Origin of the sequence: Acinetobacter guillouiae, assembly GCF_002370525.2 — a bacterium.
GTDB lineage: Bacteria > Pseudomonadota > Gammaproteobacteria > Pseudomonadales > Moraxellaceae > Acinetobacter > Acinetobacter guillouiae.
The window spans coordinates 4,383,034-4,440,704 of the sequence record NZ_AP014630.1 but is presented as its reverse complement, the minus strand read 5'-3'; the positions used below and the strand labels follow the sequence as shown (position 1 = coordinate 4,440,704).

General features: G+C 39.5%; 44 protein-coding genes, 2 tRNA genes and 3 rRNA genes (2 of these 49 only partly in view). 37 read left to right on the top strand and 12 right to left on the bottom strand.

What is annotated here, in order from left to right:
* Window positions 1–777 carry the 3' portion of a DMT family transporter gene (locus AS4_RS20675; protein ID WP_096735351.1) on the top strand. Its footprint begins 117 nt before the window's first position, so 777 of the gene's 894 nt are visible here — the last part of the coding sequence; its start codon lies off the left edge, out of view; its stop codon occupies window positions 775–777.
* A 634-nt stretch (window positions 778–1,411) separates the two neighbouring features.
* On the opposite strand, the gene AS4_RS20670 is transcribed toward AS4_RS20675, so the two are convergent.
* From AS4_RS20670 to AS4_RS20660, 3 genes are read right to left on the bottom strand one after another with little or no spacing between them, the layout of a single operon-like run.
* Complete coding sequence (locus tag AS4_RS20670) at window positions 1,412–1,981, bottom strand: L-threonylcarbamoyladenylate synthase (RefSeq protein ID WP_096735350.1); 570 nt, start codon at window positions 1,979–1,981, stop codon at window positions 1,412–1,414.
* Window positions 1,982–2,027: 46 nt separating this feature from the next.
* Complete coding sequence (gene dprA, locus AS4_RS20665) at window positions 2,028–3,155, bottom strand: DNA-processing protein DprA (protein ID WP_096735349.1); 1,128 nt, start codon at window positions 3,153–3,155, stop codon at window positions 2,028–2,030.
* Between the two features lie 23 nt (window positions 3,156–3,178).
* Window positions 3,179–4,330, bottom strand: coding sequence for a LysM peptidoglycan-binding domain-containing protein (locus AS4_RS20660; RefSeq protein WP_096735348.1), 1,152 nt, complete (start codon window positions 4,328–4,330; stop codon window positions 3,179–3,181).
* Between the two features lie 123 nt (window positions 4,331–4,453).
* Between AS4_RS20660 and def the strand changes: the two genes are divergently transcribed.
* The 5 genes from def to AS4_RS20635 all read left to right on the top strand — a co-directional run bounded on the left by def (window position 4,454) and on the right by AS4_RS20635 (window position 9,253).
* Window positions 4,454–4,984: a peptide deformylase gene (gene def / locus AS4_RS20655; protein ID WP_004723400.1), complete on the top strand. Its 531-nt coding sequence runs from the start codon at window positions 4,454–4,456 to the stop codon at window positions 4,982–4,984.
* A gap of 59 nt (window positions 4,985–5,043) precedes the next feature.
* Entirely contained in the window at window positions 5,044–5,550 is a 507-nt protein-coding gene (locus AS4_RS20650) for a DUF2946 family protein (protein ID WP_406565187.1), read from the top strand.
* Window positions 5,551–5,620: 70 nt separating this feature from the next.
* Window positions 5,621–7,699, top strand: a complete 2,079-nt coding sequence (locus AS4_RS20645; RefSeq protein WP_096735346.1) for a TonB-dependent copper receptor — start codon at window positions 5,621–5,623, stop codon at window positions 7,697–7,699.
* A gap of 42 nt (window positions 7,700–7,741) precedes the next feature.
* On the top strand, window positions 7,742–7,990 hold the full coding sequence (locus AS4_RS20640) for a hypothetical protein (RefSeq protein ID WP_096735345.1): 249 nt from the start codon (window positions 7,742–7,744) through the stop codon (window positions 7,988–7,990).
* Window positions 7,991–8,083: 93 nt separating this feature from the next.
* Window positions 8,084–9,253, top strand: a complete 1,170-nt coding sequence (locus AS4_RS20635; RefSeq protein ID WP_096735344.1) for a hypothetical protein — start codon at window positions 8,084–8,086, stop codon at window positions 9,251–9,253.
* 27 nt (window positions 9,254–9,280) lie between these two features.
* Here the strand turns inward: AS4_RS20635 and AS4_RS20630 are convergent, their stop codons facing one another.
* Entirely contained in the window at window positions 9,281–10,489 is a 1,209-nt protein-coding gene (locus AS4_RS20630; RefSeq protein WP_096735343.1) for an oxygenase MpaB family protein, read from the bottom strand.
* 86 nt (window positions 10,490–10,575) lie between these two features.
* Here AS4_RS20630 and AS4_RS20625 point away from each other — a divergent pair, with 86 nt between their 5' ends.
* The 10 genes from AS4_RS20625 (at window position 10,576) to AS4_RS20575 (ending at window position 21,719) form a co-directional block, all read left to right on the top strand.
* On the top strand, window positions 10,576–11,190 hold the full coding sequence (locus AS4_RS20625) for a TetR/AcrR family transcriptional regulator (RefSeq protein WP_096735342.1): 615 nt from the start codon (window positions 10,576–10,578) through the stop codon (window positions 11,188–11,190).
* 854 nt (window positions 11,191–12,044) lie between these two features.
* Window positions 12,045–13,583 (top strand): 16S ribosomal RNA (locus tag AS4_RS20615).
* Between the two features lie 59 nt (window positions 13,584–13,642).
* Window positions 13,643–13,719: transfer RNA gene (locus AS4_RS20610), tRNA-Ile, on the top strand.
* A 44-nt stretch (window positions 13,720–13,763) separates the two neighbouring features.
* Window positions 13,764–13,839, top strand: a tRNA-Ala gene (locus AS4_RS20605).
* A gap of 337 nt (window positions 13,840–14,176) precedes the next feature.
* A 23S ribosomal RNA gene (locus AS4_RS20600) occupies window positions 14,177–17,067 on the top strand.
* 169 nt (window positions 17,068–17,236) lie between these two features.
* Window positions 17,237–17,351: ribosomal RNA gene (gene rrf / locus AS4_RS20595) — 5S ribosomal RNA — on the top strand.
* Together the 16S, 23S and 5S rRNA genes with 2 tRNA genes alongside form the textbook arrangement of a ribosomal RNA operon.
* 126 nt (window positions 17,352–17,477) lie before the next feature.
* Window positions 17,478–18,203 carry a hypothetical protein gene (locus AS4_RS22090; protein ID WP_227548103.1) on the top strand — a complete coding sequence of 242 codons (726 nt, stop codon included), beginning with the start codon at window positions 17,478–17,480 and terminating at the stop codon, window positions 18,201–18,203.
* Between the two features lie 368 nt (window positions 18,204–18,571).
* The gene (locus AS4_RS20585; protein WP_096735341.1) at window positions 18,572–19,714 is read left to right on the top strand and encodes a PQQ-dependent sugar dehydrogenase; all 1,143 of its coding nucleotides are present in this window, start codon (window positions 18,572–18,574) and stop codon (window positions 19,712–19,714) included.
* A gap of 138 nt (window positions 19,715–19,852) precedes the next feature.
* Window positions 19,853–20,248, top strand: a complete 396-nt coding sequence (locus tag AS4_RS20580) for a tautomerase family protein (protein ID WP_004725218.1) — start codon at window positions 19,853–19,855, stop codon at window positions 20,246–20,248.
* A gap of 226 nt (window positions 20,249–20,474) precedes the next feature.
* Window positions 20,475–21,719, top strand: a complete 1,245-nt coding sequence (locus AS4_RS20575; RefSeq protein ID WP_096735340.1) for an esterase-like activity of phytase family protein — start codon at window positions 20,475–20,477, stop codon at window positions 21,717–21,719.
* Between the two features lie 278 nt (window positions 21,720–21,997).
* Here the strand turns inward: AS4_RS20575 and AS4_RS20570 are convergent, their stop codons facing one another.
* Window positions 21,998–22,765: a hypothetical protein gene (locus AS4_RS20570; protein WP_096735339.1), complete on the bottom strand. Its 768-nt coding sequence runs from the start codon at window positions 22,763–22,765 to the stop codon at window positions 21,998–22,000.
* Window positions 22,766–23,206: 441 nt separating this feature from the next.
* Complete coding sequence (locus AS4_RS20565; RefSeq protein WP_096735338.1) at window positions 23,207–26,698, bottom strand: PAS domain-containing hybrid sensor histidine kinase/response regulator; 3,492 nt, start codon at window positions 26,696–26,698, stop codon at window positions 23,207–23,209.
* Window positions 26,699–26,883: 185 nt separating this feature from the next.
* On the opposite strand from AS4_RS20565, the gene AS4_RS20560 reads away from it, so the two are divergent.
* From AS4_RS20560 to AS4_RS20545, 4 genes are all read left to right on the top strand, one after another.
* Window positions 26,884–27,216: a DUF485 domain-containing protein gene (locus AS4_RS20560; RefSeq protein WP_004725226.1), complete on the top strand. Its 333-nt coding sequence runs from the start codon at window positions 26,884–26,886 to the stop codon at window positions 27,214–27,216.
* 1 nt (window position 27,217) lies between these two features.
* On the top strand, window positions 27,218–28,933 hold the full coding sequence (locus tag AS4_RS20555; protein ID WP_004725228.1) for a cation acetate symporter: 1,716 nt from the start codon (window positions 27,218–27,220) through the stop codon (window positions 28,931–28,933).
* A 218-nt stretch (window positions 28,934–29,151) separates the two neighbouring features.
* Window positions 29,152–29,832: an ion channel gene (locus tag AS4_RS20550; RefSeq protein ID WP_034612723.1), complete on the top strand. Its 681-nt coding sequence runs from the start codon at window positions 29,152–29,154 to the stop codon at window positions 29,830–29,832.
* Between the two features lie 167 nt (window positions 29,833–29,999).
* Window positions 30,000–31,967, top strand: coding sequence for a BCCT family transporter (locus tag AS4_RS20545; RefSeq protein ID WP_096735337.1), 1,968 nt, complete (start codon window positions 30,000–30,002; stop codon window positions 31,965–31,967).
* 75 nt (window positions 31,968–32,042) lie between these two features.
* Here the strand turns inward: AS4_RS20545 and omp33-36 are convergent, their stop codons facing one another.
* A complete protein-coding gene (gene omp33-36, locus AS4_RS20540) occupies window positions 32,043–32,927 on the bottom strand; it encodes a porin Omp33-36 (protein WP_096735336.1) in 885 nt (294 codons plus the stop codon).
* 881 nt (window positions 32,928–33,808) lie between these two features.
* Between omp33-36 and AS4_RS20535 the strand changes: the two genes are divergently transcribed.
* Window positions 33,809–34,654, top strand: a complete 846-nt coding sequence (locus AS4_RS20535) for an OXA-274 family carbapenem-hydrolyzing class D beta-lactamase OXA-667 (RefSeq protein ID WP_096735335.1) — start codon at window positions 33,809–33,811, stop codon at window positions 34,652–34,654.
* A gap of 286 nt (window positions 34,655–34,940) precedes the next feature.
* Entirely contained in the window at window positions 34,941–36,653 is a 1,713-nt protein-coding gene (locus AS4_RS20530; RefSeq protein ID WP_034612708.1) for a GGDEF domain-containing protein, read from the top strand.
* Window positions 36,654–36,732: 79 nt separating this feature from the next.
* On the opposite strand, the gene AS4_RS20525 is transcribed toward AS4_RS20530, so the two are convergent.
* Window positions 36,733–37,302 (bottom strand): hypothetical protein, encoded by a 570-nt coding sequence (locus AS4_RS20525; RefSeq protein WP_096735334.1) that lies wholly within the window; start codon window positions 37,300–37,302, stop codon window positions 36,733–36,735.
* 253 nt (window positions 37,303–37,555) lie between these two features.
* Entirely contained in the window at window positions 37,556–40,387 is a 2,832-nt protein-coding gene (uvrA, locus tag AS4_RS20520; RefSeq protein ID WP_096735333.1) for an excinuclease ABC subunit UvrA, read from the bottom strand.
* Window positions 40,388–40,866: 479 nt separating this feature from the next.
* On the opposite strand from uvrA, the gene AS4_RS20515 reads away from it, so the two are divergent.
* Both AS4_RS20515 and AS4_RS20510 read left to right on the top strand, forming a co-directional pair.
* Window positions 40,867–41,631, top strand: coding sequence for a hypothetical protein (locus AS4_RS20515; protein ID WP_096735332.1), 765 nt, complete (start codon window positions 40,867–40,869; stop codon window positions 41,629–41,631).
* Window positions 41,632–41,731: 100 nt separating this feature from the next.
* Window positions 41,732–42,085 carry a GlpM family protein gene (locus AS4_RS20510; protein WP_096735331.1) on the top strand — a complete coding sequence of 118 codons (354 nt, stop codon included), beginning with the start codon at window positions 41,732–41,734 and terminating at the stop codon, window positions 42,083–42,085.
* Between the two features lie 97 nt (window positions 42,086–42,182).
* On the opposite strand, the gene AS4_RS20505 is transcribed toward AS4_RS20510, so the two are convergent.
* Window positions 42,183–42,815, bottom strand: a complete 633-nt coding sequence (locus AS4_RS20505) for an LOG family protein (RefSeq protein WP_004816519.1) — start codon at window positions 42,813–42,815, stop codon at window positions 42,183–42,185.
* A gap of 373 nt (window positions 42,816–43,188) precedes the next feature.
* Between AS4_RS20505 and AS4_RS20500 the strand changes: the two genes are divergently transcribed.
* The 8 genes from AS4_RS20500 (at window position 43,189) to AS4_RS20465 (ending at window position 52,840) form a co-directional block, all read left to right on the top strand.
* Entirely contained in the window at window positions 43,189–44,772 is a 1,584-nt protein-coding gene (locus tag AS4_RS20500; protein ID WP_004816521.1) for a TerC family protein, read from the top strand.
* Between the two features lie 182 nt (window positions 44,773–44,954).
* On the top strand, window positions 44,955–45,422 hold the full coding sequence (locus tag AS4_RS20495; protein ID WP_096735330.1) for a YchJ family protein: 468 nt from the start codon (window positions 44,955–44,957) through the stop codon (window positions 45,420–45,422).
* 61 nt (window positions 45,423–45,483) lie between these two features.
* Complete coding sequence (locus AS4_RS20490) at window positions 45,484–46,128, top strand: trimeric intracellular cation channel family protein (protein WP_004816523.1); 645 nt, start codon at window positions 45,484–45,486, stop codon at window positions 46,126–46,128.
* Between the two features lie 61 nt (window positions 46,129–46,189).
* Window positions 46,190–46,693 carry a GNAT family N-acetyltransferase gene (locus AS4_RS20485; RefSeq protein ID WP_096735329.1) on the top strand — a complete coding sequence of 168 codons (504 nt, stop codon included), beginning with the start codon at window positions 46,190–46,192 and terminating at the stop codon, window positions 46,691–46,693.
* A 54-nt stretch (window positions 46,694–46,747) separates the two neighbouring features.
* Window positions 46,748–48,067, top strand: a complete 1,320-nt coding sequence (gene niaP, locus AS4_RS20480) for a niacin transporter NiaP (protein WP_004816527.1) — start codon at window positions 46,748–46,750, stop codon at window positions 48,065–48,067.
* 184 nt (window positions 48,068–48,251) lie between these two features.
* Window positions 48,252–48,554 (top strand): hypothetical protein, encoded by a 303-nt coding sequence (locus AS4_RS20475; RefSeq protein ID WP_096735328.1) that lies wholly within the window; start codon window positions 48,252–48,254, stop codon window positions 48,552–48,554.
* A gap of 243 nt (window positions 48,555–48,797) precedes the next feature.
* The gene (gene parC, locus AS4_RS20470; RefSeq protein WP_034612682.1) at window positions 48,798–51,017 is read left to right on the top strand and encodes a DNA topoisomerase IV subunit A; all 2,220 of its coding nucleotides are present in this window, start codon (window positions 48,798–48,800) and stop codon (window positions 51,015–51,017) included.
* Window positions 51,018–51,166: 149 nt separating this feature from the next.
* Window positions 51,167–52,840, top strand: coding sequence for a long-chain-fatty-acid--CoA ligase (locus AS4_RS20465; RefSeq protein WP_004816532.1), 1,674 nt, complete (start codon window positions 51,167–51,169; stop codon window positions 52,838–52,840).
* 84 nt (window positions 52,841–52,924) lie between these two features.
* Here AS4_RS20465 and AS4_RS20460 read toward each other — a convergent pair whose 3' ends face one another.
* Entirely contained in the window at window positions 52,925–53,350 is a 426-nt protein-coding gene (locus AS4_RS20460; protein ID WP_051065591.1) for a hypothetical protein, read from the bottom strand.
* Between the two features lie 67 nt (window positions 53,351–53,417).
* On the opposite strand from AS4_RS20460, the gene AS4_RS20455 reads away from it, so the two are divergent.
* Together AS4_RS20455 and ppa are read left to right on the top strand one after the other, a co-directional pair.
* Window positions 53,418–53,816, top strand: coding sequence for an MAPEG family protein (locus tag AS4_RS20455; protein ID WP_004725268.1), 399 nt, complete (start codon window positions 53,418–53,420; stop codon window positions 53,814–53,816).
* A gap of 121 nt (window positions 53,817–53,937) precedes the next feature.
* Window positions 53,938–54,462, top strand: coding sequence for an inorganic diphosphatase (gene ppa, locus AS4_RS20450; RefSeq protein ID WP_004725270.1), 525 nt, complete (start codon window positions 53,938–53,940; stop codon window positions 54,460–54,462).
* Window positions 54,463–54,564: 102 nt separating this feature from the next.
* On the opposite strand, the gene AS4_RS20445 is transcribed toward ppa, so the two are convergent.
* Complete coding sequence (locus AS4_RS20445; RefSeq protein WP_096735327.1) at window positions 54,565–55,890, bottom strand: OprD family outer membrane porin; 1,326 nt, start codon at window positions 55,888–55,890, stop codon at window positions 54,565–54,567.
* 309 nt (window positions 55,891–56,199) lie between these two features.
* On the opposite strand from AS4_RS20445, the gene AS4_RS20440 reads away from it, so the two are divergent.
* The 3 genes from AS4_RS20440 to AS4_RS20430 form a co-directional block, all read left to right on the top strand.
* Window positions 56,200–56,970, top strand: a complete 771-nt coding sequence (locus AS4_RS20440; RefSeq protein ID WP_034612672.1) for a TorF family putative porin — start codon at window positions 56,200–56,202, stop codon at window positions 56,968–56,970.
* A 263-nt stretch (window positions 56,971–57,233) separates the two neighbouring features.
* Window positions 57,234–57,473: a hypothetical protein gene (locus AS4_RS20435; RefSeq protein ID WP_096735326.1), complete on the top strand. Its 240-nt coding sequence runs from the start codon at window positions 57,234–57,236 to the stop codon at window positions 57,471–57,473.
* Window positions 57,470–57,671 carry the start of a TorF family putative porin gene (locus tag AS4_RS20430; protein ID WP_004816545.1) on the top strand. It continues 569 nt past the right edge of the window, so 202 of the gene's 771 nt are visible here — the first part of the coding sequence; it begins with the start codon at window positions 57,470–57,472; its stop codon lies off the right edge, out of view. The genes AS4_RS20435 and AS4_RS20430 overlap by 4 nt, the downstream gene beginning before the upstream one ends.

Below are 57,671 nucleotides of genomic sequence, written 5' to 3'. Positions count from 1 at the left end.
TTAGTGGCATTTATTATTTTGACTCCATTTATGTTGCCCCAAGTGTGGAAGCAACGTCATTTGGTTAAACAACATTTTATGCAATTTGTGGTGCTGAGTGCTTTTGGTATGTTCTTGTATCAAGGCTTGGCCTATAGCGCAGCGCATTACACCACAGCAACCAATATGGGCATTATCAACGCCTTTATTCCGGTATTTACCATTTTTGTTTCGATCCTTATTTTACGTGAAATTCCCAATCGCTTTGCTGTTGTCGGCAGTATCTTGTCTTTTCTCGGTTTGCTGTATGTGATTGGCCGAGGGGATTTTGCTAACTTAACTCATTTAGCAGGGCACTCAGGTGATCTGATCATGGTCTTGGCCGTGTTCTTTTATGCTTTTTATGGGGTCTTTCTAAAAAAATGGCAATTGAAAGTTCCATTACTGCTAAGCCTCTATGTGCAAATTGCGTTGACCTTGGTCTACCATTTACCGTTTGTGCTTTATTATGGCATTGATGCGATTAACCAAGGCAATGTCGCCAGCGTTTTATATGCGGGTATATTACCTTCTCTTGTTGCGCCTTTATTGTGGATGATGGCTGTACAATATCTAGGTCCAAATCGAACCAGCATTTTTATGAATTTAATGCCAGTATTTACTGCAATCATTGCCTACTTTTGGTTACATGAGGCTTGGACAATGTCGCATACGATCGGTGGTATTGTCATTTTAGTGGGAATTGCATTGGCACAAAAAAAGTCACTTAGTGTCAAAAAAAGTACATTATTGAGTTAAAATTCAAAGTATTTTGGGTGAAAAATGTTCATTTAAAAACTTATTTTTTACCCTTTTAAAGTATTAAATCTGAGCAAAATTTGTTTTTGAATTAGTGATTTACCTGTTAAAAATGCAAATAGTAAAACAAATTTAAACACTTAGTTTTATTATTGAAATTCCAGTTATTTGCAATTCACTTAAATGAACAGATCTTGCTCAGAAGAATATATTTGTATTCAAAAAAAATTTATAGGATAATATTTTCATCGTAGCGAATTAAGAATTTCTTAATTAAATTGTTCTACACTGAATTTTTCATACCCTCTGGATGTGTTTAACGCATCCTTTTTTATACTCAGCCAACCCTATATGTGGCTGAGTTTTTTTTTGCCTTTTTATTGGCAATATTGAGGGTCTGTTGACAATTCGTCTACGCCTTGCGCTGCAAACAAAGCAATGCTTTGTTCTTGCTCAGGGTTGTGGCTAAAATTATCTCAGCCTACGTTATGAAACTCGAAAATAGTCTCGCTATTCTCTTCGTTTCCTGCTTTACGACGTATACGTCTCATGCTCAATTTTAACCTACAACGCAAGCCATTTATGAAATTCCAACAGGCCCTGAACCCATGTTTGAGTGAATATTTTAAAGTGCTTAAGCACGAATCACTTGTGCTGTAGATGCATCAATGATTTTGCTTGGTTCGCGACTTAAACCAAGATCACCATTTAAATAATTCAATTCAGAACCAAAATATTGACTGGCTTGTTGTAAAGATCTTGCTGGTTCTAAACCTGCCGAATTTGCACTGGTCGACACAATAAAACCATTAAAGGCATTACATAAGGCAATGCACAAAGGGTGATTGGTTACACGAACTGCGACCTGAGCATGCTGGCCTTTAATCCATTGTGGAATTTTATCATCAGCTGGAAGTAGCCAAGTTGTTGCACGTTCTGTTCTAGAGCGTTGCGTCCATGATTGAATGATTTGTTCACGAATAATAGGGTCAATTTCTGTTAATAGATGCTCAACTTGTGAGAGCTGTCCTGCCAATAAAATCACGCCTTTCTCTATAGGGCGTTGTTTAAGCCTTAAAATTTCTAAAAAAGCCTGTTCATTGAACGGATCACAGCCTAAACCCCATACTGCCTCTGTTGGATAAGCCAAGACTTTACCTTGTTGAAGAATTTGTGCAGCTTCAGCAACTGAGGTTGTAATCATCTATGTTTACCTTGCCATTTCGTGGAATAAGCCACTATTGTGAACCTTAATAACTGACTCGGCAACGTAAGTACAGCCCAGATTGTTGAATACAGTGACCCAAAAGTTCTAATTCCATAAGATCGCTTGTGAGTTGTGCGATGTCTAAATTTGCGCTTTGAGCAAGCGTATCTAAGTCTTGCCCAATCCAATCCAGCAACTGATACAGCTTAAATAAATGCTCAGGAATTTCTGGCATTGGGGAGCGTGCTTCAGACTGTTGTGCGCAATGCCATTGGGTGGGAAGTGCTAAATCTTCAACAATCTGTTCTGGATGATCAACCAGAATGGCCCCTTCACGAATGAGCTGATGACATCCTTGATGATGCTCTCCATAAATATGTCCCGGAATTGCAAAAATCACTTTACCTTGTTCTGCGGCAGCTTGCGCCGTAATCAGTGAACCGCTTCCAAGTTGTGCTTCTGCGACAACAACACCTAAGCTCAAACCACTCACGATCCGATTTCGATAGGGGAAATTGCGCTGAATAGGCTGAGTTTCTGGTAGGTATTCAGTCAGGATTGTTCCTGCATGCTGCAAAATTTGTTCTTGTAACTGTCTATTTTGACTAGGATAAACCAGATCTAAGCCTGTGCCGATCACCGCGATGGTTCGATGGTGTTTTAGCCCACCCATATGTGCAGCGGCATCAATTCCCAGTGCTAGGCCACTGGTAATAAAAAAGCCCTTTTCACTCAAATAGTAAGCAAAATCATAAGCCACTTGTTTGCCATGCGGACTAGGCTTTCGGCTACCCACGATGGCGATTTGCGGTTGACTTAAATTCTGAAATGCACCTTTACCAAATAGAATTGGTGGATGATCAGGATAAGGTAGCAGTTGTTGAGGATAATGAGGGTCGGTATCTAAAACAATAAAATCTGTATGTTGTTGAATTTTATCGAAGCAAACTTGAAATTTGGATTGCCCAAGCGCAGTAAGAAATTCACTGGCTCTTTCAAGATGGTTTTTATGAATTTTGGCTTCAGACCAGCGGTTTAAATTTTCAGCTTGCAGCGCTTTTGTGATAGAACCAAAGTGTGTTTCTAATTTACGAAAAGCGCTGAGCGAATGTTGAACCAAATACCAAAGTCTGATGGCATCATATTGGTCATTGGATATCTGCTTCAACATATTTAAATCACATCATGAAAAACTTAGTTATCTGCAATTGCAGGCGGTTTAATTTCAGCACCCATTTTAATTGGTAAATTACTTTCCAAAATATAGGCATAGCTGAGGTGATCAAAACTCTTAAAGATCATCAGCGTACCAATTTTTTGACTTGGTAATTTCACAGACTCTTTAGTTTTTGGGTCACGGACTGTTTCACCTTGTTGGTAAATACTAAAGACTTGCCCAGGTTTAGCACCTTGTAAGCTACCACGGTCAATGGTGACTACACTATATTGCGCTGCTGTACCAATTGAACCTTGTACACGAACCACTTTACCGCCATTGGTGACTTCATTGGTGGTGGTTGGATAGAACAAACTCGGCAATTCGGCATCATAGCTTGGCAGGACATAGTCGCCCTTACGCACTTCAGCATTATAACTTTTGGTTAACTCAAGAGTGGTGACATCATTTTCACCAGCCGCCGCAGTTGCAGAAGCAACCTCAGTTAACTCCATGCCCGCATTAAACTTTTTGCCTTCAGCATTGAGGAACGTATAAGGTTTGCCTTCACGATAGATCCCATAACGTTGACCCACGACTAAGCCATTTCCACGCGCATAAACGGTTTGTCCTGCACCCGTAATCACACGATTATCAGCAGCGCCGATGGTATAAGGGATGTTCTGTAAAGATTCAGGATTGACCACGATACTGTGTTCTAACCATGGTTGAATATCTGATAATGGAATCACTGAAATCGCATTATTTAAGGATTCAACGCGTATTTGAGGGCGTAAAGATGTCCCACCTTGATGACGACGAATAATTCCATCACAACCATCACCTTCATCTACACCAATCAGTGGGCGACCATCTAAAGTACACAACAATAATTTATCACCTGGATAAATCCAATGTGGATTTTTAACATGCTTATTGCTTGCCCAGATTTCAGGCCAGCGCCAAGGCTTGCTTAAAAACTTCCCCGCAATATCCCATAAAGTATCCCCACGTTTCACCACATAGACATTGGGTGCACTGGATTTAAGTGCGGGCGGATTGGTGTTTGGACTTGCGTGTGTCATTTCCATGTAAGTGAATCCTGCACTTAAACATAGTGTCACAGCAAGTAATTGTTTCTTGAACCCCTTGGCATGAAAGTTCGTTATGCCAGTTAAAACCTTTTTCATTATCATAATTCCTAAAATTATGTCTCTATATGCGTTATAATACGCATATTACACACATTTTTTTAATGAAGCATATTCTTCATTTAGTTTTAAGATCAATGGCATAGCAACAGAGGGTACAGTATGGCCTTATTACCTATTTTAAGTTTTCCTGATCCCCGTTTACGCACCATTGCAAAACCTGTCGATGTGGTAACTGATGAAATTCGCCAGTTAGCAGCAGACATGTTTGAAACCATGTATGAAGCGCCAGGTATTGGTCTGGCTGCTACACAGGTCGATCAGCATATTCAGCTTATCGTAATGGATCTGTCTGAAGACAAAGACCAACCTATGGTGTTCATTAACCCCAAAATAACACCGCTTACAGAAGAAACCTTATCTTATGAGGAAGGCTGTCTTTCTGTTCCTCAAATATACGATAAAGTTGAGCGTCCGTCACGAGTTAAAATTGAAGCAATTAACCTTGAAGGTCAAGCTTTTGAAGTCGAAGCGGATGATCTATTGGCGGTATGTATTCAACATGAAATGGATCACTTAAACGGTAAATTATTTGTGGATTACTTATCCCCTTTAAAGCGTCAACGTGCGCGTGAAAAAGTGGAAAAAGTGGTTCGTCAGCGTGAAAAGCAAAAAGTTCCAGCAAAACGTTGATCTGAGTCAGTTGAATTTTAAAATTTTCCTGCAATACAAAGCCCAATTTTGTTTGGGCTTTGTTATACTCTGGCTCGAAAAATGTTGAGACGAACGTTTTGTTGAGAATAGGTTTACTGCTCGGTTTTACCGCAGTTTTTTTACAGATTGCTGTATTTTTACAGCCTTTGCTACCGAAGCAATATCAAATTGCGCCGGTCTGTGAAACTATTACTCAAGCTTTAGTACAAAGTCATTTCTACGAAAAGCATCAACATAGCACCCATCATCAACATCAATCTGCATCTTCTGCACATGAAGCTGCCAGTCATGACCACCTGTTGGCCCATGCTGAGCATGTAGCGCCAGAGCAACCAAGTTCACATCACCATGATGCGGGTCACCAGTGCCAATACTGTACAGTCTATGGCAATCTGGTTTTACCTCCTGAACTTGAAGTCAAAGAAATATTAGATCGTATTCAAGTGCGACTGGTTGCATTTCAAAAAGCATTTCGACATGTCTATTTTGTATTGCAACGTTTGTTTTTACTTCCCCAAGGTCGAGCCCCGCCACTTTTCGCATAAATCAAAAACTTAATTTTTAGGGTCTTCATTGACTCCAGCCTTGTTTAATTTATGATTTAAGAGAAAGAAAATGGCTCAACCTCAATTCTTTTTACAGCCTTTAGCGGCTGCGGTTTGTGTTGCTTGTTATTCTACAGCGACGTTTGCACACGATCAGGAACATGCATCTCAACTTGCTCCAATCGTGGTTACAGCACAGTTAAATAATGATGCCAATGGTTTGATTATTCATGCTGATCCAAAACAACCGATTCAACCTGTACCTGCCACAGATGGTGCTGATTATTTGCAAAGTATTGCAGGCTTTAATTCGATTAAAAGCGGTGGAACCAATGGAGATGTCACATTCCGCGGCATGTTTGGTTCACGGATTAAAATTTTAACAGATGGTACCGAAAATTTAGGTGCATGCCCTGCACGCATGGATGCACCTACGTCGTATATTCAACCTGAAAGTTTTGACCGTATTTCGGTGGTAAAAGGACCTCAGACAGTCCAATATGCCAATACAGGTTCAGCAGCCACGGTGATTTTTGAACGTCAAAAACCAACCTTAACAGATGATAAAAATTATCAAGGTCAAGCCAGTGTTTTAGTCGGTTCTTTTGGACGTTTGGATCACAACATTGAAGCTGCTGTAGGTGACAGTAAAAAATATATGCGTATCAATGCCAATCGTTCTGAGTCAAACAGCTATGAGGATGGTGATGGTAATAAAGTGCCTTCTTCTTGGGAACGCTGGAATACTGATTTAGCCTTAGGCTGGACACCCGATGAAGATACATGGGTTGAACTGACAGGGGGTAAAGCCGATGGTGAGGCTGAATACGCAGGCCGAACCATGGATGGTTCTCAATTTGCACGTGAAAGCTTAGGCTTACGTGTTGAAAAGAAGAATTTAAGCCCTGTGATTAAAAAGCTCGAAGGGCAAGTGAACTATAGTTATAACGACCATATTATGGATAACTTTAGTTTACGTACTCCACCATTGGCAGAAATGACACATGGTGGCATGAAGATGTTGATGCCAAACCCAATGGCAATGCAGGTGACACGCCGTACTTTAAATAGTCGTTTAGCCATGACCAGTGAATGGGATAAGCTCAGTTTAATTACTGGGGTGGATTCTCAGCTGAACAAACATGGTGGCAGTATGTCATCACCGACCATGCCATCCATGAATGTTGCATTTAGAGAGGATATGCGCTTCCAATCTTATGGTGCTTTCGGAGAAATGACCTATCAATTCAATGATGCTTATAAGTTGGTGACAGGTGCACGTATCGATCAAGTTAAAATTGATGCCTTAAAACTGAATGATCAACGTAAAGAAACTTTGCCAAGTGCATTTATTCGTTTAGAAAATCAATATCCTGAGCATAATGCCAAATCTTATATTGGTTTGGGTTATGTGGAGCGTGTTCCAGATTATTGGGAGCTATTCAGTACTGCACATGGTAATACTGGTATGTCTAAACCGACGTTTAATGATCTAAACACTGAAAAAACTTTACAGTTGGATCTCGGTTATCAATATCAACATGATGCATTGAGTGTATGGACATCAGCATATGCAGGGTTGGTTAATGACTTTATTTTATTGAGTTATCATAATCATCCAACGGGCGGGATGGATGGACATAGCCATGGTTCATCATTTAGTGCTGGGGCAAAAAATGTCGATGCAACTATCGCGGGTGCTGAAGCGGGGATCGGTTATCAATTTACCGATGCGATCCAAGCGGATTTAAGTGCAATGTATGCATGGGGCGAAAATACCGATACACATAAACCATTGCCGCAGATTGCACCTTTAGAAGGTCGTTTGAATTTACGTTATGTTCAAGATAAATATTCTTTAGGTTTATTATGGCGTGCTGTGGCGAAACAAGATCGTATTAGCTTAAATCAAGGTAATATTGTCGGTTATGACACTGGTGAAAGTAAAAGCTTTACCACCTTGGCATTGAATGCGTCATATAACATTCAAAAAGATCTAAATCTTGCTGTTGGTGTCGACAATGTCTTAGATAAAACCTATACCGAGCATTTAAACAAATTGGGTGTAGGTGCGGATGGTCAAGTCGGTACTCAACAATTTAATAATACAGGGCGTAATTATTGGGCTCGTATTAGCATGAAATTTTAATTGATTTAAAACTGAATTTTTACAGAAATATGAGGATGTTCTATGAGTAATGACAGTAATAAGTTGTCACCTGAAAAATCGTTTTGGGGATGGAAATTGCTGATAATCGCAATTATTTTAAGCTGTATTTTTATGGGAATCTTCTATTTGGCGATTACCAACGAGCCTGACTATATGCCAAGCCAAAAACAGAATGCAGCTCAGCAACATGATATGTCTAAGATGAGTCATGAAAGTATGCCAAACATGGATCATTCAGCTTCTGCGCCAGTGCATGGTCACAATGAATAAGTGAATAGCTCGTGAAATGTAAAAGGAAGCCTTAGGGCTTCCTTTTACATTGGGAATATTTAAAATAGGGCCAAACGGTATAGATAATTAAAAATGAATGAAAAACTAGAGGCTTATCTTAATATTTTTAAACAATATGGTGAAGTTTCCATTGCAAATGATGACTGGACAACTGAATTTGAACAAGCATTTAGAGCACAACTAAAAACTGTAGAGATTGATGAAATTCGAATTTATCAGGCCATCGTACAACCTGATCGAAAATTAATTTGCAGGCTATTTCACCAACCAAGTATGAAAGTTCTTCAGGAATATCCTGCAAGAACGATATTTCTTCGTTGGTTACCTTTGCTATGCATCGTGCTTTGTTATTTTTTAATCATCTCTCTCATTGCTTTAAGCGTAGACAAAATGCTGACAACTGCATTTCTACTATTTTTACCTTTTAGTCTGGGTGCGATCATTGAATATGTGAAATCTTTAAAATCCCCAAATTCTTTAAAACAAACATTCTTTCAGCAAATTTATATTGTATTAGGGATTATTGTTGTTGGTGCAGTGATTTTAAGAGAGGGTGTTATTTGTCTTATCATGGCAGCACCTATATTTTTGCTCTGTACGACTTTAGGTGCGACTTGTATGCATTTTTTGTGTAGACGTTTATGGAAGCCCTATAATAAAGTTTATTCCATTGTACTTTTACCTTTGCTAGGGTTGTTCTTATTACCAGATCTATCCCAATATCATAATGGTGTAACGCGTCAAGAAATTATTGTCAATGCACCTATTCATGATGTTTTTGCGTCAATTAACAATATCCAACAGATTCAGTCAAATGAAATAAAATATAGCCCAATTTTTACAATGGGCTTTCCAAAACCAATTTCTGGAATGACGGAACAAACTGATGATGGTTTGGTTCGTCAAATTTATTGGCAACGTGGTATTCATTTTCAAGAGAAAATTATTCAGTCTCATGCACCTACACAGTTGGCTTGGACATATATTTTTACACCAGAATCATTTCCAAAAGGGTCTTTAGATGATCATTTGAAAATGGGGGGTGCATATTTCAATTTGTTGACAACAGACTATCAATTGGACGCTATTAATCCACAGCAAACGAAAATGGTGTTAACCATTGATTATCGTTTATCAACAGAAGTGAATTGGTATGCGGACTTATGGACACGCTATGTACTTAATGAATTTAGTGATGTTGTTCTTAATATCTATAAACGCCGTTTAGAAAAACAAGGTTAAGGCTTTATGCCTTAACCTTTTAGTTGTTTATTGATGCATACTCGCTAATTGTTTCCCCGCATTTTGATAAAGTTCGAGAGCATATTCTTGTTCTGCACGACCATTCAGTTGCAAATATTGATCCAATTTGTCGATATGTTTAGCGCTCCGGTAGAGCAGAGTATTTTTTGCAATTAAATAAAGCGGATACCAAGCCAAAGTACGTGGCTTGAGTCCTAGGTTTTTCATTTTACGTTGCCCAATAAAAAACTGGGTAATATCCAAATGATTTTGATAGGCCTTTTTTTGCAAAAAGGAATTGAAGTGTTTGTAGCGTCGTTCAAAAGGTTCTTTGGATAAGCTGATGGCTAAAGCTTTGCTACTTTCATCGGCCTTAGGGTGGGCATAATTCATCCATTGCAGTAGTTTCCATGCGTCAGACTCTTTGCTGACTAGCCATTTTTCATCTACTCCCATTAACCAGCCCGTATATTTCCAAAAATGCATGATGGCTTCTGATTCGGTCTTGCTTGGAAAAATGCCAATGGCTCTGACACCGAGAAGTAACACCGCACTAAATGCAATGTTGGTCATGGCTTGATCGTATTGGTTGATCGGTGTTCCCCAAATATCGTTATCCCAGTCTTTGGATTTATTGAGTTGATGTCGTACCAACGAATGAATAAAACGCACATAAATGGTTGAAGTAAAACCATTGTTAAAACGAGAAAAACTATCTTGTTGATTGACATCAAGCCACCATTTGTGGGTTTCAGCTAAGCGTTTTCCCGCGTATTTATGTAAAGCACCCGTCATAATTAACGGTTGATTAAAACCAGGGTATTGATAACCCGTCATTAAAGCCACATCGCGTAAAATAAAAGTGCCATTTGTCCCTAAACGATGGGTAAATTTGATCGCCGTTTCAATTTTAGCTGGATCAAGCCAGGTAGGCGCTTGTTCAACCATTTTAAAAAAATCAGTTAATTCAGGGATTTCATTGGGAAGTTTATCCAAACCTTGATACAAGGCTGTTTCAAAAAGTTTTCTATTTTGTCTCGGATTGGTCATCACCCAATCCATAACTTTGTCCATCGCGATATCACCAGTCTGTAAGGCACGATTGAGTGAAAGATATTCGTCATAATTGGGTTGTAACTGCTGGTCTGTAAAATAATAAAAAAGCTTAGACTTCATATTTGTTCGTGCCATGGTCTCAAATGAGGCAAGGCGTTGCGGCTTAATTAATGTTTGCATTTTGAGCGCGACCTGATTATTGTTTAGTCAAACTCTAATATGAATAATTATTCGCATTCAATTCGCATTTTGGAGTGAACCGTAAGATGAGAAAACAACCACAACAACAACGTGCTCGGAATGTCGTAGATAGTATCTTGGAAGCAACTCAATTATGTGTTGCTGAATATGGCTTAATTAATGTCACTACACCCAAAATTTCAGAAAAATCAGGTGTCAGTGTCGGTTCTATCTATCAGTATTTTGGCAATAAAGAAGAAATTATTCAGGAGCTTTTAAGTCGTAAAAGTGAGCAACTGGGGCTTGCACTGAAACAGATTGCGATTAGCCAAGAAGGATTGAGCTTAGAAGAAATCATTCCACTTAGTCTTCAATTCGGTTTTGACATGATGAAAGCCGATGGTGGCTTTTTTATTGAAGTGCTCAAACATTGGCATGGTTATAACAATTCAGAAGCGGCAAAAGTGTTAGAAAAGCATTTCTATGAAGTAGGATTGTATGTGTTTAGTCGGTTTTTTAATCATTGGAGTTTTGAAGTACTTAAAAATAAATCTTTTGTCATTATCAATAGTACGCTTTTTACTATGATGCGTTATGTGAGCCATAATAATTTTCTAATTTCAGAACAGCAGCTAAAAAAAGAATTAACTTTGATGATCCTTGCTTATCTAGAGCAAGGTGCCAACCCCAAGTCGCTTTAAGATAAGTCTTTAATGGGGGTAGGGGCATCGATAGATTGTACTCGACTGATATAGACATACATCCAAATACAAATAGAGCTTGGTTTTATAGAACCCGATTTTATAGAGTTGGTTTTATAGAGTTAGTTTTATAGCGTGGGTTTTAGCAAGCCTGAGTATTGTTTGAGTTGTGACAAGATATTGATCTCTTTATCGAGAATAATTGGATGCTTTTATTCAATGGTAAAACTGATCTATCTCCTTATATAGATTTTAATCGCCGTATCTCTATTAAATTGCATTTATAACAATGCTAAGGGCATACAAGAGGTCGTTTTACGTGTTTTAGCAAATGTATGATGGGTTACTGGCTTTTTTATTGCTGTATTTTTATGCAAAAAAGTAGATTTTTAAAGAAAAAGTGCTGTTTTAGAAGAATAAATAAACAAGTGATAGATAAAATGAAAAATAATTAAAAAAAGGGGTTGTGTTGGTTTGTGAATGCTGTAGAATGCACATCCATCGGCGGTGATGTTAAATAAAACTTCTGATAAATCAGGCACTTGATTAAGTTGTTAAGATTTCGAATTGAGATTTTAAGATGAGGTTAGAGTTAGGTTTGTTAGAAAAAATAATTAACATTATTGATTGACTTTTTAGAGATAGAGAGTAGTATAGCCGACCTAGCTTGATGCTGACGAAGCATTGAGAAGATCATTAAGAGAATATGAAGAACAACTTGTGTGGATTTTTACTGATTGATTGATCGAAATATTATCATTGATTGATTGGTTTAAATTACTCGAAGTTTATTTGAGAGAATTTGTCAGTACATTGATGAGCCAGAATTGTGACCTTAAGTCACTAATGATTTTTAACTGAAGAGTTTGATCATGGCTCAGATTGAACGCTGGCGGCAGGCTTAACACATGCAAGTCGAGCGGGGGAGATTGCTTCGGTAATTGACCTAGCGGCGGACGGGTGAGTAATACTTAGGAATCTGCCTATTAATGGGGGACAACATCTCGAAAGGGATGCTAATACCGCATACGCCCTACGGGGGAAAGCAGGGGATCACTTGTGACCTTGCGTTAATAGATGAGCCTAAGTCGGATTAGCTAGTTGGTGGGGTAAAGGCCTACCAAGGCGACGATCTGTAGCGGGTCTGAGAGGATGATCCGCCACACTGGGACTGAGACACGGCCCAGACTCCTACGGGAGGCAGCAGTGGGGAATATTGGACAATGGGGGGAACCCTGATCCAGCCATGCCGCGTGTGTGAAGAAGGCCTTATGGTTGTAAAGCACTTTAAGCGAGGAGGAGGCTCTCTTGGTTAATACCCAAGATGAGTGGACGTTACTCGCAGAATAAGCACCGGCTAACTCTGTGCCAGCAGCCGCGGTAATACAGAGGGTGCGAGCGTTAATCGGATTTACTGGGCGTAAAGCGTGCGTAGGCGGCTTTTTAAGTCGGATGTGAAATCCCCGAGCTTAACTTGGGAATTGCATTCGATACTGGGAAGCTAGAGTATGGGAGAGGATGGTAGAATTCCAGGTGTAGCGGTGAAATGCGTAGAGATCTGGAGGAATACCGATGGCGAAGGCAGCCATCTGGCCTAATACTGACGCTGAGGTACGAAAGCATGGGGAGCAAACAGGATTAGATACCCTGGTAGTCCATGCCGTAAACGATGTCTACTAGCCGTTGGGGCCTTTGAGGCTTTAGTGGCGCAGCTAACGCGATAAGTAGACCGCCTGGGGAGTACGGTCGCAAGACTAAAACTCAAATGAATTGACGGGGGCCCGCACAAGCGGTGGAGCATGTGGTTTAATTCGATGCAACGCGAAGAACCTTACCTGGTCTTGACATAGTAAGAACTTTCCAGAGATGGATTGGTGCCTTCGGGAACTTACATACAGGTGCTGCATGGCTGTCGTCAGCTCGTGTCGTGAGATGTTGGGTTAAGTCCCGCAACGAGCGCAACCCTTTTCCTTATTTGCCAGCACTTCGGGTGGGAACTTTAAGGATACTGCCAGTGACAAACTGGAGGAAGGCGGGGACGACGTCAAGTCATCATGGCCCTTACGACCAGGGCTACACACGTGCTACAATGGTCGGTACAAAGGGTTGCTACCTAGCGATAGGATGCTAATCTCAAAAAGCCGATCGTAGTCCGGATTGGAGTCTGCAACTCGACTCCATGAAGTCGGAATCGCTAGTAATCGCGGATCAGAATGCCGCGGTGAATACGTTCCCGGGCCTTGTACACACCGCCCGTCACACCATGGGAGTTTGTTGCACCAGAAGTAGGTAGTCTAACCGTAAGGAGGACGCTTACCACGGTGTGGCCGATGACTGGGGTGAAGTCGTAACAAGGTAGCCGTAGGGGAACCTGCGGCTGGATCACCTCCTTAACGAAAGATTGACGATTGGTAAGAATCCACAACAAGTTGTTCTTCATTGATGTATCTGAGGGTCTGTAGCTCAGTTGGTTAGAGCACACGCTTGATAAGCGTGGGGTCACAAGTTCAAGTCTTGTCAGACCCACCAAGTCTACTGAACACAGAAGAGCAGATATATTAAGATCTTAAGCTGGGGACTTAGCTTAGTTGGTAGAGCGCCTGCTTTGCACGCAGGAGGTCAACGGTTCGACTCCGTTAGTCTCCACCACTATATAAAGACTAAGTGATTACAGAACTTAGTAAGCAGATAGCTTATTAAGTTCTGTGATTTATCACAGTTAACTACTCGCTGACGAGGCGGTAGTGAATCATTAACAGAATATATTTGAGTTGAAATAATTGTTTAAACTCGTTTTAGTTGATGTTAGCAAGTAATTGTTAATATTGAATGAAATGAGCACTAGCGATAAAACTGAATCAAGCGTTTTGGTATATGAATTAAATTGAAGCTGTATGGTGATTAAGTTCACAGGCAACAAATAGAAGTGATTAAGTTCACATTGTTGATCCTCCTTGTAGGGATTAACGACTGTTTGGGGTTGTATAGTCAAGTAATTAAGTGCATGTGGTGGATGCCTTGGCAGTCAGAGGCGATGAAAGACGTAATAGCCTGCGATAAGCTTCGGGGAGGCGGCAAATATCCTGTGATCCGGAGATTTCTGAATGGGGAAACCCACTTACCATAAGGTAGGTATCGCATGATGAATACATAGTCATGCGAGGCGAACGAGGGGAAGTGAAACATCTCAGTACCCTTAGGAAAAGAAATCAATTGAGATTCCCTCAGTAGCGGCGAGCGAACGGGGATCAGCCCATTAAGTTATATGTGTTTTAGCGGAAAGCTCTGGGAAGTGCTACCGTAGAGGGTGATAGTCCCGTACACGAAAGGGCACATATAATGATGACGAGTAGGGCGAGGCACGTGAAACCTTGTCTGAATATGGGGGGACCATCCTCCAAGGCTAAATACTCCTGACTGACCGATAGTGAACCAGTACCGTGAGGGAAAGGCGAAAAGAACCCCTGTGAGGGGAGTGAAATAGATCCTGAAACCGCATGCATACAAGCAGTGGGAGCCGACTTGTTCGGTGACTGCGTACCTTTTGTATAATGGGTCAGCGACTTATATTCAGTAGCAAGGTTAACCGCATAGGGGAGCCGTAGAGAAATCGAGTCTTAATAGGGCGTTTAGTTGCTGGGTATAGACCCGAAACCGGGTGATCTATCCATGAGCAGGTTGAAGGTTGGGTAACACTAACTGGAGGACCGAACCCACTGTCGTTGAAAAGCCAGGGGATGACTTGTGGATAGGGGTGAAAGGCTAATCAAACTCGGTGATAGCTGGTTCTCCCCGAAAGCTATTTAGGTAGCGCCTCGGACGAATACCATAGGGGGTAGAGCACTGTTTCGGCTAGGGGGTCATCCCGACTTACCAAACCGATGCAAACTCCGAATACCTATGAGTACTATCCGGGAGACAGACTGCGGGTGCTAACGTCCGTAGTCAAGAGGAAAACAATCCAGACCGCCAGCTAAGGCCCCCAAATTATAGTTAAGTGGGAAACGATGTGGGAAGGCATAGACAGCTAGGAGGTTGGCTTAGAAGCAGCCACCCTTTAAAGAAAGCGTAATAGCTCACTAGTCGAGTCGGCCTGCGCGGAAGATGTAACGGGGCTAAAACTATATGCCGAAGCTGCGGATGTATACTATGTATACGTGGTAGGGGAGCGTTCTGTAAGCCGATGAAGGTGTATTGAGAAGTATGCTGGAGGTATCAGAAGTGCGAATGCTGACGTGAGTAACGACAAAACGGGTGAAAAACCCGTTCGCTGAAAGACCAAGGGTTCCAGTCCAACGTTAATCGGGGCTGGGTGAGTCGACCCCTAAGGCGAGGCCGAGAGGCGTAGTCGATGGGAAATTGGTTAATATTCCAATACTTCTGTGTAATGCGATGAGAGGACGGAGAAAGTTAAGTCAGCCTGGCGTTGGTTGTCCAGGTGAAAGGCAGTAGGCATGCATCTTAGGCAAATCCGGGGTGCTCTATGCTGAGAGCTGATAGCAAGCTAGTTTACTAGCGAAGTGGCTGATACTATGCTTCCAGGAAAAGTCTCTAAGCTTCAGTTACACAGGAATCGTACCCTAAACCGACACAGGTGGTCAGGTCGAGTAGACCAAAGCGCTTGAGAGAACTCTGCTGAAGGAACTAGGCAAAATGGTACCGTAACTTCGGGAGAAGGTACGCTGCTGACGGTGATAGGACTTGCTCCTTGAGCTATTGGCAGCCACAGAAACCAGGCCCCTGCAACTGTTTATTAAAAACATAGCACTCTGCAAACACGAAAGTGGACGTATAGGGTGTGATGCCTGCCCGGTGCTGGAAGGTTAATTGATGGGGTTAGCGTAAGCGAAGCTCTTGATCGAAGCCCCAGTAAACGGCGGCCGTAACTATAACGGTCCTAAGGTAGCGAAATTCCTTGTCGGGTAAGTTCCGACCTGCACGAATGGCATAATGATGGGGGCGCTGTCTCCAGCAGAGGCTCAGTGAAATCGAAATCGCCGTGAAGATGCGGTGTACCCGCGGCTAGACGGAAAGACCCCGTGAACCTTTACTGCAGCTTGACATTGAACTTTGATCTTACTTGTGTAGGATAGGTGGGAGGCTTTGAAGTAGTGACGCCAGTTGCTATGGAGCCATCCTTGAAATACCACCCTGGTAATATTGAGGTTCTAACTCTGTCCCGTTATCCGGGACGAGGACCATGTCTGGTGGGTAGTTTGACTGGGGCGGTCTCCTCCTAAAGAGTAACGGAGGAGTACGAAGGTGCGCTCAGCGTGGTCGGAAATCACGCGTAGAGTATAAAGGCAAAAGCGCGCTTAACTGCGAGACCCACAAGTCGAGCAGGTACGAAAGTAGGTCTTAGTGATCCGGTGGTTCTGTATGGAAGGGCCATCGCTCAACGGATAAAAGGTACTCTGGGGATAACAGGCTGATACCGCCCAAGAGTTCATATCGACGGCGGTGTTTGGCACCTCGATGTCGGCTCATCTCATCCTGGGGCTGAAGCAGGTCCCAAGGGTATGGCTGTTCGCCATTTAAAGAGGTACGCGAGCTGGGTTTAGAACGTCGTGAGACAGTTCGGTCCCTATCTACCGTGGGCGTTGGAAATTTGAGAGGATCTGCTCCTAGTACGAGAGGACCAGAGTGGACGAACCTCTGGTGTACCGGTTGTGACGCCAGTCGCATCGCCGGGTAGCTATGTTCGGAAGGGATAACCGCTGAAAGCATCTAAGCGGGAAGCCTACCTCAAGATAAGATTTCCCTAGGACTTTATGTCCTCTAAAGAGCCGTTGAAGACTACGACGTTGATAGGTTGGATGTGGAAGTGCGGTGACGCATGAAGCTGACCAATACTAATTGCTCGTGAGGCTTGACTATACAACACCCAAGCAGTTGTATACGAAGCATCATTTGATTCATAAAAGATCAAACATACTTGATTTAGTTGTAAAGCTAGTTAAACTATTCAACTCAAATGTTCTGTTAATAACTCATTTGGTACGAAGTAAGGCATTTAAATAAGACCCGAACAAGTCCATAACAGTTTGCTGGCGACAATAGCAAGAGTGAACCACCTGATCCCTTCCCGAACTCAGAAGTGAAACCTCTTAGCGCTGATGGTAGTGTGGGGTTACCCATGTGAGAGTAAGTCATCGCCAGCTTTTAAATCTAAAACACCCCGTTCTCTAGCGAGACCGGGGTGTTTTTTTATGCGTGGTTGAAAAGCAATGTTGTAGTATTTGTTTAATTTAAAATGGTTAAAGTATGTATGAGAGTTGAAGGTAAAGATGATAGAAGATTATTTTAAACCATTAACATTACAAAAAGATTCAGGTTTAGGATCTACAGCAGATTCATTTTATTATGCTGCCAAGGCATTAGAAGAGAACCAAGAGAGTAAATATGGTTTTGGTATCGGTGGAGGGAAATTACCAATTTTATATTTATATCGTCATAGTGTAGAGTTATATTTGAAATCGGTAATTACTTTGATTTATAGAATATGTGCTCCTAGTGAAGAAATGTTGAAATCTGATGATAATTTACCTATGTTAATAGAGAAGGGGAAAGAGAAAAAAATTTTCAATATACATTCAATTAATACCTTATTTGAAAATTATTTAAGGCTCTTGGAGGAAAATAAAAAGTTCATTAACTTAAAATGTAAAACTAATTGGTTTGATATTTCTGATGAATTTCCAAAATTAATCAAGCTTGTAGAAGATTTTGATAAAAATTCTACAATGTTTAGATACCCAATTACTATGAGTCCAAATTTAGACTATAAAAAATCTACATTTAAAAAACTCGCTTCTACTGATAATTTAAATAAATCAATAGAATCATTAACAAAGCCTAAAATTTTTTTACTAGTTGAGAATCAAGATAATGAAATTGTGGAATCTTATGTAAGTGATGAGGATGTTTTAAATGATGTTCATGGAGCCTTAAAAGAGTTATCGGATCACTTTATGGGGCTTCATTTTGGACTAAAGTATGAATTAACTAAGTAAAAGGCATTAATTAATTATGAGACCTAACTAATTCTTTCCCATGCTTAAAAATTATAAAAAGAAAACCCCATCATCCTGATGGGGTTTTCTTCGTATTGGTGTGTTAGATTTGACTCCTGTCGAATCTCACGTCCTGTGTGTTTTCTTATTCTCAATGAGACTTCCTGTCTCTTTATGTTTGCTATGATAAGCGCAATGCCTAAGTCAGTATATTCGCTAATCACTGCGATTGTTGTAGGTTAAAGCTTACAAGATGATCCAATCAAAAATTAAGACCCAATTCGCTCAGTTACCAATATGAAATGGTGAGATGGATACTTTTGTTTAAAATAAATCGATAAGTCATAACAATATTGAGGGAATCTAAAATGAAGGCTTTTCGACAGTGCTTAATCTATTTACCCCTATTGCTCAGCTGTAGCTTGTTGAGTGCATGTAATGCTCAAAATAATCAAACCACTACGGCTAATTCTTTGATTAACCAGAGCTATCAGATCCAAAAAGTAGCGACATTTGATGAACCTTGGGCAATGGCTGAGTTGGCTGATGGTCGTTTACTGATTAGCGAAAGGAAAGGGACGTTAAAACTGTTTGATCCTTCCACATTGAAAAGTATAGAAATTTTAGGAGTCCCCGAAGTGGCTTATGGTGGGCAAGGGGGCTTGGGCGATATTGTTTTACATCCTGATTTTGCAAACAATCATCAAATTTATCTAAGTTATGCCGAAACAGGAAAAGGCGGATATGGTGCGGTTGTGATTCGTGGTGAATTAAATCTTCAAGAGAAAAATCCCCGAATAATCAATATCAAAAGAATTTGGGAACAAGTTCCTAAAGTTTCAGGGCAAGGGCATTATGCACATCGAATGATTTTTGCAAAGGATGGCAAGCTCTGGATTAGTTCTGGTGAACGTCAGAAATTTGATCCTGCTCAAGATATGAATTCAAACTTAGGAAAAGTTTTAAGACTGAATGATGATGGTACTGTTGTTGCAGATCATCCATTTACTCAACAAGGTGAGATTGCAAAACAAGTGTGGTCGTTGGGTCATCGTAATCCATTAGGTATGGCTTTTGATGCGAAGGATCAATTGTGGGTGGTTGAAATGGGGCCTAAAGGAGGAGATGAGTTAAATCTGATTAAGAAGGGCGAAAATTATGGTTATCCGATTGTTTCCAATGGTGATCATTATTCAGGAAAACCCATTCCCGATCATGCGACACGTCCTGAATTTAAGGCACCAGAAATCAGTTGGACACCAGTAATATCACCCTCCAGTTTGGTCTTTTATCAAGATGAATTATTCCCAAAATGGAATCATAAAGCCTTGATTGGTGGGTTATCCTCAGAAGCGATTATTGTGGTTGATACTGAATCGAAGCCTGTCCGTGAGGTACAGCGTTTAAACATGCAGCAACGCATTCGAGATATCCATCCCGCCCATAATGGTTCGATTTGGGTTTTGGAAGATGGGAAAAATGCGGGGTTATTAAGACTGTTACCTAAGTAAAAAATTAATTTAAATCAATGGATTGTTATATTATTGAAAAGATGTGGAAGCAGCTGAATTGATATCAGCTTAATTGCTATGATTGGCTATAAATTATGCTATTCTTTCGATTTAAAATAATATAAATCGAGAACAATAATGCCAGCAACTACAATTGAAGTTCGCTATCAATATTCTGTAGCACAAGAAGTGGGCTTAATCGATGCTGTTCATCATGCATTGGTGAGCGCTTTTAAAATTCCTGAATATGATCGTGATATTCGTTTATTGGTACATGAACCACATCGCTTTCAATGTCCACCGAATAAGCTTTATCCTGAAAAATTTACCCTGATTCGTATTGATTGTTTTGCTGGGCGTACACTGGATACCAAGCGAAATTTGTATCGCAGTATTGTAGAGAATCTATCTGTATTAGGGATTCCCAAAGATCATATCAAAATTTTATTAAGAGAAATTCCCGCTGAAAATTGGGGAATCCGTGGTGGTCAAGCTGCCTGTGATGTGGATTTGGGTTTCGATATTCAAGTCTAGCTCAACCTAATATGAATCAAAGTAGATGGAATAGATTACTCCGTTGATAATATTATTTAAATTCAATATGTTAAATCAGCTAGTGCGCACTTATAAGGTGGAGTATATGCTGCGTGAAGCATACTACGTATCATTAAACTGACGCAGTATTGTCATTGAAATGACCTCAAAATGTCATGCTATTGGTTTCTAATAAAGCTCATTTAAATCAATAAAAAAGACCTTTATGAAAAAAATTGCTTACTCTGTTTTAGCGTTAGGCGTATTGGCTTTAACTGCATGTAATGATGATGACAATGATTTCTCATTTGAACCATCTGTCACTGTACCGACCTTGGTTTCATTTGCCAAACTTGATGTCGAAACTTATGCAGCTGGTCCAAACTCAGGTGCCTTTGTAAAGGGTGCCAATGGCATATTCCCGCCTTTTAAAGGTCAGCCAGTTCAAGGCTTCTCGGGAGCTGTAAAGAACGGTGATGGCACTTATATGGTCATGGCAGACAATGGCTTTGGTACACAAGACAATTCATCTGACTTTTTACTCCGTGTTTATCAAGTAAAATCTGATTTTCGGACGAAATCGGTAGGATCTGCAAAAGTTCAAGTGATGAGCTTTATTCAGCTTCGTGATCCCAATAAATTAATACCATTTACAATCATCAATCAAAACAGTACTGATCGTTTGCTCACTGGGGCCGATTTTGATCCTGAATCGATTCAACGTACTGCGGATGGTACCTATTGGATTGGGGATGAATTTGGACCATATTTACTGCATTTTGATAAAGATGGAATACTGCTTGATGCGCCGATTGCATTACCTCATCCATTGAAAGCTGGTGTGGAATTGCGTTCTCCGCAAAATCAATTCAATAAAGCCAACATAAATTATGTAGAGCCTTTGGTTCAGCAAAGCGGTGGCTTTGAAGGAATGGCATTGTCTAAGGATGGTCAATATTTATATCCTTTGCTAGAAAAACCGTTAAAAGGCGAGACCACACAACAGTTGCTTATCTCACAATTTGATGTGAAGAAGAAAGCGTATACTGGTCGATATTATTATTTTACCTTGAATGCCAAGGCGACCAATATTGGTGACTTCCAAATGTTTGATGATAAGTCTGGCATTATCATTGAGCGTGATGCGAGTCAAAACAAGTTAGATGGTTATAAGAAGCTGATTCAAATTGAACTAGGAGATTCAGGGAAAGCTGTAAAACGTTCTGACTTAGTTGATCTTATGAATATCGCCAACCCGAATAATTTATATGGTACAGCGCGAGATGGAGATATTGGTACAGCAACAACTTTTGCTTTTCCATTTGAAACCATTGAAGATGTGATTATTGAAAATAAAAATACCTTAACTGTTTTAAATGACAATAACTTTCCAGGTTCATCAGGACGAAATGCAAAGCGTGCGGATGATAATGAAATTATTCAGATTAAATTGCCTAAAGCATTGTATTAATACGCGATAAAATGCTTAGCCTCCACGACCCGAAGCTAAATTAATCTTAGCAAGGGAAAACGCCCTCCTTTTTAAAAGGAGGGCTGGGGAGGATTAAAACTTAAACTGATCAATATTAAGTGAAATACCTGACTTTTTATTGAGGGTAAAGCATCAGTACATACCTTAAATTAGCTGAGCAGATATTATTATTTTAAAGTGCGAAGTAATCTTTAAGCTAAATCGCAGAAAGCCAGTCAATTGACTGGCTTTCTTTATACATCATTCACGCATGAGGATTAAGCTAAACAGTCTTGTTTCGAAACTTGATCAGGGCAGCCCAATGGATTTAAAGCACATTTTAAATCTTCAATTTGTTCATGGGTGACATAGCCTTTAGATTTTAGGTAATCTGCAACTCGGTCATCACGTAGGCTTAAGAATGCTGCATCATAAACACCTAAATCTACAAATAAAGCAGCTGCTTCTAAGCTATTAAAACGGTCTAGGAACACATCATTGCCATACATTAGGAAAACATGGTCGTAATCCGCATGTGCATCGATTTTTAAACGAGCTGCCAATGTTGTTGGTGAGGTTTTGATAAAAAGCAAATCTGATAATTCATCAAATTGGGTCATATCTAAGATATTTTCACCGGTTTTTACTTTACCTAACCATGCTTTAAAGACCAGTACCGCACCGCCACGCAGTAACATGCTCCACACTTGATGACGAACTTCATCATTTAAGCATTCGCATTCATCTTCGAGACGTTGAACCAGTTTTTCTTCTTGTTGCGCTAATTTATCAAATAGACCTAAGCCTTGAGGATGATAAGCAACAGGGGTAAATACATCAAATTTTAATTCATCAAATACTTGAAGTGCTAAAGGCACAGCTGCTTGATAAATCGTGTTGAGTGCTTGTATTTGTGTGTCGTGGAGTTTGCTGTGTTTAAACAGATCTTGCCAATCAATTTCAGGCAGGATTGCATTTGCACCATATTGACGATGAAATTGTTGAGCTTGGTGTAGCCCATGTGGAACAGTTTCTGAAATATTCATGGTTAAAAATCCTATTTAAAATTGAATTCAAACGCTGTTTTTGTTTTCCTAAACATGAGCGTAGTTTTGTCTTGAAGTAATTTTTGATTTATCTGAGATGCAATAGGAATACGACTAAAGTTGTAGATAGGGTAAAAAGTAGTTTTTTATTTTTTAAAATCATATAAATAGAAAATTGTAACTAACTATACAAGTGTATATTTACTATTTTGATGTTATTTGCCATAGAAAAGAGGGCTTTGAAGTTTTTAGTCAATAAATGGGTTCGAGTTTTGCTTTTTTTTGAATGCTTTTGCACAAAGCTTAAAAAAAATTGCTATTCCACTTAAAAAATTGCGTTACAAAACCTCTAGAACGCAATGGTCTAGAGGTTGTAAATGTTTCAAAACATTAAAGAAGAACGTGATCAATAAACTGAAAAGGGTTGAACGTAGTGGAAGATTATTTAGAAATCTTCAAGCCAGATAACCATGCACGTAGAGAAGCAGGCTTCAATGGTTTCTTCAACAACACCACGTTGAGGTCTTTAACACGCTCTGGTAATTCAGGATCAGAATCTGCAGTAATCAGTGCTGAAGGAACATTTTCCTGACGGTTTTCGACAATAAAATCTAAGCCAATTTTGCCGTGATTTAAATGCTGATCAACCAACCAGACTTGAATATTTTCTTTTTGAATAATTTCCAAAGCTTGTTCAGGTTCAATGGCTTTAAAGACTTGATAACCCCATTTGGTCAGTAGCGTTGCCATACCCTCCAAAATCGTATCATCATTGTCCAAACATAAGATTTTATAAGCTTTGGCTTTTAATGGTACCGCTTGTACAGGTGATGAAACCACTTTAGGCGCTGCTACCATTGGCACATCAATCATAAAACACGAGCCTTTACCTAGTTCAGAATAAACATGCACAGGATAATCAAGCAAACTGGTCATACGTTGGACGATTGCCAGACCAAGCCCTAGGCCTTGTTCGCCCCATGGCGAGGTATGTCCACAACGCTCAAACTCTTGAAACAGCTTAATGCGTTGTTCTTCTGCAATCCCCGGACCGGTATCCCAGACACCGATACGGATATGATTTGGGCGATTGGAAGCACGTAACACACCAACAATCACACGTCCGCGAGCAGTATAACGTAAGGCATTACTGACAAAGTTTTGGATGATACGACGGATCCATTGTGGGTCGGTATCAATCCAGAATTGAGCATCATGGACACGCAATTGGATATTACGTTGTGCGGCGATTGATTTAAATTGCAGTTCTAAATCACTTAATAAATCATGCAGTGGATAAGCTTGGCGTTTCGGTTGGATTGAACCACCTTCCAGCCGTGCAATGTCTAAAAGGGCAGACAACATACTTTCAGCACCATGTAAGGCACGATCAAGTTGTTGTAAGGTTTTACGATCTTCATCCGATTGTACGCTTTGTTCTAAAGCGGTACTGAATAAACGTGCTGCGTGCATCGGTTGAAGTAAATCGTGGCTGGCTGCTGCAATAAAGCGGCTTTTTGACATATTGGCTTTATCGGCTTGCTCACGTGCCAGTTGTTGTTCAGATAAGGCATTTGCAAGCTGTTGGGTACGATCAGATACACGTGCTTCAAGTACCGCTTCATTTTCACGGAATGCAGTAATATCCGCAAAGGTCGTAACAAAACCACCACCTTCAATGGGATTACCACGCATTTGAATCACACGGCCATCTTTACGAATCCGTTCAAACTCATGTGCGCTACCAACTTTCATCCAATGAATTCGCTTACGTACATGTTCTTCTACCGAGCCTGGACCACATTCGCCACGCTCTGCGTTATAACGAATCAAATCGGCAATTGGGCAACCGACATAGACTAAATCTTTTGGATAATCAAACAACTTTAAATATTGATTGTTCCACGCGACCAAACACATGTTTTCATCAACCACACTGACGCCTTGGGTCATGTGGTCAATCATGGTCATGATGAGATTTTGGTTAAAGCGTTGCCATTGTGATGCTTGGTCGAGAATATTTGCCACTTGACCCAACGCCAAGCCATTATTGACCATAGCCGTGGTGAGTAATGTCCGTGCGGAGGCTGCCCCGATTGTACCTGCGAGGTATTGTTCAGTGAACCGCCACCACATCCCATTGGCACTGCTATTCTCATTGAGCACCACATTATTCATGGTACAAAATTGCTGAAAGGCATGGGTTGCTGGGCCTTCACCAGTAATCCGTTTGGCTAGTGCAATCAGATCACCGACTTTAAGTTTAGCGACGTCATGGTGTAAGTAATTAATGTCGGTAGAGGTATTTTGTGCAGGTAAGGGCTTGGTTTCATAATAGAAAAAGCTTTCTGCCTGTATTTGTTCAGCAATACTAGGACGATAAATACGAGAGACCCAAATATATAAGGTAATGTTTAAGCCAAGTGCCCAGATTACACCATGAGTAAGCGGGGCAAAAGATTCAAAACCAAATAAAGCTTCTGGTCTTAACCATTCAATATTTAAAGGCCCAAACATCAAAAATTGATGTGCAAACTGGCTATATTCAACAGGTAAGCTACGTAAAATCGTTGGCAATAATAAGGTATATGACCAAAGGATAAAGCCTACAACCAAGCCTGCATAAACCCCTTGGCGACTTCCACCACGCCAGTATAAACCACCAATTAAAGCCGGTGAAAATTGTGCAACCGCACTAAAAGCCAATAGTCCAAAGGTAGATAATTGGTCAATATCATTAAAGAAGTGGAAGAATAAAAATCCGAGTAACATTACCGCTAAAATACACACACGACGGGTAAATTTAAGTACCTGTGGTAAGCGTTTGTCATGACGAGAAAGAATGCCAAACTTCCATAGAGAAGGCATAATCAAGTCATTACTGAGCATGATGGACAGTGCCACAGAAGAGACTAATAGCATACCTGTTGATGCTGAAAAACCGCCTAAAAATGCCAGTAAAGATAACCAGTCTTGGTTATAACTAATCGGTAATGAGAGTACTGCAACATCAGGAATGGTCAGATATTTAGGTGCTGCATGAAGAGCCCAACTGGCGATTGGAATAATGGCAATAATGGTCAGAATCAAATATGCCGCAAACCACCGTCTTGCGCCACGAATATGTTTTTCATCGCGTAATTCAACCACGGCCACATGGAACTGACGCGGTAAACAGATAATCGCCAATGAAGCGAGTAATGTTTGAACCCAGAAGGTATCTGGCACACCAAACAGTTGTACTTCATGAAAAGTTTTTTGCACATCCTGTGAGATTTGTACAATATTTTGTGGATGATCAAAAATAAAGAAAAATGCCACGCAGAGCAGGGCAAATAGTTTTACAAATGATTCAAAAGCAACGGCAAGCATTAAACCGCCATGTTGTTCGGTATTGGCAATTTGTCTTGTGCCAAACATCATGGCCAAGATCGCCAATACAGCGGTAAGACCAAGCACACCATTGGTGGTAGTAGAGACCACTTGGGTATTGTGATCGAGCATGACGGAAGCGCTAAGCGCAATGGCGCGTAATTGTAGTGCTAAGTAAGGAATAATGGCGATTACAGCCAAGATGGTCACTAAGGACGCTAATGTTCCACTTTTACCATAACGTGCTGCGACAAAGTCGGCAATCGAAGAAATCGCATGATGTTGTCGAACGCGACCTAAACGACGCCAAATGTCATAACCTAGCCAGACAAATAATAAAGGTCCTAAATAAATCGGAAGGAAAATAATCCCCTCACGTACAGCAGCACCTGTTGCTCCATAAAATGTCCAAGATGAGCAATATACCCCCAATGTTAGACTAAAGAGAAGCATCCTGCCGCGCGTGCTTAATCGACTCGCATGCTTCTCACCAAAGAAGGCACAAACGAATAGAATGAGGATGTAAAGGGCCAGAACCCCTATAATTAACCAACTGTTCATAAGGACTACAGTATAAAAAGCTACGCCTATAATAACGCATACATGAACTGTCTCGTTTATTTTGCTCAAAATTTAACGACCAAAGTCTAAGTTACGAGAACCCCACAATATTGTTAATTTTGACCATGTAAAAAAAGACTAAAAAAAGCAACCAGCGTTCTGGTCGCTTATCAAGGAGCATGGTTATGGATGAGAGACAGGTAGAGGCGATTCTACAAAATCCAAAATTCAAGGAAATGGTTGCTAAAAAAAGTAAATTAAGCTGGACATTAACTGCAATTATGTTGTTCGTTTATGTTGGATTTATGCTTTTAGTTGGCTATAACAAAGAATTTTTAATGAGTTCATTTAGTGGTGGCATCACCACTTGGGGAATTCCTTTAGGTCTAGGAATTATTGTTTTATCTTTCGTATTGTGTGGTGTGTACTCATACATTGCCAACAATAAATTGGATCAATTGAATGCAGATGCAATGAAAGAAGTCGAAGCAATCGCCCACGAAAAAGGACTGCACTAAGATGAAATGGAACTCTTTAAAGACTAAAGCAGCTCTTGCATCTACTGCACTGCTTTCTACTGTTGCACAAGCAGGCCCAGATTTAGGTGAAGCTCAGCAGCAAGCGACCAACTGGCATGCAATCATTATGTTTGCAATTTTTGTTGGTTTAACCTTATTTATTACCAAATGGGCTGCAAAACAAACCACCAATACTGCGGACTTCTACACCGCTGGTGGTGGTATCTCTGGTTTCCAAAATGGTTTAGCGATTGCAGGTGACTATATGTCTGCTGCATCGTTCTTGGGTATTTCTGCATTGGTGTTTAGCTCAGGCTTTGATGGCTTGCTTTATTCACTGGGTTTCATGGTTGGCTGGCCAATCGTATTGTTCTTGGTTGCTGAGCGCCTACGTAACTTAGGTAAATATAACCTGTCTGACGTGGTTTCTTTCCGTTTAGAAGAAAAACCAGTACGTACACTTGCAGCAATCAGTTCGCTTGTAGTTGTGGCTTTCTATTTGATTGCTCAAATGGTGGGTGCTGGTCAGCTGATCAAACTGTTATTTGGTTTGAACTATAACATCGCAGTTGTGATTGTTGGTCTTCTGATGATGGCTTACGTGATCTTTGGTGGGATGTTGGCGACAACTTGGGTACAGATCATTAAAGCAGTGATGTTACTTTCAGGTGCAACATTCATGGCGTTCATGGTGATGCATTCTGTCGGTTATAGCTTCTCTGAAATGTTCAAGCAATCTATTGATGTATTTGCAAAAGTACATGATGTTAGTCTTGATGATGCAACCAAAATTATGGGACCAGGCAGTTTGGCGAAAAACCCACTCGATGCTTTGTCACTTGGTTTAGCACTCATGTTTGGTACAGCAGGTTTACCACATATTCTTATGCGTTTCTTTACAGTTAAAGATGCTAAAGAAGCACGTAAATCTGTGGTTGTTGCAACAGGTTTCATTGGTTACTTCTATTTATTAACCTTCATTATCGGTTTCGGTGCGATCCTTTTCGTATCAAACAACCCACAATTTATTGATGTTGCAAAAATGGCTGTGACTGGCAAACTAGAATTAGTTGGCGGTAACAACATGGCAGCGGTACACCTTGCAGATGCAGTGGGTGGCGATCTGTTCATGGGCTTTATTTCAGCAGTTGCATTCGCAACGATTCTTGCGGTAGTTGCGGGTTTGACACTGTCAGGTGCTTCAGCAATTTCACATGACTTGTACGCAAACGTATTGAAAAAAGGTCAAACAACCCCTGAATCTGAATTACGTATGTCGAAGATTGCAACACTTGGTCTTGCGATCTTTGCGATGATCTTAGGTATTTTGTTCGAGAAACAAAACGTTGCCTTCATGGTTGGTTTAGCATTCTCTGTCGCGGCGTGTGCAAACTTCCCAGTATTGGTTCTTTCAATGTTCTGGAAAGGCTTAACTACACGTGGTGCTGTTGTTGGTGGTGTTGTCGGTCTAGTGACAGCGGTGACTTTAATTATCTTATCTAAAGCAGTTTGGGTAGACACATTAAAAATCTCTGATACTCCGATCAACTCATTCAATGGTCCTGCAATCTTTGCAATGCCATTAGCATTCATCTGCTGTTGGTTATTCTCTGTGACAGATAAATCTGCACGTGCAGAAGCAGAGCGCAAAGCATTTGATGCACAGTTTGTACGTTCACAAACAGGTATTGGTATCTCTGGTGCTTCAGATCACTAAGTGATTTGAGATCAGCCTAAAAAACACCTTTTCGAAGGTGTTTTTTTATGGCTTATGCAAAGCCAAAACTCAATCATCCCAGTTTGAGCCTTTAAGCGATATACAGCTTGTTTGATGCTGATTTATCAGTTGAATGATCACGAAAAATTGAAAGGATTTAAGAAACCCAATGAATATGTTAATTTGAATGTTTAAAAGAACAATCAGAATCAGAAAATATGCGTTCAATGATCGAATTTTGGAAAGGTTTTAAACAATTACCATCAGCATGGTTATTGTTGGTCCAACTGCTTATTTTAGTTTTATCTGTCTATACCAATGCCAGCAGAAGTTATCAAATTTTAACTTGGTTACTCGGTGTATCCGCGTTACTGATTATTGCCAAAGTGATTCGACAAACACCGACATTTACACTGTTGGGCTTAACCTTTGTCACAGGGGCATTTGTACTGTCCTTTCTAATGTTGATTGGTTTTCATTCTGTTACTTTGCAAATCTTTGCACATTCATTTGAAGCAGCCGCTTATTTTTGTGCAGCATATGGTTTAATCCGTTATATGTTTGCAGATCGTTATTTAACCAAAGATGAGCTGTTTGCTGCAGGTGCAGTATTTACCCTGATCGCATGGGGATTTGCCTTCTTATACAGTATTTGTCAATTGCTGGTTCCACAGAGTTTTCAAAACCCAAATCATGTTGCGGACTACCAATCTTGGCTGGATTTATTGTTCATTAGTTTTAGTCTGCAATCGGCAACGGGATTGTCCGATTTGATTCCTGTTGCACCTGCTGCGCGGGTGATTTCAATGTTGCAAATGTTCTGTGGCGTGATGTATTTTGCCCTGATCGTCTCACGGATGATTGCCCTGCAATATATTGAAAATAAACCAAAATCATGAACTAATGATCTTGTTACATTTAGTAAATTGTTGAAAATGTTAATTTAAATTATAATGTGGCCTGAATCCAATCGCTGTTCTACAGGATTCGTCTTTTTTCACACCTGTGAATGCCTTTTTTTGACTTTAAAAAGTCTGTCCATTGAGTATAAAAACCTGGGGGAAATATGCCTTCCAAAAAAATCACTTGGTTTGACAATGTCAATCCAAATGTTTTCTTGAGCACTGTTGGAATTATTGCGCTTTTTTTAGCCGTTGTTGTCTTTGCACCAAATGCCTTTGAACTGATTACTCAAAGGATGAACCGCTGGATCACCGATTCATTTAGTTGGTTCTATGTTTTATCTGTCGCAATATTTTTAATTGTGCTGATTTTTATTGCCTTTTCTGACATGGGTAAAATCAAGCTTGGACCTGATCATAGCCAGCCTGAGTATAGTAATGGGTCATGGTTTGCCATGCTATTTACTGCGGGTATGGGGATCGGGTTAATGTTCTTCAGTGTTGCAGAACCTGTCATGCATTATGTCAATCCACCTACCGGTGATCCACAAACCATTGAATCTGCCCAAGAAGCAATGAGAATTACCTTTTTCCATTGGGGCTTACATGCTTGGGCTATCTATGCGGTTGTAGGTTTAACGCTGGCTTATTTTGCTTTTCGCTATAACTTGCCACTCAAAGTTCGTTCGGGTTTATTTCCGATTATTGGCCAACGAATTCATGGTCCAATCGGAGATGCGGTCGATACTTTTGCCACCATTGGTACCGTATTTGGTGTAGCTACCACGTTAGGATTTGGGGTAACGCAAATTAACTCTGGCTTAAATTATTTATTTGGCTGGGAAAGTAATATTAGCACCCAAATCTTTTTGATTATTGTGGTGAGTACGCTGGCTTCATTGTCGGTTTTCCTTGGATTAGATAAGGGAATCAAACGACTTTCTGAACTGAATCTAATTTTAGCCTTGGTATTACTGGGCTTTGTATTCCTTGCCAGTTCCAGTATTTATATCCTGCAAGCAACCATTCAAAACGCTGGGCAGTATATTTCGAATTTATTTAGCATGACCTTTAATTTATATGCTTATCAATCGAATGGCTGGATTGGGGGGTGGACCATTATGTATTGGGCATGGTGGATTTCTTGGTCACCATTTGTCGGTATGTTTATTGCGCGTGTTTCAAAAGGTCGAACCATTCGAGAGTTTATTGTCGGTGTACTGCTTATTCCGACAGGCTTTACCTTGATCTGGATGGGATTTATTGGCAATGCTGCCTTGTTTAGTATTATGGAACAAGGGCAGACGGGGCTGATTTCTGCGGTACAAAAAGATTCATCAGTTGCATTGTTTGAGTTTTTAACCCACCTGCCTTTTTCAGGTGTGTTTAGTCTTATTGCGACACTCCTAGTGGTGTTGTTCTTTGTTACCTCTGCGGATTCTGGTGCATTGGTGACCGATTATCTCACTGCGAAAACAGAAAATTCGCCGATATGGCAACGCTTGTTCTGGACTGTTTTAATGGCGGTCTTGTCGATCATTCTATTAATGGTTGGTGGGCTAGGCGCACTACAATCGGCCACCATGATGAGTGCCTTACCATTCACCTTTATTATGCTGTTGTTGTGTTGGGGCTTAGTCAAAGCATTGCGCTTAGATGTCACCAAAATGCAGGCTTTGCAAGTGGCAAGAATCACACCGAGAGCTGTGCAAAACCCACGTAGTTGGCAGCAACGTTTGGGCTTAATCATGCACTATCCGCATACGTTGGCCGAAGTACAACATTATATTCAGGTTGATGTGATTAAGGCTTTTGAAAGTATTCGTTTTGAGTTTAAACGCCGTGATTTAAATGTGGTGATTAAAGAAACCGAAGACGGTGTTCAACTGAGTGTGGATCATCATGATGAGTTCAATTTTATCTATAAAGTCATTGCACGCAAAATGGTTGCGCCAAGCTTTATGATGAATGAAGAACATCAGGAAACCGATGATTTTTATCAAGCAGAAATATTTTTAAGAGAAGGTGGTCAAAACTATGATGTGATGGAGTGGACGCAAGAAGACTTGATTCAAGACATCATTGACCAATATGAACGCCATCTACATTTCTTAAATGTACTGAGAAACTAAGTTGTTTATTTAAAAAATAAAGGCAATAAAAAAGGACTCGTATGAGTCCTTTTTTTGATTCAATTTCTAAGCAACTTAGAAACGGAATTTAGCGTTTAAGCCAACAGTTTGCGTATCACCAACATACGAAATTGCTTGGCCTTTATTGTTTTCGTAGTTTGCATTTACGTAGCTTGCACCAACTGCAATCGCAGGCGTGATGAAGTAGTTTACGTTTGCACCCCAAGCTGAATCAGGCGTACCTTCGTAGCTAGACGCTGCGTAAGAAGCACCAACGCTTAATTGTGGGTTCAAATAGAAATCAGTTTTGAACTGGTATGCAGTCGCATCACCATAGATGATGCCTGATTCAAACGCTAAAGACATATTTGTACCGTCAATACCGCCAACGTATTTAGCACGTGCAGTGATTGCGTCTTGGTCTTCACCAATTGTTGCAGCTTCAGCAGTCGCTTTAGCAACGCCGTTACCCATAACATTGAATGCATCTAAAGCAACTTGGTCAGCAACGTTAGTATAACCAACAGCAACTAAGAAGTTTTGAGTAGGAAGAGCACCCACTTCTAATGCAAAACGATCGCCTTGATCATTTGGCAAGCCATTTTTACCGTCAAGAATTGTGTGGCTATAAGAAGCACTTGCGTATGCAGGTACATATGGAGTAGGAACATAAAGTTCAGCTTTAGCGCCGTAGTTATGTGCAACTACACCACCGTCTAATTCGCCATAGTTATATGCTAAAGAAACATTTGATGCTTGGTTTAAGAACGCTGCTTCAGCCAATGGACCTTTTGAAGAGTCAACATTTTTGAAGTAGTAAGTACCTTGCAAACCACCAGTGAAATCTTTGTCATTTTCAGTTGTATCGATATACTCTGATTGACCTTGAATTTCAAATTGGTATGCTTGAGCGCCGGTCATGGCTAATAATAAAGCAGTGGCTAAACCGAGTTTTTTCATAATCTTTTCCAATAGGAGAAATTGGTGAAACAGACGGCATTGTATTGTAACAAGATATTAAGTCAATGACGTTTAAGGCCACTGTTTACAAAGTAGATACATGAAATTTACATTGTTTAAAAAACGTACATTTGAACAGCTTTACGTCAACCTGGAAAAAAACTTAATTAGAACAACAGACTAAATTCAGACAAAAGTTTTATTTCATATAAAACAGATATCAAATTGTTAAATTAATACATTCATTTTATTGTTTATTTGTGTTTTTTGATCGATATTACCGATGGTTGTTTTGCGATCAATGTCAAGAAAATGTCATTAAATTCTGCTTATTTTTAGAATTAATTTGTGATTGTATAATCATTTCATGTGAATATTGTTGTTTTATTCTCAATTATTTATAAAAACGATAATTAATTTATATCCGATCAATTTAATAGGTTTTACAAAGTAAAAGATATTTTGGATAATGAGTCAATAAAGTTCATTCATTTTAAATGAATTTTTTTGAGATTTAGAGTTTATATGCCCAGCTTTCCCCAAGGTTGGGCTTTTTTTTTTATTTAAAAATTCAAAGCAAATCGTATTAAACAGACAATAAAAATATTGCACCAATATGTAGCATAATTAAGCAAAAGATGAATTGTGTTGGCATGATTCTTGCCAAAAAAAATCCCAATTTTCAAAGAAAACTGGGATTTTTCGCCAAAATCTGGAGCAAATCAATAAATTCTGCTGAGGAATATTAATAAATTGCCCTAATGAAGTGCATTATGCACCAATATATTGCACCTGTAAATATTTTCTTACATTCAATTTAAAAAATAATTCATGGGCTCATCTACACTATTTCAGATTGAGTCAATGCCTAAGTAAAGTTTATGAGTAATTACCGATTTAAATCTAAAATAAAAAGCAGTGTATTGATCATTCTGAGTAGTGTGGCATTTTCAGGTTGTGTTTCTAATGCCAATTTGCATGATCCAGCGTCATCACAAAGAATAAGTGAAATCCCGTTGTTGTTTAATTATGCGCAAACTCAAGCCGTCTTTGTGACTTATGATGGAACTCAATTTAAACGTTATGGGAATGATTTAAATAGAGCCAAGACTGCCTATATTCCAGCCTCTACTTTTAAAATGTTGAATGCCTTAATTGGTTTGCAACATGCGAAAGCGACGAATACAGAAGTATTTAAGTGGAATGGAGAAAAAAGATCTTTTCCTGCATGGGAAAAAGATATGACCTTGGCACAAGCAATGCAGGCTTCAGCCGTACCTGTATATCAGGAGTTGGCACGACGTATTGGCTTGGATTTGATGAGTAAAGAAGTCAAGCGTGTTGGTTTTGGCAATACACAAATTGGTCAACAGGTAGATAATTTCTGGCTAGTCGGCCCATTGAAAATTACCCCAGAACAAGAAGCTAAATTTGCTTATCAATTGGCAAACAAAACATTGCCTTTTGATGATGCTGTACAGCAACAAGTTAAAGATATGCTCTATGTCGAAAGACGGGGTGATTCCAAGCTTTATGCCAAAAGTGGATGGGGAATGGATGTGGAGCCACAAGTGGGGTGGTACACAGGATGGGTGGAACAGCCGAATGGTCAGATCACTGCTTTTGCTTTAAACATGCACATGCAGACAGGGGATGATCCTGCTGAACGCAAGCAACTGACATTAAGTATCTTGGATAAATTAGGCTTATTCTTTTATTTGAGATAAATGCAGTAGATAAAAAAATGCCCAGTTTATTGGGGGAAACTGGGCAATAAAAAAGGTATATTTTCAAATCATGAGAATTTCTATCTAAGTCCAATTTTATGCAAATTCTATTTATATGTAAAATGTGAATTTTGAATATTACTCATCTATAAAAACGATAATATAAAGGCGTTGAACGCTGTAGATTAAACTTGATTATGTGGAGTAGTTTATGTGTATATATTCTATAATATAAACAAAATTTCTTTAGCTTTATTGCGATATAACTTCCCACAGGACCATGGTGATGGTGCATGAACTCAGATCAGAACAAATAAGCACGCGTTTGCTTATCCTCATGTCAGTCATCATTTTGTCTGTTTTGTTAATTGCTGTTCCACAAATCATCAGTAATTATCGAGAGTATAGTCGAGCAAATCGAGCTTTAGTCAATATTCAAGCCTTGCAAGTTTTTGCTGAAACATCCAATAAAATTTCACGGGAAAGAGCGCCAACAAATAAAGCAATGTCGAGCACGACAGCAAATTTTCCAGACAGAATAAAAGAATTGCAGGACTATCGTAAGGACGTAGATCAGCAGATTAATTTAACCGTCGAGACCTTAAACAAGGCGGGGTTTACCAGTTTGGCGGATCAAGTTGATGTTCAGTTAAGACATGATTTGAACATCGCCCGCAAACAAGTCGATGCTTATTTAGCCTTACCGTTAAAAGAACGTAATTCAGTGCAAATGGATCAAGTGATTCAGGGAATGTTTCGGGCGTGGGACAGTTGTAGAGCCATGTTGCAGCAATTAATTAACCATTCAAAAAAGAATAATAGCGATGTGACAGATTATGCTTCAATTGTGCTGATATTGGCTGATTTACGAGATCAATCTGGACGAGTTGCGTCTAACATCATGGCACCCCTGAGCTTTTCCGAACCCCTGCCTGAATATAACAAAGCACGCTCATTACAAACGCAAGAACAGGTTAAATATTTATGGCGTTTGATGGATACCATGCAAATAGAATCCTTAAAAACCCCTGAGTATCTTTATTTATATGGTCAAGTGAAAACTCAATTTATTGACCAAGGTTTACCCATTGTAAATCGTTTGGTGCAAGAGAGCAGAAATCAGCAGCCTTATTTTTTAACGGCAAACCAACTGACAGATGCAATCGTGGATAAGTTTACCACGGTGGTAAATTTACAAAAATATTTACTAGAAACCCATGCCTTAAGTGCACGTCATCGAATGGAATCGGAGCAACGTCAATTTTTTATCACGCTATTTATTTCTCTTTTGTCATTGTCGGTCGCAGTTTTTACAATGTTATATACACGTAAAAAGTTATTTGAACCCTTGATATATGCAAGAAATATGATTTTGGAACTGTCACAAGTACAAGAGCGTGATTATTTAGGGGATGCTTCGATACAAACCAAAGAGGTGCATACCCTAACTGATGCGCTTGATAAATTAAAAGAAATGCTCAAGCAACGCGATGCTTTTGAATTTCAATTACAAAATAGCGCCAACACTGACAGTTTAACCGGTGTTTCAAATCGATTGGCTTTAGATGTTTATTTAAAAAATATTGCGACACAAACGGAGCGGTTTCAAGAGTTGACCTTGATCATGGTGGATATTGATAATTTTAAATATGTGAATGATCGCTTTGGGCATATTTTAGGTGATTCGGTTATTGTTGAAATTGCTCGATGTTTAAAAGCAAATATTGCGCAATCTGATTTGATTGTACGTTTTGGTGGCGATGAGTTTTTGATTTTGATTGATCGTATTCAATGGGATTGGGCGTTGCAAATTTCTGAAAGCATTTTGGCTGATGTCTCACGGTTAAATTTTAACAGTTCAATGTCTAACGAACAGCTCAATGTTTCTGTCAGTATTGGCGTGGCAACAGGGGCTGAAAGTTGGGAAGCCTTATTTAATCGGGCAGATGCATCGCTATTTAAGGCCAAAGCACAAGGTCGAAATAAAGTCGTGGGATGATCGACTGGGAATCTTGATGATGATTAACCGGTTAGAAAATATTGATTGATCATCAGCATTCAATAATAAGAATATTGAATTATTTTGCAGTGACTTTACGTAACTCAGCATACAATTGATTTAAAAATTGTTGCTGTTCTGCATTGTCTTGAAAGTGACGTTGATACAGGACACTACAGCTTTCCACATCGACAATATTATTGAGATTAAATGACCAATCCTCTGTATTTTTAATACCAATCCCCAGATCATCACCACAACGTTGCCACTGTTTGGAGAAACCAGAGTTTTGATTGGGAGCAAGTTGCTTAAATTCTGCTTTAAGGCTAAAGCCGCGCATTTCTGAGTTGGTGAATTTGTTGATCGCACTGATTGGTACACCACCCCAAGTGATGGTTTTTCCACTCGGCATTGAGATGCTTTGCAGTTTACTTTCACTCATTAACTGACTTTGTCTGCCGGTTTTAAAGCCCAGTTTTTCGTAGGTCAAAGTAGAGCCAACAGGAAGCTGTATTTTTTTAATCAGTAAGGGCTGGGTGGTGATAAAATAAGGATTGTCGGGTCTGCCATTACCACCCGCAATGTTTATACTACAACTGCTGAGTAAACAGATACTTGGGACTAAAAAACATAAGTAAAGAAGCTTCATAAGGAAAATATCCTGTGCTATGCATTGATCTTGCCTTGTTTAAATTAGAAATGCAAAATTTGCTTTAGAAAATCCCAAAATTAAGCAGATGATTATTGAAATATATGAAGAAAAAGGCTGAGAATCTGAGTTTTATAAAAATTATATGAACTATTTAATTTCGAGCTTAGATGATTAATTTACCCCTAATCCATATGGGATAAAGAGAGAAACTCCCTCCTTATTTAAAGGAGAGAGTGAAAGATGCAGGGAATTACTTCAACAACGGCTTTAAGAACTTCGCTGTATGTGAAACTTTAGATTTCACCACCTGTTCTGGGGTACCTTCCGCAATAATCTGACCACCACCTGCGCCACCTTCAGGGCCTAAATCAATCACCCAGTCCGCCGTCTTAATCACATCGAGATTATGCTCAATCACCACAATGGTATTGCCCTTATTGCGTAGTTCATGAAGAATATCGAGCAGTTTGGCAATATCATGGAAATGCAAACCAGTGGTTGGCTCATCCAGTACATACAAGGTTTTACCTGTATCGCGTTTTGCCAGCTCACGTGCCAGTTTGACCCGTTGCGCTTCACCACCAGATAGCGTTGTTGCAGACTGACCTAAGCGGATATAGCCTAACCCGACTTGGTTTAAGGTTTCCAAACGACGGTGAATCACAGGGATTGCATCAAAGAAATGCATTGCATCTTCGACGGTCATTTCCAATACGTCAGAAATATTCTTGCCTTTATAACCAACTTCCAAGGTTTCACGGTTATAACGCTGACCATGACAGTTATCACAAGGCACGTACATATCGGGTAAAAAGTGCATGGCAACTTTGATCATACCATCCCCCTCACACACCTCACAGCGCCCGCCTTTGACGTTAAACGAGAAACGACCTGCAGCATAACCACGGGCTTTAGCTTCAGGGGTTTGCGCAAACAATTCACGAATCGGGGTAAATAAACCAGTATATGTCGCTGGGTTAGAACGTGGAGTACGCCCAATCGGACTTTGGTCAATGTCTACCACTTTATCAAGGAACTGTAAGCCATCAATCGAATCAAACTTTTCAGCAGTTAAGGTGGTTGCACCATTTAATTGCGTCGCTGCAAGTGGTAACAGGGTACGGTTAATTAAGGTTGATTTACCTGAACCCGAAACACCTGTCACACAAGTCATCACACCTAAAGGAATCGTCAAATCAACATTTTGTAAGTTATGCCCTGATGCGCCCATCAGTTTAATTTGTTCTTCAGGTTTAGGTGGTTTAACCCGCTCTTTGGGCACCGCAATTTTTAACTTACCAGATAGGTATTTTCCTGTTAGTGAGTTCTCATTGGCTGCGAGTTCATCATAGGTTCCTTCGGCAATGATATGACCGCCATGTACACCAGCACCCGGACCGATATCAATAATATGGTCAGCTGCACGAATTGCATCTTCATCATGCTCAACCACTAAAACGGTATTGCCCAGATCACGCAAACGAACCAGTGTTTCAAGTAAACGATCATTATCACGTTGGTGTAAACCAATGGATGGCTCATCTAAAACGTACATCACCCCCATTAGACCAGCACCAATTTGTGAGGCTAGGCGGATACGTTGTGCTTCACCACCTGAAAGTGTTTCAGCAGAACGAGACAGGCTTAAATAATTTAAACCGACTGATACAAGGAAGTGCAAACGCTCGCGAATTTCTTTAAAAATTTTATCGGCAATTTCACCTTTGGCACCTTCAAGATTTAAATCTTGATAGTAGCTTTCAGCATCACCAATCGACATTTTGGTAATTTGGGCAATGGTTTTGTCTTTAACACGGACATGACGTGAAATTTCATTTAAACGTGAGCCGCCACAAGCATCACAAGCGGCATTGGATAAGTACTGCGCCAGATCATCACGGACATAATTAGATTCAGTTTCACGATAACGACGCTCTAAATGAGGCAAAATACCTTCAAAAGGTTGTACCCGATTGTGTTTACGACCACGCTCATCGATATAGCTAAGATCAACTTTTTCTTTGCCTGTACCGTAAAGAAATTTCTTTTTCGTATCAGCGTCGAGTTCATTCCAAGGCGTGTCTAAAGAAAAGCCAAAATGATCTGCAACTTTCTGAATCATGCTGTAATAGTATGGACGTTGTCTGTCCCAGCCACGGATTGCACCTTGGCTGATAGAAACATCTGGGCTTGGAATCAGTTTTTCAGCACTGAAATGACTACGGGTACCTAAACCGTCGCAGACAGGGCAGGCACCAAATGGGTTATTGAACGAGAACAAACGTGGTTCGAGTTCAGCAACAGCACGGTCGCATTCAGGGCAGGAATGTTTTGCTGAAAATACACGGTCAGGATGTTCACCACCTATCCACGATAAAATCGCCAGATCACTGCCTAAACGTAATGCTGTTTCAAAGCTTTCAGCAATTCGGTTACCTAAGTCATCACGGACTTTAAAGCGGTCAACCACAACTTCAATGGTGTGCTTTTTCTTTTTATCGAGTTCTGGTGGTGTATCGATATCAATCACTTCACCATCCACGCGCGCGCGGACAAAACCTTGGCTTTGTAATTGCTCAAACAGGTTGCTGTATTCGCCTTTACGCTCACGAACAACTGGTGCAAGGAGCATCAACGCTGTACCTTCTTCCAGTCCTTTCACTGCATCGACCATTTCAGAAACAGTCTGTGCAACCATCGGCAAGTCATGCTCTGGGCAGTAAGGTGTACCAACACGTGCATACAGTAAACGTAAATAGTCGTAGATTTCAGTAATGGTTCCCACGGTTGAACGGGGGTTATGGCTGGTAGACTTCTGTTCAATCGCAATCGCAGGGCTTAAACCTTCAATTGAATCAACTTCAGGCTTTTCCATTTGTGAAAGGAACTGACGTGCATAAGCAGATAAAGATTCGACATAACGGCGCTGACCCTCAGCATATAAGGTATCGAAAGCCAGAGATGATTTCCCTGAGCCTGAGAGTCCTGTGATGACCACAAACTTGTCACGTGGAATATCGAGTGACACATTTTTTAAATTATGGGTACGTGCGCCTCGAATACGGATATGACTTTGACTCATAAAAGCTTTCTCGAAATTATGCGAATTAAAGGGGTATATGATAGCGATTTAATTTTGTTCAAGCTGTAAAAAATAGTTTTTAAACGACAAATTGTGTCATGTAACTGACCATTTAAAACTGTGATGGAGTTTGAGTTTTTGAATAAAATAATAAGATTCATATATTTATGATAGTTTTAAACAATTCATAGGGTCGCATTCAGCTACTTTAAAATCAAAGTTATAATTTATTTAAAATAAGTCACTGAAGAAAAATGAGATATGCAGTCAGTTTTTTGATGCTGTGCTGATTTCTGAGTACTTATTTTGATATTGCATAGGGTAGAACGAGTAAATCAGATCAGCTTTAAGATTGGTCCTGTGATGCAATCAATAACCACTTATCTAAAAAAGAGAATTGTTAGACAAAGGTTCTGTGATTAACCATTGTTTTTATTATAAAATGTGTGATATCTATCGCACTTGTGGAGGGCTCGAAAATGAATATACGAAAAATTATATCAGTTATTTGTTTTGCATTTTCTTGCAATGTCTTGGCAGGCGAGACTTCACAAGTTTTATTTGATCAAGTGTTAAATTTAAAACCCAATCAATTGTACGAATTAGAATTAGAAGATGTACAAGCGGGGGATCAGATTTGGACAGCGGTTTATTTGGTTGGACGACAAAATTATCCAGGACTTACTGCAAAAGTTGAGTTTGTCATGGACAATCAGGGCCTGTTAAATAAAGCCAATCCCAGTGAGCATACTGTATATCAAACACTGATTGCAGAAAATTTGACGCAAACCAATCAATATTCACTCAAGCAATTCAAAGGCTTAAACACATTCATTGAAGATGCTTCAGAACAGCTGATTACAGATCCGATATTGGAAAAAACAGATAGCATTCGTATTTATAGTCAAGTGAATGACTGGATCCCTGAATACAACACTTATGAACCCACCAAAGTGAAATTTGGCATTCAAAATCCTTTGGATTTTGACATTGTTGCGGCTTATGTTTTGGTGGGCAAGGGTGAAAAGCCTGCTGAACTCAGTGAATTAAATTTTAAAAATATTCAAGCCACTTATGCCTCACCTTTACCGCCAGTACCAGCTGATTTTACCCAAGCTGAAGTGAATAAATCTGAGACGCACTTGAGTAGAAGTGAGCTAAAATTTATCTTTTTTATTGTGATGGCGATTGTCATGGGCTTGGTTGCGTTTATTAACCGTGGCAAATTAAAACGCGCTTTTTAAAGCTTTAACTTATAGCGCATTAAATTTCTAATATTTTAGATTTCAAATTTACACGCTTGGCGTAAACTCTTGCACTGATCATGTGTTCGAGTAATTTTAGATGTTGTCTTTATTTTTGAAATGTATTCTGGGTGCAGCAGTGGTTTTGTTGATTTCAATTCTTTCAAAAAGTAAGGCATTTTATATTGCAGGTTTAGTCCCACTTTTTCCAACGTTTGCATTGATCGCACATGTGATTGTGGCGCAGGAAAAAGGTGCTGAAGCCTTAAAGCAAACAGCTTTATTCGGGCTGTGGTCGTTGATACCGTATTTCATTTATTTGTTCACGGTCTATTTATTGGCAACTAAGCTTTCGATGTGGTCTTGTTTAGGGATTGCAATGTTATGCTGGATTGTGGCTGCTGCGGTTTTGATTTATGCATGGCAATTGTTTCAGAATGGATCGGTTTTATGATTTATTGAATCAATAAAAAGAGTTGCAATGAATACTTTTGAGTTGATTGTAAAGTTAATGAGCCTTTGATCAAGGCTCATTTTTAATAATGAGCTGTTTAAACAATAAACTGTTTTGGGCTTTCTAGGTTCTTAATGGCATTGTAAATTTGATCTGCATGATTACACACAATCAGTTTTGCCCGATGCTGAGGTGGTAAAAAGCCTTCAATAACAGCATGGTCTAATTGCGCAATCAAATGGTCATAGAAACCATTGACGTTATATAACATCATCGGTTTTTGATGTTGATTCAATTGTCCCCATGTCGCGACTTCTAGAATTTCTTCAAAGGTACCAAAGCCACCAGGTAGAGCGACAAAAGCACTCGCGCGTTCAGCCATCATTGCCTTACGTTCATGCATGTTTTGCACAATATGTAATTCTGTTAATTGGTTATGGGCAATTTCATAATCCAGCATAAATTCGGGAATAACACCAACGACATCACCACCATGTTCCGTGACCGTATCTGCAACTTGGCCCATTAAGCCAATACTTGCACCGCCATAGACGATTCCAAAACCTTGTTCTGCGATGCCTTGGGCAAGTTGGATGGCTTTTTCTCGATAGGTGGGGTTATTTCCAGGTCGGGAGCCACAATAGAGCGCGATTAAACATTGTGTGGCTTTATGTTGTTGTTGATCTAATTCGAAAGGTTTATTCATCATTACAGGCAATACACTATTCATAATTTATTTTTTCACCTTAACTTATCATGTTCTTATACATTTCTACTACTTTAAGTAAGAAATGTGACAAAAACATGTTGTGTTATCGGCGCTTTTGCAATGATTTGTATCACTTTGATTTTGTATTTAATTTTAGATAAATCAGTAAAAATCCTGATAAATGAGATGAAATTCCTATCTGGATTGCCTATAATTAACGCTTATTTATCAACAAATGAATCATCATGGGTAGTGGTTGTAGTCGCTCCGAAAATGCACAATCTTTAGACAAAATAATAGTTCAAAATACACTAAAGTTTTCTTCTCAATTCCGAAATTTACAGTTCTCACATGCTGAAAATAGCTATTGCACATTTTCAATGGAGCAAGATCAATGATACTTGAGTGGATGTCTGATCCTTCTGCATGGGTTGGTCTTGCAACTTTAGTTGTTTTAGAAATCGTTTTGGGTATTGATAACCTTGTATTTATTGCAATTTTGGCAGAAAAACTTCCGCCTGAACAACGTGATAAAGCAAGGATTATTGGGCTTTTACTTGCTCTCTGTATGCGGATGGTGTTACTGGCATCCATTGCATGGGTGGTGACATTAACCGAACCATTATTCCATCTCTTTGAGCATGCTTTTTCTGGCCGTGATCTGATCTTGCTGTTTGGTGGTGTGTTCTTATTGTTTAAAGGCACAATGGAACTACATGAACGCCTTGAAGGTGGTCAGGATCTTAAAGAAGAAAATCCTGTTCATGCTGTATTTTGGATGGTCATTGTCCAAATTGTTGTTTTAGATGCAGTATTCTCCCTCGATAGTGTGATCACCGCTGTGGGAATGGTGAAAGAACTTTCAGTGATGATGATCGCTGTGGTGATTGCTGTAGCTATTATGCTGTGGGCATCAAAAGCCTTGATGGACTTTGTCAATAAGCACCCAACAGTCGTGATTCTATGTCTTGGCTTTTTGATGATGATTGGTTTTTCATTGATCGTCGAAGGTTTTGGTTATCACATTCCAAAAGGTTATTTATATGCAGCGATTGGTTTCTCGGTACTGATCGAATTTATGAACCAAACCATGCGTAAAAACCAAGAGAAAATGGTGACAACGACCGACTTACGTTTCCGTACAGCTTCTGCGGTATTGAAAATGTTAGGCGGAAAAAGTGCCGATAGTCAAAATGGTAAAGCGGATGATGTGATCGCAACACAAGCACTGGCAGATGAAATTTTTGATGATGAAAATGGTGCTTACCATAGTGTTATGGTTCAAGGGGTCTTGGGACTATCAGAACGTCCAGTAAAATCGGTCATGACACCGCGCCCTGAACTAGAATGGTTAGATTTGGATGAAGACGAAGCCAGCATTAAAGAAAATTTGATGGCAATGTCACATTCACGTTTAATTTTGGCACATGGTGAATTGGATAATATTGCGGGTATTGTTTTAACCCATAAAGTTTTAAATGATTATATCGAAACGGGTGTTTTAAATTTTGAAAAACACTTACGCGAGCCTGTGATTGTGCATGAAAATGCGCAAGTGTTGATGGTGATGGAACAACTGCGTCAGGCACCCTTACAAATGGCGATTGTATTAAATGAATATGGGTCAATTGAAGGGATTGCAACGCCGATTGATGTGCTTGAAGCAATCGCAGGCGAGTTCCCTGATGAAGATGAACTAGAGGCTGCTGCGGAAAGTCTTGAAGATGGTTCGTTGATCCTTGAAGGTTCAACAGATATTCGTCATGTTTCTTTGCTGTTAGGTCGTGATTTAGTCGATGAGTCAGAACAATACTCAACCCTTTCGGGTTATATCTTGTTCCATCTCGGGCGTTTGCCTGAAAATGGTCAAAAGCTTCAAGTCGATGGTTATGAGTTTGAAGTGGTAACGATGGATGGGCATAAGATTGAGAAGGTGCATATTATGGCATTAACAAAATCTAAAGATGCCGAGTCCTAATGAATTTGTTGTAATGAAGCCAGTCGAAAGACTGGCTTCTTGCTATCTGGTCATTGCGAATAATGATTTAAACCATATCGTTAAAATGATATCTGGATGACATCATTTATATAGAAAGAATAGGTTTCGATTTCCTGCTGGGTTGGATTATCATTGAGCCTATTCAGATTTTGAGTATTTTCATGTCCAATCTATCCTGTCCATGTGGTTCAGCACTTTATGCTGAATGCTGTCAGCCGCTGCATTTGGGGAAGAACAAAGCCAAGACAGCAGCACAGTTGATGCGTTCGCGTTATAGCGCTTTTGTCAAACATGAGATTGATTATATTGTTCAGACCACTGCGCTTGGACAGCAGCAAGCTTTGGATGTTAAAGCGATTTCAGACTGGAGCAAAGCCAATCAATGGCTCAGTCTCGAAGTGGTGCAAGCCCAAGAAAAGCTCGATAAAAATCATGCTCAAGTTGAATTTAAAGCACATTTTCATGATGGTCAGCAGGCTCAAATACACCATGAAGTTTCACACTTTGTGCAGCATGATGGTGTATGGTATTTCTTAGATCCAACCACAGATCAGCCTATCACCATGAAACAGCCATGTATTTGTGGATCCGCCAAAAAATTTAAGCAATGTTGCGCACAATTTTTATAACTTTTAGATCATTTTTGACTTAAAATAGCGCGCATCTTTTCCCATCAGTGGATGAAGGGCAATGTTACTGACGATTATTTATATTATAGCCATTACAGCAGAAGCCATGACTGGAGCGTTGTCCGCAGGACGACGTAGTATGGACTGGTTTGGGGTGATACTGATAGCCTGTGTCACTGCACTCGGTGGCGGTTCTGTGCGAGATGTTTTACTTGGACATTATCCACTGACTTGGGTCAAACATCCTGAATACCTTGTCCTGACATGCTGTGCTGCCTTTGTCACCATTATTATTGCCAAATGGATGAAGCACTTACATTCCATTTTCTTATTGTTGGATGCTTTAGGCTTAATTGGTTTTACCATTATTGGCTGTCAAATTGCCTTGCAAATGGGGCATGGTTTTGTGGTTTCCGCGGTTGCTGGGGTATTAACAGGGGTATCTGGTGGTATTCTACGGGATATTCTGTGTAATGATGTTCCGCTGGTCTTCCGTCGTGAACTGTATGCATCGATTTCCTTTGTTGCGGTGATTTTCTATTGGTTCTGTATAGATTTTGGTTTATCGCTTGAAATTACCGTAGTTTCTACTTTAGTTTTTGGTTTTGCATTACGTTGTGTGGCGATTTATTTTGGTTTGGAAATGCCGAAATTTATCTATAAAGATCATGATGAACAATCGGCATCTTCTAAAGATGAGTCCTAAGAATGGATGCTTGAACAGCAGCTATTGACTGTGAATCGCTACGTTTAAATTTGAGCTTGGTATGTCATATCTGATTCAGCAAAATCTTAAACTTGAAAAATTTACTGAGCTAGATTTTGCTGTGTATTTTGAATTGGTCAAAAATATTAAAGTCATGCAAATGATTACCGAGCGGGCATTAACGCTTGAGGAAGCACATACGGAATTTGCCAAGATTTTATCCAAGAATGCCTATGATGTAGCATTGGGAAATTATAAAATTCTTGATGCTCAAACAAATGACTTTATCGGTTTAGCCAAACTTGAGTTGGATCAGCCAACAGCAACAACTGCGGAATTGGGTTATATGCTTTTACCCGAATATTGGGGGAAAGGTATTGCCAGTCAGGTTGTTACATTTTTAATTGAGCATGCAAAACAACAAGCATATTTAAAGGATCTCATGGCTATTATTGATCCCGAAAATATACCTTCAAGAAAAATATTGATAAACAATGGTTTCCATTCTCAAGAGTTTAAAGATTTTGACGGACTAGCAGGAGAAATTCTGCTGTTCAGTCTTTAAAATTAAACAGCGAGCCAAAGTTGTTTCTGCTTTTACATATTTGTTGAGTGCATTATGGATTTAGTATCACGTGTACAACGCTTACCCATAGGTAAATTTCACTATACCTTACTCTGGGTGATCGGACTGGGCTGGATGTTTGATGCCATGGATACAGGACTGATCTCCTTTATTCTCACCAAAATGGCAGAAGAATGGCAAATGACCCCTACTGAAAAAGGCTGGGTGGTCTCCATTGGCTTTGTGGGTATGGCAATTGGTGCTGTATTTTCAGGTGGCTTGGCTGATCGAATTGGTCGTAGAACAGTCTTTGCGATTACTTTGGTGACCTATAGCATTGCAACCGCGTTATGTGCTTTTGCGCCGAATCTGACTTGGTTATTGCTGTTCCGTTTTATTGTTGGATTAGGTCTGGGTGGACAACTTCCTGTGGCTGTAACTTTGGTCAGTGAATATATTCCTGCTCAAGTACGTGGTCGATTTATCGTACTTTTAGAAAGTTTCTGGGGACTTGGCTGGCTTGTTGCTGCGCTTATTTCTTATTTTGTAATTCCTGATTATGGTTGGCATATAGCATTTTTGATTGGTGGTTTACCTGCAATTTATGTTTTTATGATTCTCAAAAAAGTGCCTGAATCGGTTCCTTATTTGATTAATCGTGGACGAATTGAAGAAGCCCATGCACTGGTACAGAAACTGGAACGGCAGTGTGGGGTAGAAGTGATCGAAACCATTGAAGTCAAACCTGTTTCAGCAAAACAAACGATCTCATTTTCACAGCTTTGGTCAGGTGCTTTTGCCCGTCGTACTTTGATGCTGTGGTTGATTTGGTTTGGTATCGTCTATTCTTATTATGGCATTTTTACTTGGTTACCAAGTTTGCTAGTCAAGCAGGGCTATACCATTGTGCAGTCTTTTGAATATGTACTCGGGATGATTTTGGCACAATTACCCGGTTATGTGGCTGCGGCTTGGTTGGTGGAAAAGCTTGGACGGAAAGTAACACTCGCTGGTTTTATTGCTATGTGTGCGCTTTCTGCTTACTTCTTTGGTCAAGCGACCTCAGTCAATATGATTATGTTGTGGGGATGCTTAATGTCGTTCTTTAATTTGGGTGCATGGGGGGTGCTATATACTTATACACCTGAACAATACCCAACCAATATTCGTGCTTTTGGCTCAGGTTGGGCATCTGCAATCGGTCGTATGGGGGGAATTGTCGCACCGTTGGTGGTGACCCATATGATGGTGGCAAGTGATGGGTTTAGTTCCGTCTTTATGATGTTTACGATTGTACTTTTCGCTGTTGCCGCTGTGGTTTTGGTCTTGGGTGAAGAAACCAAAGGTAAGACCTTAGAAGAGATTGGGTTATAGTGGTTTATTGAAATATATAAAAACATAGCGCTAAAAAACGATAACAAAGAAAAAGTATACAATGGCTGATATAGGGTTAATCTTGCCTCTCAGCCATTTTAATTTCTCTAACGTTAAAATTAAAAAAACCAATCATTCATAGCGATATTATCAAATAGATCAGACCAGTATTGAGGGCGAAATAATGAAAAGTAAAATAGGATTAAGCTTTTGTATTGTTTATCTTTTGCTTAGCGCATTTTGTCTTTATATCGCGTTAGATCCAATGACGGATAACAAAGGAAACTTTGTTTTCTTACAATTACCGATAGGTTTTCAAGTGTCGGCATTTAATGCAATTGGTTTAGGTCCTTTATTCGATCGGCTGTCTTGGATGCAAGCGTACAGTTTTGTGGTTCCTGTTACTTTACTGTTTCTATATGGGATCGGGTGGTTGTTGAGTTCGAGCATTCATTCTATAAAAACGCGAAATGGACCACTTCAATAAGTTTCAGCATTTATAAATTTCATTTGAAATAAAGCGCATACCCCAATTTAAAAATAGCAGTTTAAATAAAAGTTGCTCATTTCTTAAAAAATGGATAATTTTACGTCATTAGAAAGATCTAAAGACGCAATTTGTCGTTGTAGGGTACACTTGCACTTGTGTAGTCAGACCCTGCGACTTAGCATAAGAACGTAGATACAAAACATTTATTTAGAACGCACTTATTTAGGATAAAAGGTTGTTATGACAAGCCTTGCGCATCATGCGACAGAAAATCGTTCCGTAGCAGAATTTACTGAACAAGCTTACCTCAACTATGCCATGTACGTGATTATGGATCGTGCATTGCCACACATTAGTGATGGTTTAAAACCTGTACAACGCCGTATCGTTTATGCGATGAGCGAATTGGGATTAAAACCAAGCGGTAAGCCGAAAAAGTCTGCGCGTACAGTCGGTGATGTATTGGGTAAATACCATCCGCATGGTGACTCAGCCTGTTATGAGGCTATGGTGTTGATGGCACAGCCATTTAGTTACCGTTACCCATTTATTGAAGGGCAAGGGAACTGGGGTTCGCCTGATGATCCTAAATCATTCGCAGCCATGCGTTATACCGAAGCCAAACTCTCACCTTATAGTGATTTGTTGCTTTCTGAATTAGGTCAAGGAACCTGTGATTGGCAAGATAACTTTGATGGTTCAATGAAAGAGCCTGTCAATTTACCAGCACGTGTACCAAATATTTTACTCAATGGTACCACTGGTATTGCAGTGGGAATGGCAACGGATATTCCGCCACACAATTTACGTGAAGTGGTTAAAGGTACGATTGCTTTAATCCGTAATCCAAACTTAACAGATGAAAAAATTGCAGAATATATTCCTGCACCTGACTTACCGACCAAAGCAGAAATTATTACACCACGTGATGAATTATTAAAAATTCAAATGACTGGACGTGGTAGCTATCGTACCCGTGCCGTATATACCATTGAAAAAAATGAAATTATTATCACTGAGCTGCCATATCAGGTTTCTGGCTCAAAAGTCATCACGCAAATTGCAGATCAAATGCAAGCCAAAAAACTGCCATTGGTCAGTGACTTACGTGATGAATCAGACCATAAAAACCCAACACGTTTGGTGATTGTATTACGTTCAAACCGTATCGATGCCGATGCAGTCATGAGCCATTTGTTTGCGACAACCGATTTAGAGTCGAGCTATCGTGTCAATATGAACATGATCGGTGCTGATGGTCGTCCACAAGTTAAATCAATCCGTCGCATTTTATTAGAATGGATTGAAATTCGTAAGAGTACTGTCACACGTCGTCTGCAATATCATCTGAATAAAATTGAAAAGCGCCTACATATTCTTGGTGGTTTGATCATTGCGTATTTGAACATTGATGAAGTGATCAAAATTATTCGCGAAGAAGATCAACCTAAACCCGTGTTGATGATGCGTTTCAATATTGATGAAGTTCAGGCAGAAGCAATTTTAGAGCTTAAGTTACGCCATTTGGCAAAACTTGAAGAAATGGAAATGCGCCGTGAGCAAGAAGAACTTGAGGCCAGAGCAGCGGTGATTCGTGAACAACTTGCAAATCCTGAGTCATTAAAATCTTTAATTATCGAAGAACTTAAAGATGATGCGAAGAAGTTTGGTGATGATCGTCGTTCACCGATTGTGCAACGTGAAGAATCACAGGCCATTAGTGAACAAGATTTAATGCCTGCTGAAGCGGTAACAGTGATCCTTTCTGAAGCGGGCTGGGTTCGTGCAGCCAAAGGTCATGATATTGATGTTGAAAAATTAAATTTCCGTGCTGGTGATCAGTACTTGAGTTCAGCACAAGGCAAGTCCAATCAGAAAGTATATATTTTAGATGAAACTGGACGAAGTTATGCTTTGGCCATCAATAGTTTGCCATCGGCGCGTGGTTTAGGAGAACCGTTGAGTTCAAAACTTTCTCCAGCCAATGGTGTGGGCTTTATGCAAGTCCTGATTGAAGATGAAGAAAAAGAAATAGTTGCTGTAAGTTCAAAAGGTTATGGCTTTAAATCGCAAGCTAAACAATTGGATACCAATGCCAAAGCGGGTAAAACATTCCTGACAGTTGCTGAAAATGCGACAGCAATGCCAATTGAAGTCGTTGAAAATCATACTCATTTGGCTATACTCAGCTCAGCAGGACGGCTACTTTTAATTGAATTATCTGAGTTGCCAACGCTGAATAAAGGTAAAGGAAATAAGTTGATACAACTTGAAACTAATGAGTCTGTTCAGTTTATGTTAACTTTGAATTTAGATGAAGTAATACAAGTGCTTGCAGGGCAGCAACAATTAAAATTAAAAGGGGAAGATTTACAGAAATATATTGGTAAACGCGCATCAAAAGGTCAGTTGTTACCGCGTGGATATCAAAAAGCAAATAAACTGTTGATTCAAAGATAAAACTAGCATCCTTGGATTGAAATACGTTATATATGCAAAGTGTTCGTGAAAATGGATGCAATATTGAGCACAAAGAAGCCAAAAAATTATGTTCAATATTGAGAAAAACAGTTTAAAACTAAGGATTACTGATTGGAGATTATGGCATTATGGAAAAAGTTTGGTTCGCTGAATATCAAAAAACTGGAATTCCAGAAACAGTAGAATTGCCACAGGAAAATAGCTCTCTTATTGATATTTTTGAGCGTAATTTCCAAAAATTTGGTTCACGTGATGCCTTTATCTTCATGGATAAAGTGATGTCATTCAGTGACCTTGAATTGGCAAGCCGTAAATTTGCGACTTATTTGCAAAGTTTAGGTTTGGCAAAAGGTTCACGTGTTGCAGTGATGATGCCTAACGTCCTTCAGTATCCCGTTGTTGCTTTAGGTGTATTCCGTGCAGGTTTGGTACTTGTGAATGTGAATCCACTTTATACAGCACGTGAATTAGAACACCAACTTAATGACTCAGGCGCTGAAGCTTTAGTCATTGTTGAAAACTTTGCGACTGTTTATCAAGCGATTATTGGCAAAACACCTGTAAAACATGTTGTTGTTGCATCCGTTGGCGATATGTTGGGTACTTTAAAAGGGACTTTGGTGAATTTTGTTCTACGTAAAGTGCGTAAACAAATTCCAGACTGGAATATTCCAGGACATATTAAGTTTAATGCAGCATTGGCAAAAGTAAGCCCGAGCAATTATAAACGTCCAACCATGACCCTCAGTGATACTGCTGTACTTCAGTACACAGGCGGTACTACGGGCGTTTCCAAAGGGGCGGAACTGACGCACCGTAACTTAGTAGCAAACTTGCTGCAATGTGATGGCATTTTCCAAAGTAAATTTGGTCAAGGTGATGGCGCGAAAGATGATCGTATCTTCTGTGCTTTACCGCTTTATCACATCTTCGCATTCATGGTGTGTGCGATGTATGGTATGTATAAAGGTCAGGCAAATATTCTGATTCCAAATCCACGTGATTTACCTGCGGTGATTAAAGAATTACGTAAATACCAACCGGGTTTCTTCCCTGCGGTAAATACTTTGTTCAATGCGTTGGTACATAATGAAGAATTTAGACAGCTCGACTTCAGTAAGTTAAAAATGGCGATGGGTGGTGGTATGGCCGTGTTGCCGTCAACCGCTGAAGAATGGAAAAAAGTTACTGGAACCATCATTATTGAAGGTTATGGTTTATCTGAAACGTCTCCAGTTGCAACTGCAAACCCGCCTGCAACGACTGAGTTTAGCGGTACAATTGGTATTCCTTTACCACTGACTGATGTTGCGATCTTAGATGATGATGGCAATCATTTGTCACAAGGTGAGCAGGGTGAAATCTCGATTCGTGGCCCTCAAGTGATGAAAGGCTATTGGAATCGCCCAGATGAAACTGCAAAAGTCATGACAGCTGACGGTTATTTCCGTACCGGTGATATTGGGATCATGGATACCCGCGGTTATTTCAAAATTGTCGATCGTAAGAAAGACATGATTTTAGTATCAGGCTTTAACGTCTATCCTTCTGAAATTGAAGAAGTGATTGCACAGCATCCAAAAGTGCTTGAAGTGGCTGCAATTGGTGTACCTGATGAAAAATCTGGTGAAGTGCCAAAACTATTTGTGGTGAAAAAAGATCCGTCTTTAACCACTGAAGAAGTTCTTGAATATGCAAAAGAAAACTTAACTGGTTATAAACGTCCGCGTTATGTTGAATTTATGGATGATTTACCAAAATCAAATGTAGGTAAAATCCTACGTAAAGATTTACGTAAATAATTGAAAAGTTAAAGATAAAAAAGCGCCAACAAGGGCGCTTTTTTATGCTTGAGGTAAAACAATCAATCGCTTTATATGGTGATTTTATTTTTTATGCGAACGAATATACCAACCGTCAATATAGGGGCGGCTTAAGCCAACAATTGCTGTAAAAGTCAGCATCGTGCCCATTTGACGACCCAGTGCAGAAGGATGAATACTGCCATAGCTAAAATAAATATCGATTAAACAGTATACGACAATAATGGCTAACCAAAAGTATAGATTCATACGCTTTATGCCGACCGCAAAAAAGGCCACCACCAAAACAATAAGCGTCCCCAAGGTGGATTGCCAATTGTAATTTGCACAAATCACGCACAAGAGAAAAGCCAAAATTGGCAATACAATTTTAAGAATACGATCAATCTCCGCTTGTTGATGGCGCTGCTTTTCTAAAACCTCAAACAATTCATTTTGATCTGGTTGCACGTTATTGTCCTCACTACACAATTTTGCAAAACTCTGCATTTAACAAAAAATATTCTGTTCATGCCATGCTATGATAACTCGCATTAACACTTCATGAGAAAAAATCATGTCTGGGATAGATGGCATCATATATTTAATTCTAATTGCCTGTTTACTTCCTTATGTTTTTACCATTATTGCGAAAGCGTCTGGTGGTTTTAAAGCTGCTGATAATCAGAATCCACGTGAATTTTTAGCCAAAACCACAGGCTTAGCGGCACGTGCCAATGCAGTACAACAGAATAGTTTTGAGAGCTTACCTTTATTTATTGCTGCGATTTTAATGGCAGAGTATATGGTGGTATCACAACATCTGATTATGATGTTAGGGATTGCCTATATCGTGTTACGCATTATTTATGGAATTTGCTATTTGGCGAATATTTCAGCGCTACGTACCATTATTTGGGCTTTGTCCTTAGCTTGCCCAATTATTTTATTGTTATTGGTTATTCGCATCGTCTAAACAGTTTTCGATGAAATTCATTCATTTTGATGATGCAAAATGTATAATCCGCATCTGTTTGCGCAATTTAGCGTTATAATCGACAAGATTTTAAATAAGACCTCACTTGAAAGAGTATCCTATGAGCTATAGCAATATTCCTGCTGGTAAAGATGCACCAAATGACATCTACGTAATTATCGAAATCCCAGCAAATGCTGCACCGATTAAATATGAAGTAGATAAAGATTCAGATGCTTTATTTGTAGATCGTTTCATGGGTACAGCAATGTTCTACCCAGCGAACTATGGTTATGTACCAAATACATTGTCTGAAGATGGTGACCCATTAGACGTATTGGTTGTAACTCCACACCCATTGGTACATGGTTCAGTGATTCGTTGTCGTCCTGTTGGTAAATTAAACATGGAAGATGATGGTGGTATCGATGCGAAACTAATCGCAGTTCCACATGATAAATTGACTCCGCTTTATAAAGATGTGAAAGAGTATTCAGATCTTCCTGCTTTGTTGTTGAATCAAATTGAACATTTCTTTGCACATTACAAAGATTTAGAGCCTGGCAAATGGGTTAAATTGACAGGTTGGGAAAGTTCAGAAGTTGCCAAAGCTGAAGTCTTAAAAGCAATCGAAGCTGCAAAATAAGCCTGATTAAAACGTGGTTTGAAAATTGAAAAATGTTCAAATCCATAAAAAAACCTGCATCATTCAATGCAGGTTTTTTTGTTTCTGTGGCTTTATTCTAAATTAGAAAAATTTCACAGGAATATCTAAGAAAATACGCCATTCATTGGTATCACCAATATAGACAGGATTATACGCTTCACTTGCACGGTAGTAAGAGTGACGTAGACGTAAGCTCGCATCTTTTGCAAAACCACTTTGCATGGTGTATTTCACCTGATTAAAGAATTCACGTTCTTGTGCATCATCAGTTACATTGCGGACTTTAATATCCCAACCATAAACAAATGCTGTGGTCCAATTTAAGCCAGCAACACCATAATTGCTAAAGTCTAGGTTATATTGAACTTGTGCTGATTTTTCATGGTTACCAATAAAATCAGACATATAAGAGTTTGGTAAATAAATACTTTGGAAACCGTCAGCATTTTGACCATAGTCATAACCCACATCACCGGTATTTTGTTGGTAAGCCAACATCACAGTGTGCGGACCTTGATTATAAGTAGAAGACAATGCCCAGATATTATTGGTTTTTTCTACGCCTGCTTTACCTGTGCTTGCATAATCCACATCGACAGGACCAGTTGCAGAATAGGTATTGGCATTTTTATCAAACTTGGTGTGATAACCACTGAAATCAAAAGTTAAAGAACTTTGATTTGCCAATGGGTATTTATAATTTGCATTGATATAATGACGTTCTAACGCATTTTTAGAATCTAAACCATAATAAGATGCACTCAGTTGGTCATCAAATTTGTATTTAGCACCCCAAACAATCGCATCATCTAATTTATTACCATCAGTACTGATCTGATCAGACATTTGGTCTTTAGTGAATTTACCAGCAACAAGTTCTAAATTTTTAATTTCATGGCTGGTTAATAACGTACCTGTAAAATATTCAGGAACAAGACGTGTTGTATTACTTGCCAGTACAGGTAAATCTAAAACTTGTGTACCATAACGTACAGTCGTATTTGAGAAACGAGCTTTTACGTTTGCGCCACCACGTGCCCAATGATCATATGGATCAACTCGTCCATTTGCGTCTCTTGCACCATTATTTTTGAGTGCAATCATATTATTGCCAGCATGGTTGTTTGGACCGATTTTAAAAGAACCATCACCAACCACACCAACACCGAAACCGACGATACCTTGAGTGAAGCCTGAATCTAAGTCAACAATTGCAGTTTGTGCAAATGAGCTTTGATCGTCAATACCATGTTTTTTATCACGAAGGATATAACCTGTACGAAACAATACAGAACCTTTGGCATCTTCAACGAACCCTTTTGCTTCACTTTGTTCGCTAGCAAATGTAGGGGATATTAGAACCGCGTTAATTAATACAGCTAAAGTAAGTTTTGGAGCATTCAACATGAATTGCCTCGTGAACGAGAATAGATTGCACTGACTGATCGAATTCAGAACAGATTGTGGATGAATTGTATATTTAATCTATAAAAAGGGAATCTCTTTTGCTTAAAAATATTACATTTCTGTAATCTTTTACGCAATATTAATTTCTTTACTTATGAGAAAAAGTTCTAAAGATTTATTAAAATGATGATTTTATGTGAAATGTAAAATAAATTAGAAAATATGCTGAATTTATCTCCATGTTTTTTACCAAAAATTTAAAAACACAGTAAAATTCGCCTTTATTTATACGCCCGCCTGTTTGCCATCATGAACTCACTTATTTCTAAACTGTTATGGGCAATGCCTATATGTATCGCGTCGTGCCCTACATTTGCTGACGAATCAAATGTCTTGGTTAAAAATGGCACGATCTCTGGAAATGTGGGACTGGTATCCAAGTACATCTATCGAGGTGGAGTTGAAAATGATGATATTGCTGCGCAAGGTGGTTTAAGTTATGCACATAAAAGTGGCATCACGGTGGGGTATTGGGGTTCTACACTGAGCTATAACCCCGCAGATGATACGCAAAATCATGGTTTTGAAAATAATTTTTATTTAGCTTATGCTCAGGAAATTGCGCAAAATTGGAGCTATAACTTAAAAACCACTGCATATGTTTATCATAAAGGCGGTACTGTTTATGCCGATCAAGCTGATCATCGTAAAACCACCTATACCGATTTATCTGCTGAGCTAAGTTATAAGAATCTAACTGCGGGTGCTTCAGTGATGTTAGCTGATGCATCTTCTGCCAATGCTGGTGATGTTTATCTCAGCATTGCGTATCGTCATGCGTTGGTTCAAGATTTTATTTTTAACACTTCTATTGGTGCATCTCTATATAACAGTCATCATGATGACAGTATTGTGCAAACCGAACAGAATTTTGCATTGAGCGAAATACGCTTGGGAGTCAGTAAAGCCATTGCCAATACAGGTGTTGCTGCTTCATTAGACTATGTGATTGGCGGTAAAGATCGTTTAGGTGAAGCGTATAAGGACAATCTGGTCTTTGGTTTAGCTTATAGTTTTTAACATGAACATGTGTGAGTCATTCAGCCTGACTCATTTTATTTAAGTGTATGACTGAACATTGGGCATGCACTTTTTTTAGGCATTTTTTAAACTGTGTGCTTTTTCTGAGCAAAAACAATATCCACCCCTAAAATCATCCTATATAAAAAGCCTAAAGCAATATTTATATGCTTTTTATGACAACAATAAAGCACATTATAGAAAATTTACGCTTAGATTTTTCATACTACTTTGCATTAAAACCACATTTAAAGTAGGTCGGTATGAATCAGTTCCATCAAGTGATACTTGAAATAGCATGTGTTCAACAATTGAAGAATAAAAAAAATCATCCACAATTTTTTAATTTTAAAATATTGATTATCAATAGATTGCTACGTATTTCTGAATTTTATAAAAAGCTTGAGTTTCATCTTGGCATGGCAATTGCTAATTGCTTAGGGAGTTCATCAAATTTTAGCATAACAAATAAACATCGTATGATGGGGGAGCACTTAAGATGAAATTCTCAACTAAAGCACTAACATTGGCAGTTCTATCGTCTACAGCAACAATGGCAATGGCGGAAGACAACGCACTGTCAAAATTAGGTTTAAGCTTTTCAGGTAGTGCTGCCGTAACGAGTGACTATCGTTTCCGCGGTATGACTCAAAATTATAACGATCCAGCAGTACAAGCGGGTTTTACCTTGTCGCATAGTT

Bases quoted from the DNA above. Each gene is read 5' to 3' on its own strand.
- AS4_RS20670 (WP_096735350.1), bottom strand. From the start codon at position 1,981: ATGATTACAACCTCAGTTGCTGAAGCTGCACAAATTCTTCAACAAGGT.
- dprA (WP_096735349.1), bottom strand. From the start codon at position 3,155: ATGTTGAAGCAGATATCCAATGACCAATATGATGCCATCAGACTTTGG.
- AS4_RS20660 (WP_096735348.1), bottom strand. From the start codon at position 4,330: ATGAAAAAGGTTTTAACTGGCATAACGAACTTTCATGCCAAGGGGTTC.
- def (WP_004723400.1), top strand. From the start codon at position 4,454: ATGGCCTTATTACCTATTTTAAGTTTTCCTGATCCCCGTTTACGCACC.
- AS4_RS20645 (WP_096735346.1), top strand. From the start codon at position 5,621: ATGGCTCAACCTCAATTCTTTTTACAGCCTTTAGCGGCTGCGGTTTGT.
- AS4_RS20640 (WP_096735345.1), top strand. From the start codon at position 7,742: ATGAGTAATGACAGTAATAAGTTGTCACCTGAAAAATCGTTTTGGGGA.
- AS4_RS20635 (WP_096735344.1), top strand. From the start codon at position 8,084: ATGAATGAAAAACTAGAGGCTTATCTTAATATTTTTAAACAATATGGT.
- AS4_RS20630 (WP_096735343.1), bottom strand. From the start codon at position 10,489: ATGCAAACATTAATTAAGCCGCAACGCCTTGCCTCATTTGAGACCATG.
- AS4_RS20625 (WP_096735342.1), top strand. From the start codon at position 10,576: ATGAGAAAACAACCACAACAACAACGTGCTCGGAATGTCGTAGATAGT.
- AS4_RS22090 (WP_227548103.1), top strand. From the start codon at position 17,478: ATGATAGAAGATTATTTTAAACCATTAACATTACAAAAAGATTCAGGT.
- AS4_RS20585 (WP_096735341.1), top strand. From the start codon at position 18,572: ATGAAGGCTTTTCGACAGTGCTTAATCTATTTACCCCTATTGCTCAGC.
- AS4_RS20580 (WP_004725218.1), top strand. From the start codon at position 19,853: ATGCCAGCAACTACAATTGAAGTTCGCTATCAATATTCTGTAGCACAA.
- AS4_RS20575 (WP_096735340.1), top strand. From the start codon at position 20,475: ATGAAAAAAATTGCTTACTCTGTTTTAGCGTTAGGCGTATTGGCTTTA.
- AS4_RS20570 (WP_096735339.1), bottom strand. From the start codon at position 22,765: ATGAATATTTCAGAAACTGTTCCACATGGGCTACACCAAGCTCAACAA.
- AS4_RS20565 (WP_096735338.1), bottom strand. From the start codon at position 26,698: ATGAACAGTTGGTTAATTATAGGGGTTCTGGCCCTTTACATCCTCATT.
- AS4_RS20560 (WP_004725226.1), top strand. From the start codon at position 26,884: ATGGATGAGAGACAGGTAGAGGCGATTCTACAAAATCCAAAATTCAAG.
- AS4_RS20555 (WP_004725228.1), top strand. From the start codon at position 27,218: ATGAAATGGAACTCTTTAAAGACTAAAGCAGCTCTTGCATCTACTGCA.
- AS4_RS20550 (WP_034612723.1), top strand. From the start codon at position 29,152: ATGCGTTCAATGATCGAATTTTGGAAAGGTTTTAAACAATTACCATCA.
- AS4_RS20545 (WP_096735337.1), top strand. From the start codon at position 30,000: ATGCCTTCCAAAAAAATCACTTGGTTTGACAATGTCAATCCAAATGTT.
- omp33-36 (WP_096735336.1), bottom strand. From the start codon at position 32,927: ATGAAAAAACTCGGTTTAGCCACTGCTTTATTATTAGCCATGACCGGC.
- AS4_RS20535 (WP_096735335.1), top strand. From the start codon at position 33,809: ATGAGTAATTACCGATTTAAATCTAAAATAAAAAGCAGTGTATTGATC.
- AS4_RS20530 (WP_034612708.1), top strand. From the start codon at position 34,941: ATGGTGCATGAACTCAGATCAGAACAAATAAGCACGCGTTTGCTTATC.
- AS4_RS20525 (WP_096735334.1), bottom strand. From the start codon at position 37,302: ATGAAGCTTCTTTACTTATGTTTTTTAGTCCCAAGTATCTGTTTACTC.
- uvrA (WP_096735333.1), bottom strand. From the start codon at position 40,387: ATGAGTCAAAGTCATATCCGTATTCGAGGCGCACGTACCCATAATTTA.
- AS4_RS20515 (WP_096735332.1), top strand. From the start codon at position 40,867: ATGAATATACGAAAAATTATATCAGTTATTTGTTTTGCATTTTCTTGC.
- AS4_RS20510 (WP_096735331.1), top strand. From the start codon at position 41,732: ATGTTGTCTTTATTTTTGAAATGTATTCTGGGTGCAGCAGTGGTTTTG.
- AS4_RS20505 (WP_004816519.1), bottom strand. From the start codon at position 42,815: ATGAATAGTGTATTGCCTGTAATGATGAATAAACCTTTCGAATTAGAT.
- AS4_RS20500 (WP_004816521.1), top strand. From the start codon at position 43,189: ATGATACTTGAGTGGATGTCTGATCCTTCTGCATGGGTTGGTCTTGCA.
- AS4_RS20495 (WP_096735330.1), top strand. From the start codon at position 44,955: ATGTCCAATCTATCCTGTCCATGTGGTTCAGCACTTTATGCTGAATGC.
- AS4_RS20490 (WP_004816523.1), top strand. From the start codon at position 45,484: ATGTTACTGACGATTATTTATATTATAGCCATTACAGCAGAAGCCATG.
- AS4_RS20485 (WP_096735329.1), top strand. From the start codon at position 46,190: ATGTCATATCTGATTCAGCAAAATCTTAAACTTGAAAAATTTACTGAG.
- niaP (WP_004816527.1), top strand. From the start codon at position 46,748: ATGGATTTAGTATCACGTGTACAACGCTTACCCATAGGTAAATTTCAC.
- AS4_RS20475 (WP_096735328.1), top strand. From the start codon at position 48,252: ATGAAAAGTAAAATAGGATTAAGCTTTTGTATTGTTTATCTTTTGCTT.
- parC (WP_034612682.1), top strand. From the start codon at position 48,798: ATGACAAGCCTTGCGCATCATGCGACAGAAAATCGTTCCGTAGCAGAA.
- AS4_RS20465 (WP_004816532.1), top strand. From the start codon at position 51,167: ATGGAAAAAGTTTGGTTCGCTGAATATCAAAAAACTGGAATTCCAGAA.
- AS4_RS20460 (WP_051065591.1), bottom strand. From the start codon at position 53,350: ATGCAGAGTTTTGCAAAATTGTGTAGTGAGGACAATAACGTGCAACCA.
- AS4_RS20455 (WP_004725268.1), top strand. From the start codon at position 53,418: ATGTCTGGGATAGATGGCATCATATATTTAATTCTAATTGCCTGTTTA.
- ppa (WP_004725270.1), top strand. From the start codon at position 53,938: ATGAGCTATAGCAATATTCCTGCTGGTAAAGATGCACCAAATGACATC.
- AS4_RS20445 (WP_096735327.1), bottom strand. From the start codon at position 55,890: ATGTTGAATGCTCCAAAACTTACTTTAGCTGTATTAATTAACGCGGTT.
- AS4_RS20440 (WP_034612672.1), top strand. From the start codon at position 56,200: ATGAACTCACTTATTTCTAAACTGTTATGGGCAATGCCTATATGTATC.
- AS4_RS20435 (WP_096735326.1), top strand. From the start codon at position 57,234: ATGAATCAGTTCCATCAAGTGATACTTGAAATAGCATGTGTTCAACAA.